Annotated in this window: 54 protein-coding genes and 2 pseudogenes; 28 read left to right on the forward strand and 28 right to left on the reverse strand. The window is 62.7% G+C overall.

Annotation, left to right across the window (positions count from 1 at the left end; genetic code table 11):
- Positions 1-1,654: pseudogene (locus EN990_RS18460) on the forward strand (AsmA-like C-terminal region-containing protein); the annotation flags it as partial.
- 6 nt (positions 1,655-1,660) lie between these two features.
- Here the strand turns inward: EN990_RS18460 and tyrS are convergent.
- Positions 1,661-2,914, reverse strand: a complete 1,254-nt coding sequence (tyrS, locus tag EN990_RS18465; RefSeq protein ID WP_063171954.1) for a tyrosine--tRNA ligase — start codon at positions 2,912-2,914, stop codon at positions 1,661-1,663.
- Between the two features lie 286 nt (positions 2,915-3,200).
- Between tyrS and EN990_RS18470 the strand changes: the two genes are divergently transcribed.
- Positions 3,201-4,844 carry a glycosyltransferase family 39 protein gene (locus EN990_RS18470; RefSeq protein ID WP_127369228.1) on the forward strand — a complete coding sequence of 548 codons (1,644 nt, stop codon included), beginning with the start codon at positions 3,201-3,203 and terminating at the stop codon, positions 4,842-4,844.
- A gap of 45 nt (positions 4,845-4,889) precedes the next feature.
- Positions 4,890-5,720 carry a phosphatase PAP2 family protein gene (locus EN990_RS18475; protein WP_127369229.1) on the forward strand — a complete coding sequence of 277 codons (831 nt, stop codon included), beginning with the start codon at positions 4,890-4,892 and terminating at the stop codon, positions 5,718-5,720.
- Between the two features lie 11 nt (positions 5,721-5,731).
- On the opposite strand, the gene EN990_RS18480 is transcribed toward EN990_RS18475, so the two are convergent.
- Complete coding sequence (locus tag EN990_RS18480) at positions 5,732-6,382, reverse strand: FMN-binding negative transcriptional regulator (protein ID WP_127369230.1); 651 nt, start codon at positions 6,380-6,382, stop codon at positions 5,732-5,734.
- A 21-nt stretch (positions 6,383-6,403) separates the two neighbouring features.
- On the reverse strand, positions 6,404-7,078 hold the full coding sequence (locus tag EN990_RS18485; RefSeq protein WP_013532163.1) for an alpha/beta hydrolase: 675 nt from the start codon (positions 7,076-7,078) through the stop codon (positions 6,404-6,406).
- 236 nt (positions 7,079-7,314) lie between these two features.
- On the opposite strand from EN990_RS18485, the gene EN990_RS18490 reads away from it, so the two are divergent.
- The 7 genes from EN990_RS18490 to sufA all read left to right on the forward strand — a co-directional run bounded on the left by EN990_RS18490 (position 7,315) and on the right by sufA (position 14,452).
- Complete coding sequence (locus EN990_RS18490; RefSeq protein WP_127384848.1) at positions 7,315-8,478, forward strand: cysteine desulfurase family protein; 1,164 nt, start codon at positions 7,315-7,317, stop codon at positions 8,476-8,478.
- 243 nt (positions 8,479-8,721) lie between these two features.
- Positions 8,722-10,239: a Fe-S cluster assembly protein SufB gene (sufB, locus tag EN990_RS18495; RefSeq protein ID WP_013532161.1), complete on the forward strand. Its 1,518-nt coding sequence runs from the start codon at positions 8,722-8,724 to the stop codon at positions 10,237-10,239.
- Positions 10,240-10,266: 27 nt separating this feature from the next.
- Positions 10,267-11,022 (forward strand): Fe-S cluster assembly ATPase SufC, encoded by a 756-nt coding sequence (gene sufC, locus EN990_RS18500; protein WP_023810312.1) that lies wholly within the window; start codon positions 10,267-10,269, stop codon positions 11,020-11,022.
- A gap of 19 nt (positions 11,023-11,041) precedes the next feature.
- Positions 11,042-12,310 (forward strand): Fe-S cluster assembly protein SufD, encoded by a 1,269-nt coding sequence (gene sufD, locus EN990_RS18505; protein ID WP_127384847.1) that lies wholly within the window; start codon positions 11,042-11,044, stop codon positions 12,308-12,310.
- Between the two features lie 4 nt (positions 12,311-12,314).
- Positions 12,315-13,559, forward strand: a complete 1,245-nt coding sequence (locus EN990_RS18510; RefSeq protein WP_013532158.1) for a cysteine desulfurase — start codon at positions 12,315-12,317, stop codon at positions 13,557-13,559.
- 19 nt (positions 13,560-13,578) lie between these two features.
- The gene (locus tag EN990_RS18515) at positions 13,579-13,971 is read left to right on the forward strand and encodes an SUF system Fe-S cluster assembly protein (RefSeq protein ID WP_013532157.1); all 393 of its coding nucleotides are present in this window, start codon (positions 13,579-13,581) and stop codon (positions 13,969-13,971) included.
- Between the two features lie 100 nt (positions 13,972-14,071).
- Entirely contained in the window at positions 14,072-14,452 is a 381-nt protein-coding gene (gene sufA, locus EN990_RS18520) for a Fe-S cluster assembly scaffold SufA (RefSeq protein ID WP_013532156.1), read from the forward strand.
- Positions 14,453-14,636: 184 nt separating this feature from the next.
- On the opposite strand, the gene EN990_RS18525 is transcribed toward sufA, so the two are convergent.
- Positions 14,637-15,134, reverse strand: a complete 498-nt coding sequence (locus EN990_RS18525; protein WP_024504571.1) for a GFA family protein — start codon at positions 15,132-15,134, stop codon at positions 14,637-14,639.
- 92 nt (positions 15,135-15,226) lie between these two features.
- Between EN990_RS18525 and EN990_RS18530 the strand changes: the two genes are divergently transcribed.
- The gene (locus EN990_RS18530) at positions 15,227-15,550 is read left to right on the forward strand and encodes a TfoX/Sxy family protein (RefSeq protein WP_024504570.1); all 324 of its coding nucleotides are present in this window, start codon (positions 15,227-15,229) and stop codon (positions 15,548-15,550) included.
- Positions 15,551-15,614: 64 nt separating this feature from the next.
- On the opposite strand, the gene EN990_RS18535 is transcribed toward EN990_RS18530, so the two are convergent.
- Both EN990_RS18535 and EN990_RS18540 read right to left on the reverse strand, forming a co-directional pair.
- Positions 15,615-16,532 carry a pseudouridine-5'-phosphate glycosidase gene (locus EN990_RS18535; RefSeq protein ID WP_024504569.1) on the reverse strand — a complete coding sequence of 306 codons (918 nt, stop codon included), beginning with the start codon at positions 16,530-16,532 and terminating at the stop codon, positions 15,615-15,617.
- A 74-nt stretch (positions 16,533-16,606) separates the two neighbouring features.
- A complete protein-coding gene (locus tag EN990_RS18540) occupies positions 16,607-17,551 on the reverse strand; it encodes a carbohydrate kinase family protein (RefSeq protein WP_024504568.1) in 945 nt (314 codons plus the stop codon).
- Between the two features lie 280 nt (positions 17,552-17,831).
- On the opposite strand from EN990_RS18540, the gene recA reads away from it, so the two are divergent.
- Positions 17,832-18,929 carry a recombinase RecA gene (gene recA, locus EN990_RS18545; RefSeq protein ID WP_013532151.1) on the forward strand — a complete coding sequence of 366 codons (1,098 nt, stop codon included), beginning with the start codon at positions 17,832-17,834 and terminating at the stop codon, positions 18,927-18,929.
- Between the two features lie 292 nt (positions 18,930-19,221).
- Complete coding sequence (alaS, locus tag EN990_RS18550) at positions 19,222-21,888, forward strand: alanine--tRNA ligase (protein WP_024504567.1); 2,667 nt, start codon at positions 19,222-19,224, stop codon at positions 21,886-21,888.
- Between the two features lie 52 nt (positions 21,889-21,940).
- Here the strand turns inward: alaS and EN990_RS18555 are convergent, their stop codons facing one another.
- Positions 21,941-22,567 carry a glutathione S-transferase family protein gene (locus EN990_RS18555; protein WP_024504566.1) on the reverse strand — a complete coding sequence of 209 codons (627 nt, stop codon included), beginning with the start codon at positions 22,565-22,567 and terminating at the stop codon, positions 21,941-21,943.
- 12 nt (positions 22,568-22,579) lie between these two features.
- A complete protein-coding gene (locus tag EN990_RS18560; protein ID WP_013532148.1) occupies positions 22,580-23,791 on the reverse strand; it encodes an NADP-dependent isocitrate dehydrogenase in 1,212 nt (403 codons plus the stop codon).
- Between the two features lie 216 nt (positions 23,792-24,007).
- Here EN990_RS18560 and EN990_RS18565 point away from each other — a divergent pair, with 216 nt between their 5' ends.
- From EN990_RS18565 to EN990_RS18575, 3 genes are all read left to right on the forward strand, one after another.
- Positions 24,008-24,922 carry an RNA methyltransferase gene (locus tag EN990_RS18565; RefSeq protein ID WP_024504565.1) on the forward strand — a complete coding sequence of 305 codons (915 nt, stop codon included), beginning with the start codon at positions 24,008-24,010 and terminating at the stop codon, positions 24,920-24,922.
- The gene (gene murI / locus EN990_RS18570; RefSeq protein WP_024504564.1) at positions 24,915-25,715 is read left to right on the forward strand and encodes a glutamate racemase; all 801 of its coding nucleotides are present in this window, start codon (positions 24,915-24,917) and stop codon (positions 25,713-25,715) included. The genes EN990_RS18565 and murI overlap by 8 nt, the downstream gene beginning before the upstream one ends.
- A gap of 63 nt (positions 25,716-25,778) precedes the next feature.
- Positions 25,779-25,967, forward strand: a complete 189-nt coding sequence (locus EN990_RS18575; protein ID WP_013532144.1) for a DUF3008 family protein — start codon at positions 25,779-25,781, stop codon at positions 25,965-25,967.
- A gap of 112 nt (positions 25,968-26,079) precedes the next feature.
- On the opposite strand, the gene EN990_RS18580 is transcribed toward EN990_RS18575, so the two are convergent.
- Entirely contained in the window at positions 26,080-26,289 is a 210-nt protein-coding gene (locus EN990_RS18580; RefSeq protein WP_013532143.1) for a hypothetical protein, read from the reverse strand.
- Between the two features lie 375 nt (positions 26,290-26,664).
- Between EN990_RS18580 and rpsD the strand changes: the two genes are divergently transcribed.
- The 4 genes from rpsD (at position 26,665) to EN990_RS18600 (ending at position 29,561) form a co-directional block, all read left to right on the forward strand.
- Complete coding sequence (gene rpsD / locus EN990_RS18585; protein WP_013532142.1) at positions 26,665-27,282, forward strand: 30S ribosomal protein S4; 618 nt, start codon at positions 26,665-26,667, stop codon at positions 27,280-27,282.
- 107 nt (positions 27,283-27,389) lie between these two features.
- A complete protein-coding gene (ttcA, locus tag EN990_RS18590) occupies positions 27,390-28,277 on the forward strand; it encodes a tRNA 2-thiocytidine(32) synthetase TtcA (protein WP_027162370.1) in 888 nt (295 codons plus the stop codon).
- Positions 28,267-29,094: an inositol monophosphatase family protein gene (locus EN990_RS18595; RefSeq protein ID WP_127384845.1), complete on the forward strand. Its 828-nt coding sequence runs from the start codon at positions 28,267-28,269 to the stop codon at positions 29,092-29,094. The genes ttcA and EN990_RS18595 overlap by 11 nt, the downstream gene beginning before the upstream one ends.
- Positions 29,095-29,153: 59 nt before the next feature.
- On the forward strand, positions 29,154-29,561 hold the full coding sequence (locus EN990_RS18600) for a hypothetical protein (RefSeq protein ID WP_013532139.1): 408 nt from the start codon (positions 29,154-29,156) through the stop codon (positions 29,559-29,561).
- Here the strand turns inward: EN990_RS18600 and EN990_RS18605 are convergent.
- The 6 genes from EN990_RS18605 to EN990_RS18630 all read right to left on the reverse strand — a co-directional run bounded on the left by EN990_RS18605 (position 29,558) and on the right by EN990_RS18630 (position 36,095).
- Positions 29,558-30,826 carry a multidrug effflux MFS transporter gene (locus EN990_RS18605; protein ID WP_013532138.1) on the reverse strand — a complete coding sequence of 423 codons (1,269 nt, stop codon included), beginning with the start codon at positions 30,824-30,826 and terminating at the stop codon, positions 29,558-29,560. The two genes, EN990_RS18600 and EN990_RS18605, sit on opposite strands and share 4 nt — an antisense overlap.
- A 163-nt stretch (positions 30,827-30,989) precedes the next feature.
- Positions 30,990-31,325, reverse strand: a complete 336-nt coding sequence (grxD, locus tag EN990_RS18610) for a Grx4 family monothiol glutaredoxin (protein ID WP_013532137.1) — start codon at positions 31,323-31,325, stop codon at positions 30,990-30,992.
- Between the two features lie 141 nt (positions 31,326-31,466).
- Complete coding sequence (locus EN990_RS18615) at positions 31,467-31,700, reverse strand: BolA family transcriptional regulator (RefSeq protein ID WP_010909092.1); 234 nt, start codon at positions 31,698-31,700, stop codon at positions 31,467-31,469.
- Positions 31,701-31,825: 125 nt separating this feature from the next.
- Positions 31,826-32,338, reverse strand: a complete 513-nt coding sequence (locus EN990_RS18620) for a hypothetical protein (protein ID WP_127370286.1) — start codon at positions 32,336-32,338, stop codon at positions 31,826-31,828.
- Positions 32,335-34,566, reverse strand: a complete 2,232-nt coding sequence (gene purL, locus EN990_RS18625) for a phosphoribosylformylglycinamidine synthase subunit PurL (protein ID WP_013532135.1) — start codon at positions 34,564-34,566, stop codon at positions 32,335-32,337. Before purL ends, EN990_RS18620 begins: the two co-directional genes overlap by 4 nt.
- Before the next feature lie 119 nt (positions 34,567-34,685).
- On the reverse strand, positions 34,686-36,095 hold the full coding sequence (locus EN990_RS18630) for a PLP-dependent aminotransferase family protein (RefSeq protein WP_013532134.1): 1,410 nt from the start codon (positions 36,093-36,095) through the stop codon (positions 34,686-34,688).
- Positions 36,096-36,187: 92 nt separating this feature from the next.
- Between EN990_RS18630 and EN990_RS18635 the strand changes: the two genes are divergently transcribed.
- The gene (locus EN990_RS18635; RefSeq protein ID WP_027162365.1) at positions 36,188-36,439 is read left to right on the forward strand and encodes a DUF1127 domain-containing protein; all 252 of its coding nucleotides are present in this window, start codon (positions 36,188-36,190) and stop codon (positions 36,437-36,439) included.
- Between the two features lie 76 nt (positions 36,440-36,515).
- Here the strand turns inward: EN990_RS18635 and EN990_RS18640 are convergent, their stop codons facing one another.
- From EN990_RS18640 to purC, 6 genes are all read right to left on the reverse strand, one after another.
- The gene (locus tag EN990_RS18640; RefSeq protein ID WP_013532132.1) at positions 36,516-37,157 is read right to left on the reverse strand and encodes a Pr6Pr family membrane protein; all 642 of its coding nucleotides are present in this window, start codon (positions 37,155-37,157) and stop codon (positions 36,516-36,518) included.
- Between the two features lie 3 nt (positions 37,158-37,160).
- Entirely contained in the window at positions 37,161-37,568 is a 408-nt protein-coding gene (locus EN990_RS18645; protein WP_013532131.1) for a hypothetical protein, read from the reverse strand.
- Positions 37,565-38,230 (reverse strand): glutathione S-transferase family protein, encoded by a 666-nt coding sequence (locus EN990_RS18650; protein WP_013532130.1) that lies wholly within the window; start codon positions 38,228-38,230, stop codon positions 37,565-37,567. Before EN990_RS18650 ends, EN990_RS18645 begins: the two co-directional genes overlap by 4 nt.
- Positions 38,231-38,314: 84 nt before the next feature.
- Positions 38,315-38,983: a phosphoribosylformylglycinamidine synthase subunit PurQ gene (purQ, locus tag EN990_RS18655; RefSeq protein WP_024504558.1), complete on the reverse strand. Its 669-nt coding sequence runs from the start codon at positions 38,981-38,983 to the stop codon at positions 38,315-38,317.
- Between the two features lie 213 nt (positions 38,984-39,196).
- Positions 39,197-39,439: a phosphoribosylformylglycinamidine synthase subunit PurS gene (purS, locus tag EN990_RS18660; protein WP_013532128.1), complete on the reverse strand. Its 243-nt coding sequence runs from the start codon at positions 39,437-39,439 to the stop codon at positions 39,197-39,199.
- A gap of 43 nt (positions 39,440-39,482) precedes the next feature.
- Positions 39,483-40,277 (reverse strand): phosphoribosylaminoimidazolesuccinocarboxamide synthase, encoded by a 795-nt coding sequence (gene purC, locus EN990_RS18665; RefSeq protein ID WP_013532127.1) that lies wholly within the window; start codon positions 40,275-40,277, stop codon positions 39,483-39,485.
- 274 nt (positions 40,278-40,551) lie between these two features.
- Between purC and EN990_RS18670 the strand changes: the two genes are divergently transcribed.
- Together EN990_RS18670 and EN990_RS18675 are read left to right on the forward strand one after the other, a co-directional pair.
- Positions 40,552-40,872: a DUF1476 domain-containing protein gene (locus tag EN990_RS18670; protein ID WP_013532126.1), complete on the forward strand. Its 321-nt coding sequence runs from the start codon at positions 40,552-40,554 to the stop codon at positions 40,870-40,872.
- A 128-nt stretch (positions 40,873-41,000) separates the two neighbouring features.
- A complete protein-coding gene (locus EN990_RS18675; protein ID WP_013532125.1) occupies positions 41,001-41,774 on the forward strand; it encodes an HpcH/HpaI aldolase/citrate lyase family protein in 774 nt (257 codons plus the stop codon).
- 38 nt (positions 41,775-41,812) lie between these two features.
- On the opposite strand, the gene EN990_RS18680 is transcribed toward EN990_RS18675, so the two are convergent.
- Positions 41,813-42,958 (reverse strand): acyltransferase, encoded by a 1,146-nt coding sequence (locus EN990_RS18680; RefSeq protein WP_127369484.1) that lies wholly within the window; start codon positions 42,956-42,958, stop codon positions 41,813-41,815.
- Between the two features lie 190 nt (positions 42,959-43,148).
- Positions 43,149-43,697, reverse strand: coding sequence for an alpha/beta hydrolase (locus tag EN990_RS18685; RefSeq protein ID WP_127369486.1), 549 nt, complete (start codon positions 43,695-43,697; stop codon positions 43,149-43,151).
- 249 nt (positions 43,698-43,946) lie between these two features.
- On the opposite strand from EN990_RS18685, the gene EN990_RS18690 reads away from it, so the two are divergent.
- The gene (locus EN990_RS18690; protein ID WP_013532122.1) at positions 43,947-44,759 is read left to right on the forward strand and encodes a VOC family protein; all 813 of its coding nucleotides are present in this window, start codon (positions 43,947-43,949) and stop codon (positions 44,757-44,759) included.
- Positions 44,760-44,884: 125 nt separating this feature from the next.
- Here the strand turns inward: EN990_RS18690 and purB are convergent, their stop codons facing one another.
- From purB to EN990_RS18705, 3 genes are all read right to left on the reverse strand, one after another.
- A complete protein-coding gene (purB, locus tag EN990_RS18695) occupies positions 44,885-46,192 on the reverse strand; it encodes an adenylosuccinate lyase (RefSeq protein ID WP_127367026.1) in 1,308 nt (435 codons plus the stop codon).
- Between the two features lie 59 nt (positions 46,193-46,251).
- Positions 46,252-46,665 (reverse strand): hypothetical protein, encoded by a 414-nt coding sequence (locus EN990_RS18700; protein ID WP_013532120.1) that lies wholly within the window; start codon positions 46,663-46,665, stop codon positions 46,252-46,254.
- Positions 46,666-46,772: 107 nt separating this feature from the next.
- Positions 46,773-47,498 (reverse strand): DUF2259 domain-containing protein, encoded by a 726-nt coding sequence (locus EN990_RS18705; RefSeq protein WP_127384844.1) that lies wholly within the window; start codon positions 47,496-47,498, stop codon positions 46,773-46,775.
- Positions 47,499-47,626: 128 nt separating this feature from the next.
- Here EN990_RS18705 and EN990_RS18710 point away from each other — a divergent pair, with 128 nt between their 5' ends.
- A complete protein-coding gene (locus EN990_RS18710) occupies positions 47,627-47,881 on the forward strand; it encodes a DUF2171 domain-containing protein (protein WP_013532118.1) in 255 nt (84 codons plus the stop codon).
- Between the two features lie 9 nt (positions 47,882-47,890).
- Here the strand turns inward: EN990_RS18710 and EN990_RS18715 are convergent, their stop codons facing one another.
- Both EN990_RS18715 and EN990_RS18720 read right to left on the reverse strand, forming a co-directional pair.
- The gene (locus tag EN990_RS18715; protein ID WP_127388346.1) at positions 47,891-48,916 is read right to left on the reverse strand and encodes a P1 family peptidase; all 1,026 of its coding nucleotides are present in this window, start codon (positions 48,914-48,916) and stop codon (positions 47,891-47,893) included.
- Positions 48,916-49,989 carry an ABC transporter substrate-binding protein gene (locus EN990_RS18720; RefSeq protein WP_127370440.1) on the reverse strand — a complete coding sequence of 358 codons (1,074 nt, stop codon included), beginning with the start codon at positions 49,987-49,989 and terminating at the stop codon, positions 48,916-48,918. Before EN990_RS18720 ends, EN990_RS18715 begins: the two co-directional genes overlap by 1 nt.
- A 179-nt stretch (positions 49,990-50,168) precedes the next feature.
- On the opposite strand from EN990_RS18720, the gene EN990_RS18725 reads away from it, so the two are divergent.
- The 3 genes and pseudogenes from EN990_RS18725 to EN990_RS18735 all read left to right on the forward strand — a co-directional run.
- On the forward strand, positions 50,169-50,696 hold the full coding sequence (locus EN990_RS18725; RefSeq protein WP_013532115.1) for a flavin reductase: 528 nt from the start codon (positions 50,169-50,171) through the stop codon (positions 50,694-50,696).
- On the forward strand, positions 50,693-51,622 hold the full coding sequence (locus EN990_RS18730; protein WP_013532114.1) for a MoxR family ATPase: 930 nt from the start codon (positions 50,693-50,695) through the stop codon (positions 51,620-51,622). Before EN990_RS18725 ends, EN990_RS18730 begins: the two co-directional genes overlap by 4 nt.
- A 3-nt stretch (positions 51,623-51,625) precedes the next feature.
- Positions 51,626-51,930 (forward strand): annotated as a pseudogene (locus EN990_RS18735) (VWA domain-containing protein); the annotation flags it as partial.

Raw genomic sequence — 51,930 nt, forward strand, 5'->3', positions numbered from 1 at the left:
GGCGGCGAACCGCCCGCCGGTCGTCGGCGCGCTCGACATCGATGTCGACGGCGACGCATCCGCCGTTGCCGAACTCGCATCCTACGAGCCGATCAACGCCATGCGCCATGTCGGCATTCTGCCGGAGGACCTGTCGGGCAGCGTCACCGGTCACGTCAAGGCGGATATTCCGCTGCAGTCCGGCGTCGACTCCTCGAAGCTCGATTGGCTGGTGTCGCTCGACTACACCGGCATGTCCCTGGCCAAGCCCTTCGAAGGACAGGTCGTGACGGATGCCGACGGTTCGATCACGGTCGACCCCGAGAAGGCGGTGATCTCCGCCAAGGCGTTGCTGAACGGCATTCCGGCCGAACTCGATCTGATCGAGCCGCTCAGGGATGAGGGGCCGGCGCGCAGCCGCAAGGTGGCCCTGGTGCTCGACGACAAGATCCGCGCCGCCGCCATGCCCGGCCTGAAGCCGCTGCTTGCCGGAACTGTGAAGGTGGCGATCGACAAGAACGGCAGCGGCGACCAGAACGTCTCGGCCGACCTGACCAACGCCAGGCTGGACATTCCCTGGGCGGGCTGGAGCAAGGGGGCGGGGGTGCCCGCCAACGTCACCTTCGTCATGACCAAGTCCGGCGACACCACGACGCTGTCCGATTTCAATCTCGACGGAAAGACGTTCTCCGTCGACGGCAGCATCGTGCTGGTCAATGGCGCCTTGTCGTCGGCGCGGTTCAGCAAGGTCACCTTGAACAGGGGCGACGACGTTGCCGTATCGGTGAAGCGGTCCGGCAAGGGCTATGCGGTCGACATATCGGGCAACGCGCTCGACGCCCGCTCGCTCATCAAGCAGTTCACCTCCGACGTCGACACGGCTACCAAGACCACCGGTTCCGATGCCATTTCCGTCAGCGCCGATGTCGACCGGCTGACCGGTTTCCACGACGAGCAATTGTCCAATCTGAAGCTCGACTACAGCGCGGCCGGCTCGCGGGTGAACGGGCTGAAGGTCAGCGCCACGGCCAGTTCAGGTGCGGCCATATCGATCAGCAACACGACCGGCGCCGGCCGGCGCACGCTCAACATGCAGTCCGCGGACGCCGGCGCCATCCTGAGATTCCTCAACATCTACGAACATATGGAAGGCGGCGTGATCACGCTCGCACTGGCCGGGCCGAGCGACGGATCGCTCAAGGGCAAGGTCGACACCAGCAATTTTTTCGTCGTCAACGAACCGAAGCTCGCCTCCATCGTCTCGACCACGCCGGCCGGCGACAACCGCAGCCTCAACCAGGCGGTCAAGGGCAAGCTGGACACGTCGCGGGTGAAGTTCGAACGCGGCTACGCCGAGATCGACAAGGGCAGCGGCTATCTGAAACTGGCCAATGGCGTGCTGCGCGGACCGCGCATCGGCACCACGTTCCAGGGGACGCTCTACGACCAGAACAACAACATGGACATGACCGGCACGTTCATGCCGGTCTATGGCCTCAATCGCATCTTCGGCGAATTGCCCATCGTTGGCGCGCTGCTCGGCAATGGCCGCGACCGTGGCCTGATCGGCGTCACCTACCGGCTCAAAGGCAACGCCAACAAGCCGTTGCTGGACATCAATCCGCTGTCGGTGATCGCGCCCGGAATATTCAGGTCGATTTTTGAGTATCGGTGACCGAGTTCAAATCGGCCGTATCAGAATGTGTTTTTTCTTTCCCAAGGAAAGCTTTACGACGTTCTCCGGACTCAAATCCTGAGGGGTCACCAGCCGGCGCTCGTCGCTCACCGGCTCGTCGTTCAGGCGCACGGCGCCGCCCTGCACATGCCGCCGCGCTTCGCCGTTCGACGCCGCCAGTCCGGCGGTGACCAGCAGCGACAGGATGCCGACGCCGGTTTCGAGCGCTGTCCTGTCGACCTCGACGGTCGGCAGCGACTCCGCGAGCGCGCCTTCCTCGAACGTCTTGCGCGCCGTATCGCTGGCTTGCTCGGCGGCCGCGCGGCCGTGCAGCAGGGCGGTGATCTCGGTGGCGAGGATCTTCTTGGCCTCATTGATCTCGGATCCGCCGAGCCGCTCGAGCCGCGCCACTTCGTCCAGCGGCAGCGTCGTGTAGAGCTTCAGGAAGCGGGCGACGTCGGCATCCTCGGTGTTGCGCCAGTACTGCCAGAATTCGTAGGGGCTCAGCATCTCCGCGTCGAGCCAGACCGCGCCCGAAGCCGACTTGCCCATCTTGGCGCCCGACGAGGTGGTGAGCAGCGGCGTGGTCAGTGCATAGAGCTGCGCGTCCTCCATGCGGCGGCCGAGATCGATGCCGTTGATGATGTTGCCCCACTGGTCGGAGCCGCCCATCTGCAGGCGGCAGCCGAGACGCTTGTAGAGCTCGACGAAATCATAGGCCTGCAGGATCATGTAGTTGAATTCGAGGAACGACAGCGACTGCTCGCGATCGAGCCGCAGCTTGACGGAATCGAACGCCAGCATGCGGTTGACGGAAAAGTGACGACCGACATCGCGCAGGAAATTGACGTAGTTGATCTCCATCAGCCAATCGGCGTTGTTGACCATGATGGCGTCGTTGGGACCGCTGCCGAATTTGAGGTAGGGCATGAAGTTGCGGCGGATACCGGCAAGATTGTCTTCGATGTCCTGCGGGGTCAAAAGCTTGCGCGCCTCATCCTTGAACGACGGGTCGCCGATCATCGAGGTGCCGCCGCCCATCAGCGCGATCGGCCGATGACCGGTCTGCTGCAGCCAGTGCAGCATCATGATCTGGATCAGCGAGCCGGCGTGCAGGCTCTTGGCGGTCGCGTCGAAGCCGATATAGGCTGTCACCGTCTCCTTGGCGAAGATATTGTCGAGACCGGCATCATCCGAAGTCTGGTGGATGAAACCGCGCTCGCTCATCGTGCGCAGGAAATCCGATTTGAAGGCAGGCATTTTTTCTATTCCCGAAAGCGTCCGGCCGCTGTGGCTCAGGCGTGCATGAACGCGCGCGTTTAGCATCCAAGCGCGATCAGCAAAAGTGGTTTCCGGTTTTGCGTCTGATCGCGCCAGACAAAGGTCCAGCGTCAGCAAAAGTGCTTTCCGGTTTTGCAGCCCGCGCGGAGGGCGTTTGCGAATCCTTGCTTCGTCGTTTGGGCTGGCGTATTGAGGCGCCGCGCAGGGCAGGGCCTGAGGCGCCGCGACGGGGCCATCCCGCAGATCAGATCCGGAAAGCTCCGCGATGAACAGGAACTATCTTTTTCTCTTTCTGTTCAGCATGCTGATGACGTTCAGCGGACTGGCGAGCCTTCCACCCATCGACCGCGACGAAGCCCGTTTTGTCCAGGCCACCAAGCAGATGGTCGAAACCTCCGACTATGTCGACATCCGTTTTCAGGATGCCTCGCGCTACAAGAAGCCGATCGGCATCTACTGGCTGCAATCGGCGGCCGTGGCGGTGAGCGGCGAGGGGGCGGCGGCGCCGATCTGGGTCTATCGCCTCGTCTCCATGCTTGGCATTGCCTTGGCCGTCGTCGGCATCGCCTGGACGGGCACGAAGCTGTTCGGGGCCAATGCCGGTCTCGCCGCCGGCCTGATGATGGCGGCGATCTTCGCCACCGCCTTCGAGGGTCGCGACGCCAAGACCGACGCCATGCTGCTGGCCTGCTGCGTGGCGGCGCAAGGCGCACTCGCCCAGATCTATCTGGCATCGCGCCGCAACGAACCGGTGGCCGGCCATCTGCCGTGGATATTCTGGGCGGCTCAAGGCCTGGGGATCCTTATCAAGGGGCCGGTGGCCCCGCTGTTGTCGGTGCTGACGGTCGCCACCCTGTTTGCCTTCGAGCGCGACTGGCGCTGGCTCTTGAAGCTGAAGCTCGTGCGCGGTGTCGCCCTGGTGCTCCTCATCGTGCTGCCCTGGGTCGCCCTCATCACCTGGAAGAGCGGCGGTGCCTTTCTCCAGGATGCCGTCGGCAAGGACATGGTGGCCAAGGTCGCGTCGGGCGAGGAATCGCACGGCCTGCCGCCCGGTTTCTACATGCTGACCTATTCGCTGTTCATGTGGCCCTTCGGCCTGATCGCGGTCGGCGCCGGGCTGCAGGCCCTCAACCGGTTGCGCGACGATCCCCGGCTGCGCTTCTGCCTCGCCTGGTACATTCCGTTCTGGCTGGTGTTCGAGCTGATCCCGACCAAGCTGCCGCATTACGTGCTCCCGGCCTATCCTGGCATGGCGCTGCTGATCGGCTGGCTGCTGACATTGTCGCCGCAGGAGGCCAATGCACCGCTCAGGCGCTGGCAGGATTGGTTGTGGTGGTCGACCGCATTCGGCCTTGCCGTGGTCAGCCTCGGCCTGGCGGCGGTCTGCGTCGGAGCGCCGATCTATCTCACCGGCACCTTCTCCTGGTGGAGCATTCCGGCGGCCGCGGCGGCACTGGCGGCAGGGTATTTCGCCTTTTCGCGACAGCTGCAAGTGCCGCTCTCCCGCATCGGCGCCATCGCGGTTTGCGCCGGCATCACCTATGGGCTGCTGTTCGGCGTCATCGCGCCTTCGCTGAAGCCGATCTGGCTGAGCCCGGCGATCGAGGCGGCAGTCCAGGCCAACAGGCCTTGCGACACCACGGTGCTCGCCTCAGCGGAATATCACGAGCCGAGCCTGGTGTTCCTGGTCGGCACCAAGACCGTCCTGACCGATGTCGATGGCGTCGCCAAGCATCTGCTCGGCGACCCCACCTGCGCGCTGGCGCTGGCACAAATCGGCGACGAGCAGAAGCTGAATGGCCTGTTGGAGGCGCAAGGCAAGTCGGCGAGCCGCGTTGCCGAGGTCGACGGCCTCAACTATTCGTCGGGAGACAAACTGTCGCTCGGCCTCTATCGTGTAAGCCAGTGACGGCTCGCCGATGCCCATAACGGCAACAATGGGGTCGAATTTCCTATGCTGGTGAAATCACGCCCGCCCGTTTCGAGCCTGCTCCTTGGCATAGGGCGCCGGTCGCTCGACAACTTTCGCGATACGATGCAGATCGCCAAAAGCCGCCTTGCCACCCGGCCGGCCAGATACCCGAATATTTTGTGGTCGGTCTGGGTGCTGGTCTGGGTCTTGCTGACGGCGGCGGCGTTTGTTCGTCTCGACACTCCGGCCGGAATGCTTCACGGCAAGTGGTCGGCGGGATTTGCCCGGACTGCCGACTTTTTCACCCAGTTCGGCCTGGGAGGCTGGTATATCATTCCCTCAGTGCTTCTGCTTGTCGCCGCGAACCTGACGGATTGGCGAAGCCTGTCGCGGCGCTCGCTGATGCTCCTCTACAACTGGACCTGCCTGGCTTTTCTGGTGCTGTGCGCCACCGGCCTGTCGGGGATCGCCGTCAATGTGCTGAAATATGCCATTGGCCGGGCTCGCCCGCTCTATTACGAGGACTTTGGCGTGCTGACCCTGCACCCCTTCGCTTTCGATGCGCGCTTCGCCGGCTTTCCGTCCGGCCATGGTACGACAATGGGCGCGGTGTTCGGGGTCGCTTTGCTGTTGTTTCCGCGGCGCTGGTACATCGCCCTGGCGATCACCGCCTGCATCGCCTCGACCCGTATCTTCGTTGGCGCGCACTATCCCAGTGACACCGTCGCCGGCTTCGGCCTTGGCTGCGGTTTCGCGCTTGCCTGCGGGATGGTCTTTGCCCGGTTCGGCTTCATCTTCCGGCCGACGCCGTCGGGACTGCCGGTCCGCAAGAGAACGTTTCGGCTGATCGGACCGACAAGGAAGGCTGCCTGAGCATTCGAAGTTCAGTTGCCGTCCAGTCCGCCATAGGATCTGACCAGGTCGGCCATGCCGGGCGATTGGTGGTCTTCGCTTTCGAGCCCCTGTGCAACGCCGACGCGATCGGCGACCGGCCGGTTCTGGCTGACCTTCCACTTGCCGTGGATTTCGCTGATCTCGATTTCCAGCCCGATAATGCCCTTGATCTGCGACTGGATGAAGGGCTCCGGCGCATCGGTCACCGCCCAGGGCGCGGCGCGGGCGCCTTCCTGGGAGACGGTCAGATCGGCGATCTGCTGCGCCAGCCAGTCCTGGTCATCCATCACCTTGACGGTGCCGCGAACCTGCACGATGGCATAATTCCAGGTCGGCACCACCTTGCCTGTCTCGCGCTTGGTCTCGTACCAGGACGGCGTCACATAGGCATCGCTGCCCTGGAAGACGATCAGCACGGGTGACGTCGGGTTGTCGGCCAACAGGCGCCATTGCGGGTTGGCCCGCGCCAGATGGGCGCGCAGCCTGCCGTTCGGCCCGATTTCCGGGTCGAGCAGGAACGGGATGGCGTTGGCGACCGGCCCATCGGGCCCGTTGGAAATCAACAGGCCTAGCGGATGCGTCCGGATCAGCCCGTGCAGGATTTCCGGCCGCGTTTCCCTGAAATGAGGAGGTTCGTACATCGCCGTCCCTGCTTTCTTTGCTTATCTCAGCCGCTTCGGCCGCGGATCCGACAATTCGCCGGCCAGCCGGCGGTCGAGATAGTCGGCGCATTCCTCGAGCAGCAGGTCGGCATCGTTGGAGAAGAAATGGTTGGCGCCGGGCAACGTCTTTTGGGTGATGGTGATGCCCTTCTGCGTGTGCAGCTTGTCGACCAGGCCCTGCACATCCTTTGGCGGCGCCACCTTGTCGGCATCGCCATGGATGATCAGGCCCGATGACGGGCAGGGCGCCAGGAACGAGAAATCATAGGTGTTGGGCTGCGGCGCGATCGAGATGAAGCCTTCGATCTCGGGCCGGCGCATCAGAAGCTGCATGCCGATCCAGGATCCGAACGAGTAGCCGGCGACCCAGCAGCTCTTGGAATCGGGATGCAGCGACTGCACCCAATCCAGCGCCGCAGCGGCATCCGACAACTCGCCGGTGCCGTGGTCGAATTCGCCCTGACTGCGGCCGATGCCGCGGAAATTGAAGCGAAGCGTGGTGAAGTCCCGCTTCTGGAACATGTAGAAGAGGTCGTAGACGATCTTGTTGTTCATCGTGCCGCCGAATTGCGGGTGCGGGTGCAGGACGATGGCAATCGGCGCGCTCTTTTCCTTGGAAGGCTGGTAGCGACCCTCCAGGCGGCCGGCAGGACCGGTGAAAATGACCTCAGGCATAAAATACTCCACTAGGTAATACGAATGCGCGGTGCCTGGAACGTTTCCTCTGGCCTTGACGCAGGGCGAGCGTCTTCTTAGAAGCTAGTTTAGAATTGTTCAAAACTGAGTGGCAAGACATCGAGCCCGGCCACCCGCGCCGCAAGCCGCGTAAATAGGACGGCTCGCCTTGGAATTTCAAGGAAATAACGCCATACGACGGCGGAATGGCTTCTGACGGGACTTGACGAACGAAAATGGCCGCAAAACGCGCCTATCTCGACTACAATGCCAGTGCGCCGCTGCTTGCCGCGGCCCGCGAAGCTATGGTCGCGGCGCTCGATGTCGCCGCCAATCCGTCATCGGTTCACGCCGAGGGGCGGGCGGCCCGCCGTCTGATCGAGACCGCAAGGCGTGACGTGGCGGCGCTCGTCAACGCCAAGCCCGAGCACGTCGTGTTCACCTCCGGTGCCACGGAAGCAGCCTCGACGCTGCTGTCACCCGACTGGCAGATGGGGCGCGGCACGGTGCGCATGAGCCGGCTTTACGTGTCGGAGGCCGATCATCCCTGCCTGTTGAACGGCGGACATTTCCCGTCAGCGCAGGTGACGCGGGTCGGCGTCGACGCCAACGGTATCGCCGATCTCGACGCGTTGGCGGCAGCGCTCAGTGGTCATGACAAGAGCGAAGGCCTGCCGCTGGTTGCCATCCACGCCGTCAACAACGAGACCGGCGTCATCCAGCCGATCGATCGCATCGCCGGGATCGTCAAGGCGGCGGGCGGCATCCTCATGGTCGACGCCGTGCAGGCCGCCGGGCGTGTTTCGATCGATCTATCAGCGGGTTACGCCGATTATCTGATTCTGTCCTCGCACAAGATCGGTGGTCCCAAGGGCGTCGGCGCCATCGTCGCGGCTTCGGATCTGATGATGCCGAAGCCGTTGATCAATGGCGGCGGTCAGGAAAAGGGCCATCGCGGCGGGACTGAAAACCTCGCTGCCATTGCCGGTTTTGGCGCGGCCGCCCGCGAGGCCCTGGCCGGATTGCCGGCCATGGATACGGTGCGCCGGCGCCGCGACGAGATCGAGGCCATCGTGAAAACGCTGGTGCCGGACGCGGAAATCTTCGGAACCGGTGCGCCAAGGCTTGCCAATACGGCATTCTTCGCTATTGCGGGCGTCAAAGCCGAAACCGCGCAGATCGCCTTCGACCTGGCCGGCGTAGCGCTGTCGGCCGGCTCTGCCTGTTCGTCCGGCAAGGTCGGACCGAGCCATGTGCTGAAAGCCATGGGATACGGTGACAGCCTTGGCGCCTTGCGCGTGTCGATCGGTCCGGCGACGGGCGCGGAAGACATCGAGTTGTTTCGCGTTGCGCTGACGGGAATCGCCGCGCGTCGGGCGGACAGAGAAAAGGCCGCGTAAGCGGGTGGGAGCATCGGACCGAAAAGCGCGTAGCGGTTTTCGGGAAAATCCGATGCTTGACGAAAATGATTTGGGCCATTCGGCCTGGTAGAGCCGTGCGTTTCATGTTGGCCGGGTGAATTTCCGGTCGAAGCGCACTATATGAAACTTACGCTGCCGCAAGCGCCTTTTTGGGGTTCGTTTTGGCGGTGCCATAGTTTGAAAACTGTCGGGCCTTGACCCCGGCGTGGATGGAGAACGCATATGCCTGCTGTGCAGGACACGATCGATCGGGTCCGAAAGATCGACGTCGACCAATACAAATATGGATTCCAGACCGAAATCGCGATGGATAAGGCCCCCAAAGGCCTCAGCGAAGACATTATCCGTTTCATTTCGGCCAAGAAGGATGAACCGTCCTGGATGCTGGAATGGCGTCTGGAAGCCTATCGCCGTTGGCTGACGCTTGACGAGCCGACCTGGGCGCGCGTCCACTATCCCAAGATCGATTTCCAGGACATCTACTTCTACGCGGCGCCCAAGAGCACGCCCGGCCCGACCTCGCTCAGCGATGTCGATCCCGAACTCTTGAAGGTCTACGAGAAGCTCGGTATTCCGCTGCGCGAGCAGGAAATCCTCGCCGGCGTGCAGAAGACCGACGCCTCGGAACTCGAGGAAGTCAGCGACAATGTCTACAAATCGGGCCGCGTCGCCGTCGACGCCGTGTTCGATTCCGTTTCCGTCGTCACCACCTTCAAGAAGGAGCTGGCGCAGGCCGGCGTCATCTTCTGCTCGATCTCGGAAGCCATCCGCGAGCATCCCGAACTGGTGAAGAAGTATCTCGGCTCGGTTGTGCCGACCTCCGATAATTATTACGCCACGCTGAATTCGGCCGTGTTCACCGACGGCTCGTTCGTCTTCGTGCCCAAGGGCGTGCGCTGCCCGATGGAGCTGTCGACCTATTTCCGCATGAACGAGAAGAACACCGGCCAGTTCGAGCGCACGCTGATCATCGCCGAGGAGGGGGCTTACGTCTCCTATCTCGAAGGCTGCACGGCGCCGCAGCGCGATGAGAACCAGCTGCATGCCGCCGTCGTCGAACTGGTGGCGCTCGACGATGCCGAGATCAAATATTCGACGGTGCAGAACTGGTATCCCGGAGACGCCGAGGGCAAGGGTGGCATCTACAATTTCGTCACCAAGCGCGGCGACTGCCGTGGCGATCGCTCGAAGATCTCGTGGACGCAGGTCGAGACCGGCTCGGCGATCACCTGGAAATATCCGAGCTGCATCCTGCGCGGCGATGATTCCTCCGGCGAATTCTATTCGATCGCCGTGTCGAACGGCTATCAGCAGGTCGACAGCGGCACCAAGATGATCCACCTCGGCAAGAACACGTCGAGCCGCATCATCTCCAAAGGCATCGCCGCCGGCTTCTCGCAGAACACCTATCGCGGCCAGGTCTCGGCGCACCGCAAGGCGACCAACGCCCGCAACTTCACCAACTGCGATTCCCTGCTGATCGGCGACCAGTGCGGCGCGCACACCGTGCCCTACATGGAAGCCAAGAATTCGACGGCGCAGTTCGAGCACGAAGCGACCACGTCGAAGATTTCCGAGGACCAGAAATTCTACGTCATGCAGCGCGGTATCCCTGAAGAGGAGGCGATCGCGCTGATCGTCAACGGCTTCGTCAAGGACGTCATCCAGCAACTGCCGATGGAATTCGCTGTCGAGGCGCAGAAGCTGATCGGTATCTCGCTTGAGGGCTCGGTCGGCTGACCGGACAGATATTCAGGAAACGAAAAAATGCTTGAAATCAGAAACCTGCACGCCCGCATCGTCGATGACGGCACCGAAATCATCCGCGGTCTGAACCTGACGGTGAAAGCCGGCGAGGTTGCCGCGATCATGGGGCCGAACGGCTCGGGCAAATCGACGCTGTCCTACATCCTCGCCGGTCGCGAGGACTATGAGGTGACCGAAGGCGACATCCTCTACAACGGCCAGTCGATCCTCGAAATGGATCCGGCCGAGCGCGCCACGTCAGGCATTTTCCTCGCCTTCCAGTATCCGATGGAGATACCGGGCGTCGCCACCATGGAATTCCTGAAGGTGGCGATGAACGAGCAACGCAAGGCGCGTGGCGAGGAGCCGCTGAAGATCCCGGAATTTTTGAAGCGCGTGAAGGAAGCCGCCGCCTCGCTCAGCATGGACATGGCGATGCTCAAGCGGCCGCTCAATGTCGGCTTCTCCGGTGGCGAGAAGAAGCGGGCGGAGATCCTGCAGATGAAGCTGCTGGAGCCGAAATTGTGCGTGCTCGACGAAACCGATTCCGGGCTCGACATCGATGCGCTGAAGATCGTTTCCGATGGCGTCAACGCGCTGCGCGCGCCGGACCGGGCGTTCCTGGTCATCACCCATTACCAGCGCCTGCTTGAGCACATCGTGCCCGACACCGTGCATGTGCTCTACAAGGGGCAGGTCATCAAGTCAGGCGACAAGTCGCTGGCGCTCGACCTGGAAGCCAATGGCTATGCCGGCGTGATCGGCGAAGCAGCGTGAGATGCCAGAGGTAATACCGATGAACATGCACGCACAACCGCAGCGGACACCGGCCGAGACAGCGTTGATCGACGCGTTCGGCGACCGGTTGTCGCTGCTGCCCGGCGACGGCGCGGTGATGCTGAAGCGCGACGACGCCATCGAGACGATCAAGCACGGCCTGCCGACGCGGCGCGTCGAATCCTGGCACTACACCGACCTGCGCCGGTTGCTGAATACCGTGCCGGACTTCGACCCGGCCGCCTTGGCCAAAGTCATTGCGCCGATCGTCGACGGTTCCACCGTGGTGTCGATCCTGAACGGCAAGTCCGACGCCAAAGCGCCGGTTCTTGAAGGCGTCTCTTTCCAGCGCCTGTCGGAAAAGCTGGTCGACGGCAGCGCAGCACCTGGGCTCGACCCCTATGGCAGCGACGACGCCATCGGCGCGCTGAACACGGCTTTCGTCGCCGACGGATATTTTGTCGACATCGCCGATGGCGTGGAACTCGAAAAGCCGGTCGAGCTGCAGAACCTGCAGGCCGGCGGCCAGACCCATGTGCGCCTGCCAGTGCGTGTCGGCGCCGGCGCCAAGGCCGTCATCGTCGAACGGCAGACAGGTGACGGCGCTGCCCTGGGCAGCTCGGTCAGCCAGCTCGTGCTCGGCGAAGGCGCCGAGGTGACGTGGCTGATTGTCCAGGAACAGCCGGAAACGGCGACGCATCTGGCCCAGTTCAAGGCCCATATCGGCAAGAATGCCAAGCTGACGTTGTTCGTCATGAACGCCGGCGGCAAGCTCGTGCGCCAGGAGATCATGGTCAGGACGACTGGCGAAGGCGCCGATTTCAAGCTGCGCGGCATCAACCTCTTGGCCGGCGACACCCATACCGACGTGACCATGGTTCTCGACCACGCCGTGCCGCACACGACCTCGACGGAGATCATCCGCAACGTGGTGACGGGCAAGGCGCGCGGCGTGTTTCAGGGCCGCATCAACGTCCATCAATATGCGCAGAAGACCAACGCCAAGATGGCATGCAACACGCTGTTGCTGTCGGACGATGGCGAGTTCTCGACCAAGCCGGAGCTTGAAATCTTCGCCGACGACGTGATTTGCGGCCATGGCGCGACGGTCACCGAGATCGACCACGATCATCTGTTTTACCTGATGGCGCGCGGCGTCGACGAGAAAAGCGCGCGGGGCTTGCTCGTGAAGGCCTTTGTCGCCGAGGTGATCGAGGAACTGGACGACGAGGCGATCGTCGAAGCGCTGGAAGCGCGGCTCGACGGCTGGTTCGTGGCACACGGGTGACCTGATGAACGCACCGGGCAAGATCGGAGATTTCTACGACGTCGAAGCGATCCGCCGCGATTTCCCGATCCTGTCGCGGGAAGTCTATGGCAAGAAGCTGGTCTATCTCGACAATGGCGCCTCGGCACAGAAGCCGCAGGTGGTGCTCGACGCTGTCCAGCACGCCTACAGCCAGGAATATGCCAACGTCCATCGTGGCCTGCATTTCCTGTCCAATGCCGCGACCGACGCCTACGAAAAGGCGCGCGAAACGGTACGCCGTTTCCTCAACGCGCCAAGCACCGACAACATCATCTTCACCTCGAACACGACCTCGGCCATCAACACCGTGGCCTATGGCTATGGCATGCCCAACATCGGCGAGGGCGACGAGATCGTGCTGTCGATCATGGAGCACCACTCCAACATCGTTCCCTGGCATTTCATCCGCGAGCGGCAGGGCGCCAAGCTGGTCTGGGTGCCGGTCGACGATCTCGGCGTCTTCCACATCGAGGAATTCGAAAAACGGCTGACCGACCGCACCAAACTGGTCGCCGTCACGCAGATGTCGAATGCGCTGGGCACGGTGACGCCGATCAAGGAAATCGTGCGCATCGCGCATGCGCGTGGAATTCCCGTCCTCGTCGACGGCAGCCAGAGCGCCGTGCATATGCCGATCGATGTGCAGGATCTCGACTGCGACTTCTTCGTCTTCACCGGGCACAAGGTTTATGGCCCTTCGGGCATCGGCGTGCTCTACGGCAAGAAGGACATTCTCCAGGGCATGCGCCCCTTCATGGGCGGTGGCGAGATGATCGAGGAGGTGACGGAAGACATCGTCACCTACAACGAGCCGCCGCATCGTTTCGAAGCCGGCACGCCGCCGATCGTGCAGGCGATCGGACTGGGTGCCGCGCTCGACTATATGGAAACGATCGGCCGCGAGCGCATCGCCGCGCATGAGGAAGACCTCAAGACTTATGCGCATGAGCGGCTACGCGCCATCAATTCGCTGCGCATCTTCGGCGATGCGCCCGGCAAGGGCGCCATCATCTCGTTCGAACTGCAAGGCATTCATGCGCACGACGTGTCGATGGTGATAGACAGGCAGGGCGTTGCAGTCCGCGCGGGCACCCATTGCGCCCAGCCGCTGTTGAAACGTTTCGGCGTAACCTCCACATGCAGGGCATCGTTCGGCATGTATAATACCAGGGCCGAAGTCGACGCATTGGCCGAGGCGCTTGAAAAAGCGCGCAAATTCTTCGGATGACGTTTTTTGGGTGACGACCATGGATGATGCAAGCATCGCTGCCGAGACCACTCCGGAAACCGCGCCCAATGCGCTGGTTTCGGGATCGGCCATCCCAGCCGACGAACTGGCGCGGTTGACCGACGACATCGTATCGGCGCTGAAGACGGTCTACGATCCGGAAATCCCGGCCGATATCTACGAGCTCGGCCTCATCTACAAGATCGACATCGAGGACAATCGCTCGGTCAAGATCGACATGACGCTGACCGCTCCCGGCTGCCCTGTCGCCGGCGAAATGCCCGGCTGGGTCGAAAATGCCGTCGGCGCCGTCGAAGGCGTGTCCGGCGTCGAGGTCAACATGACCTTCGACCCGCCCTGGTCGGCCGACCGCATGTCGGAAGAGGCGCAGGTGGCGGTGGGCTGGTACTAGCGTCAAGCCTGGCACACTTGCGCCAGGGATAAAACTTCACCATTTTAGGTGAGGAATCATTCGGCAGGCCTTGAACCTGCATGGAATGGAAGGAAAAAGAATGGGACGCTTCGCCGTCATCACCATGACCGAAAAGGCCGCCGACCGGGTGCGCGAGATCGTCGCCACCCGCGACAACGCGCATGGCATCCGCCTCGGCATCAAGAAGGGCGGCTGCGCCGGCATGGAATATACGGTCGATCTGGTGACCGAGCCCAACACCAAGGACGACCATATCGAGCGCGACGGCGCGCATGTCTATGTCGCGCCCGAGGCTGCGCTATTCCTGTTCGGCACCGAGATGGATTTCGAGCAGACGACGCTGCGCACCGGCTTCACCTTCCACAACCCGAACCAGAGCTCGGCCTGCGGCTGCGGCGAATCCGTCGAACTGAAGCCGGCCGACCTGAAGGCACTGGCAGAGGCACGCGCTTCGGCCTGATTTTTTCCTTCGCCCCGTTTACGCGGAGAAAGTGTCACGAAGTGACGGATGAGGGGCAGCGCCAGCCTCTCCAGAGTTAGCTCCGCCCAGCCTGCCGGCGTACGTCGTTAGAAAATCCAAGCAATTGGCTTTTCGTTCGGTGCGCGGATCACTCCTCACCTCCCCGTAAACGGGGCGAAGAAACTCACTCCACCCACATGCCCGTCCGCTTGTGCCAATCGGCGATCGATTCCTCGGGATAGACGTCGAAGACCTTGTCGTGCTTGCCAACCACCGGCTCCACCCAGTTCGCTTTGTATTTCAGCATCAGGTGCACTCGGCTCGGCGGAATGGGTAAATCGCTGTCGATCGCTGAGGCGAAGGGGTGCACCAGTTCCGGCCATGTCGGATCGTAGAGCCAAAGGGCTGAGCCGCATTTCTTGCAGAAATTGCGCTCGCCGGTTGAGATTTCGCAATGCGGATGCTCGTCGTCCTCGATCTCCGCCCGAAAGACGCCGAGGCTGCGCTTGCCCCTGATGTTCAGTGTCTCGTTGTCGGCACCGAGATTGATGGCGAAGCCGCCGCCGCCTTGCTGCTTGCGGCAGATGGAGCAGTAGCACAGCATGAACGGCGCCGGCGTGTGGCTTTCCACCTCGAAACGCACGGCATTGCAGCGGCAGGACCCTTTCAGCAGAAGCGGCATGGCGGGAAAAATCCGATCGACCTCTCTCAACCTGTCAGCATGATTTTGGTTGCGGCGATGACAAGGCCAGATGCCGGTGACATGATCGCGGCATGGACAATGAACGCATCGCCGAACTGTTCGAGGGTCTCGGCCCTGTCAGCATCCGCAAACTGTTCGGCGGCAAGGGCATCTATTTCGACGGCGTCATCGTCGCCATCGTGCTGCGCGGCGAATTGCTGTTGAAAGCCGACGAGCAAAGCGCCCCCGAGTTCGAGGCCGCCGGCTGCACGCAATGGACCTACACCGGCTCGCGCCACGGCAAGCTGGTCGCCATGCCCTATTGGAGCGTTCCCGACAGCGCTTTTGATGATCCCGACGAGATGACGGTCTGGGCACGCCGGGCGTATGAGGCGGGGCGAAGGGCGGGGAAGTGACGCCAGCCTTGGCACAGCGGAGGGACAGCACCCCCTCTGTCCCGCCGACCTTGGAGGCCGTGCCCTACAATGCCCTGGCTATCCTCGCCGCCAGCCGTGCATTGTTTTCCACCAGCGCGATGTTGGTCTTCAGGCTCCTGCCGCCGGTCAGTTCGAGGATCTTTCCCAGCAGGAATGGCGTCACCGCCTTGCCGGTGACATGTTGTGCCTCGGCGGCCTTCTGCGCGGCGTCGATATAGCCCGCCATCTCCGCAGCCGGGATTTCCTGGTTTTCCGGCACAGGATTGGCAATCAGCATGCCGCCAGCAAGCCCAAGTGCTGCCCTCGTCTGGTAGAAATGCGCGATCTCTTCCGGCTCGTGCAAGGTCAGCGGCGCGCGGAACGGCGATTGCCTGGACCAGAAGGCCGGCATCGTCTCGCAGCCATGGCCGATCACCGGCACGCCGCGCGTCTCCAGCACTTCCAGCGTCTTTTCGATGTCGAGGATCGCCTTGGCGCCGGCCGAGACGACAATCACCGGGGTGCGCGCCAGCTCGTCGAGATCGGCGGAAATGTCAAAGCTCTTTTCGGCGCCCTTGTGCACGCCGCCGATGCCGCCGGTGGCAAACACTTTTATGCCGACAATATGCGCCGCGATCATCGTGGCGGCGACCGTGGTGCCGCCGGTGCGCCCTTGCGCCACGGCAAAACCGAGATCGGCGCGCGACAGCTTCATGGCGTCGCCCGTCATCGCCAGCGATTCGCGCTCGCCGTCAGAAAGCCCGATCTTGATGCGGCCGCCAACCACGGCGATCGTCGCCGGCACGGCGCCGCCATCGCTGATGATCTTTTCGACATCGGCCGCCATGGCGCCGTTGTCGGGGTAGGGCATGCCATGGGTGATGATGGTGCTTTCCAGCGCCACCACCGGCCGGCCGTCGGCCAGGGCCTGCGCCACCGGCGCGTGGATGTCGATGAAGGGGCGGGCGGTCTCAGGGGTCATCAAGGTCTCCTATCCGGAATGCGGCGCGTCCGTCGGACGCTCGGCAACATCGCGGCACTATGAATTCGCCGGTCTCATGCCACTTCCCTGGCATCCGGCACAAGGACCAACGCTTCCGCGAAGCTCGCCGCGGTGAACTCCGGAACGGCGGCGGCGCTTTCGATGGCAAGCGTCGCCCCGGCAATGCCTTCGCGCAGAGCTGCCCGCAGCGGCAGTCCTCGCAGCAGGGCTGCGACCGTTGCGCCCGCCAGCGCATCGCCGGCGCCGGTGACGTCGGCGACCTTTCTTGGTGGCGGCGGCAGGATAGAGAAGGCGCCGGCTTCATCGAAGCCCAGCATGGGCCCGCCGCCTGCCGTCACCACGCCGCTGACGAGGCCGCTGCATCGCAACCCGTCGACCACCTCGCGCTCCGTGGCATTCGCGGCGACGCCGGCCAGCGCCATGGCCTCGCGCCGGTTCATGAAGACCAGCGAAAGCTCCTTCAGCACCGGTAGCAACCGCACCACCTTGGCCGGCGAAATGGCAATCGCGAAAACCGGCTTGCCCGCGGCGAGCGCGACCAGCCGTTCCAGCGCCGTCGTCGGAAGATTGGCGTCGCAGAAGACGGCATCTGCGGCGGCGATCACCTCCCGCACCCTGGAGCGCCTGATCTGCTTGGGAAACGCCAAATCATAGAGCGCCATGTCGGCAAAGCCGACGATCAGCTCGCCTTCGCTGTCGATCAGCGCCGTGTAGCTCGGCGTCGTGCGGTCGAGGAAGACCGCCGACAGGTCGGTAATGCCTGCCCCGGCAATGGCTCGCGAAACGGTGTCGGCAGCGGCATCGCCGCCGCGAACCGACATCAGCGACGCGGAGACGCCGCGCCGCACGGCACTGCGCAAGGCGTTGAAGACGCCGCCGCCGACATCCTCGCGCATTGTGCCCGGATTGGAGGCGGCGGGCACGTAGGCGCCGGACACCTGGCCGCGCCGGTCGATATGGGCGCCGCCTACGGCCAGTATTTTCGCGGATTTCAGCATGCCGGCGATATGACCTTTGTTATTCCAGCCGCACAAGCGCTAGGCTGTGCGACCGAGCTTCGCATGCAAGGCGGCGATTCGGCAGGTCGAAACAACCGAGCCGTCTGGCCCAACGTGCGGTGCATTCCTGATCGAATCCTTGGACAAAAAAAGAACAAATCCGGATAATGCTTGTTTTTCAGATATTTGATCCCTCTTGCCAAATGAGAACAAAAAAGGTACAAATAGGCAGGGATTACGGATTGTCCGGCCTTCATTGACGACCAAGGGGTGATGTATCATGGCTCAGAATTCTTTGCGGCTGGTAGAGGACAAGGCAGTGGACAAATCAAAGGCTCTGGATGCGGCGCTGTCGCAGATCGAGCGGGCTTTCGGCAAGGGCTCGATCATGCGGCTCGGCGCCAACGAGCAGGTCGTCGAGATCGAAACGGTGCCGACCGGCTCGCTTGGCCTCGACATCGCGCTTGGCGTCGGTGGCCTGCCGCGCGGCCGCATCATCGAGATCTACGGGCCGGAAAGCTCGGGCAAGACGACGCTGGCCCTGCACACCGTGGCCGAAGCCCAGAAGAAGGGCGGCATCTGCGCCTTCGTCGATGCCGAGCACGCGCTTGACCCGGTCTATGCCCGCAAGCTTGGCGTCGATCTCGAAAACCTGCTGATTTCGCAGCCCGACACCGGTGAGCAGGCGCTGGAAATCTGCGACACGCTGGTGCGCTCCGGCGCCATCGACGTGCTGGTGGTCGATTCGGTCGCGGCGCTGACGCCACGTGCCGAAATCGAAGGCGAGATGGGTGATTCGCTGCCCGGCCTGCAGGCCCGCCTGATGAGCCAGGCGCTGCGCAAGCTGACCGCCTCGATCTCGCGCTCCAACACCATGGTCATCTTCATCAACCAGATCCGCATGAAGATCGGCGTCATGTTCGGTTCGCCCGAGACGACGACCGGCGGCAACGCGCTGAAATTCTACGCATCGGTGCGCCTCGACATCCGCCGCATCGGCTCGGTCAAGGACCGCGACGAAGTCGTCGGCAACCAGACCCGCGTCAAGGTGGTCAAGAACAAGCTGGCGCCGCCCTTCAAGGTGGTCGAGTTCGACATCATGTATGGTGAAGGCGTGTCCAAGACCGGCGAACTGGTCGATCTCGGCGTCAAGGCCGGCGTGGTCGAGAAGTCGGGCGCCTGGTTCTCCTACAATTCGCAGCGTCTCGGCCAAGGCCGCGAGAATGCCAAACTGTTCCTGCGCGACAATCCCGACACCGCACGCGAGATCGAGCTGGCGCTCCGACAGAATGCCGGGCTGATCGCCGAAAAGTTCCTTGAGAATGGCGGCTCCGAAGGTGGCGACGACGGGTTCGAGGAGGAATCCGGCGCGATGTGACAACTCGCGAGGTCGGCCGGAGTTCGGCCATAATCGCATTCTATTATCTCGGGCTTAAGTAATCGAGTTCCGCGTTAATGCGTTTTGAAACCGCCGGCCCAGTGCCGGCGGTTTTGCGTTTCGGCGGCGAAAACAGGCCGGTTCGAACGACCGGCAAAGGCCGTGGATTGGACCAATTCCGTGTTTCTGGACAGGGTGAAGCGCGGCGGCTAAAAGGCCAAGTCCTAATCTTCTAAAACGCAGAGCCCATTTCCGCCGGTTTGCCGGCGGCCCTTCCGAAAAGGCAGCATTCATGAGTGGCGTGAACGAAATCCGGTCGACATTTCTCGACTACTTCCGCAAGGAGGGTCACGAGATCGTCGCGTCGAGTCCGCTGGTGCCGCGCAACGACCCGACGCTGATGTTCACCAACGCCGGCATGGTACAGTTCAAGAACGTCTTCACCGGCCTGGAGAAGCGGCCCTATTCGCGCGCCTCGACCGCCCAGAAGAGCGTTCGCGCCGGCGGCAAGCACAACGATCTCGACAATGTCGGCTACACCGCGCGTCATCTGACCTTCTTCGAGATGCTCGGCAACTTCTCCTTCGGCGACTATTTCAAGGAGCGCGCCATCGAGCTTGCCTGGAACTTGATCACCAGGGAATTCGGGCTGAGCAAGGACAAGCTGCTGGTCACCGTCTATCACACGGATGACGAGGCGGCCGGCTTCTGGAAGAAGATCGCCGGTTTTTCCGACGACCGCATCATTCGCATCGCGACCTCGGACAATTTCTGGGCGATGGGCGACACCGGACCCTGCGGGCCGTGCTCGGAGATCTTCATCGACCGCGGCGAGCACATCTGGGGCGGCCCTCCCGGCAGCCCGGAGGAGGATGGCGACCGTTTCCTGGAATTCTGGAACCTGGTGTTCATGCAGTATGAACAGGTGACGAAGGAGGAGCGCATCGACCTGCCGCGCCCCTCGATCGACACCGGCATGGGCCTGGAGCGCATGGCGTCCATCCTGCAAGGGGTGGAAAGCGTCTTCGAGACCGATCTGTTCCGTCACCTGATCGACGCGGCCTCGTCCGCGATCGGGCATGGTCCCGACAAGGAGACGGTCGCCTCCTACCGGGTCATTGCCGATCATCTGCGCTCGTCCTCCTTCCTGGTCGCCGATGGCGTGCTGCCCTCGAACGAAGGCAGGGGCTACGTCCTGCGCCGCATCATGCGCCGCGCCATGCGCCATGCACAGCTGCTCGGTGCCAACGAACCGCTGATGTGGAAGCTGGTGCCGGCGCTGGTGCGCGAAATGGGCCAGGCCTATCCGGAACTGCTGCGCGGCGAACAATTGATCACCGAGACGCTGAAGCTCGAGGAGACCAGGTTTCGCAAGACGCTGGTGCGCGGCCTCGGCCTGCTTTCCGAGGCGACCGAAACGCTGCATGCCGGCGACATGCTGGATGGCGAGACGGCCTTCAAGCTCTACGACACCTATGGCTTCCCGCTCGACCTGACGCAGGACGCACTGCGCCAGCGCAGCATCTCGGTCGATATTGCCGGCTTCACCAACGCGATGGAGCAGCAGAAGGCCGAGGCGCGCAAGCATTGGGCCGGGTCCGGCGACGCCGCCACCGAGACCATCTGGTTCTCGGTGCGCGAGAAGGCCGGCGCCACCGAGTTCCTCGGCTATGAGACTGAAGCTGCGGAAGGCATCATCCAGGCGCTTGTCCGGGACGGCAAGGCTGTCGACGGCGCCGGCAAGGGCGACGCGGTGGCGATCGTCGTCAACCAGACGCCGTTCTATGCCGAGTCCGGCGGCCAGATGGGCGACACCGGCGTCATCTCCGGCGAGGGGTTCTCGATCGAGGTTTCGGATACGCAGAAGAAGGCCGACGGGCTGTTCGTGCATATCGGCAAGGTGGCCAGCGGCACCGTCAAGACGGGCGCGGCTGTCGAGCTGAAGGTCGATCATGCAAGGCGCTCGAGGCTGCGCGCCAACCATTCCGCGACGCATCTGATCCATGAGGCGCTGCGCGAAGTGCTGGGCAGCCATGTCGCACAGAAGGGCTCGCTGGTCGCGCCCGAGCGCCTGCGCTTTGACATCTCGCACAACAAGCCGATTTCGGCCGAAGACCTCGAAGAGGTCGAGCGCATGGCCAACGAGATCGTCGTCCAGAACGGCCCGGTGACCACGCGCCTGATGTCGGTCGACGATGCCATCGCCGAGGGCGCCATGGCGCTGTTTGGCGAAAAGTACGGCGACGAAGTGCGCGTCGTGTCGATGGGCACCGGCCTGCACGGCGCCAAGGCGAACCGGCCCTATTCGGTCGAGCTCTGCGGTGGCACCCATGTCCGGGCGACCGGCGATATCGGCCTCGTGCGTGTCGTATCGGACAGCGCGGTCGCCGCCGGCGTGCGCCGCATCGAGGCATTGACGGGCGAAGCCGCGCGCAAACATCTCGACGAGCAGGACAGGCGTTTGAAGGCGACGGCAGCCGTGTTGAAGATTTCGCCGGCCGATGTACCGGCGCGCGTCGAGACGCTGCTCGAAGAGCGCAAGAAGCTCGAAAAGGAACTGACCGAAGCGCGCAAGAAGCTGGCATTGGGCGGCGGATCGTCTGCCGATGCTCCAGCCGCCAATGAGACGGTGGCCGGTGTCGGCTTTCTCGGCAAGACGGTCTCAGGTGTCTCACCGAAGGACCTGAAGCCGCTGGCCGATGCCGGCAAGACGTCGCTCGGCTCCGGCGTCGTCGTCTTCGTCGGCTCCGGTGAGGACAACAAGGCCAGCGTCGTCGTCGCCGTCACCGACGACCTCGTCGGCCGCTTCAGCGCCGTCGACCTTGTCCGAGTGGCCTCGGCGGCGCTCGGCGGGCAGGGCGGCGGCGGGCGGCCCGACATGGCCCAGGCTGGCGGCCCCGACGCTTCCAAGGCCGATGATGCGATTGCTGCGGTAAGGGCGGCACTCGAAGCGGCGTAGGCGAGTGGACTGAATTTAAAGCAACGGTTGGAGGGACAGCGGACGTCTCTTATCAGCCGATTTTTTCAGTCTGCACGAAGCTCGGCCGAGCCGCAATGCGCGCATACCAGTCCCGGATATCAGGGAACTCGGCCAGCAGATTTTGCCCCTCGGCGACCTTGACGAAATAGCCGATGATCGGTGCGGCATGCAGGTCGGCCAGCGTCAGCTGGTCGCCCAGCAGCCACGGTCCCGGCGCTTTCAGCGCGGACAGCGTCCGAAGCGCTTTGCTCGCCTGAGCAAGGCCGCCGGCGATCAACGCCTCATCCGGCTGAGCCTTCTCCAGCCGCTCGACGGCAACATCCCAGACCATCGATCTGTAGGCATAGGCATCGAGCATGCCGATGATCTGGTTCATGGTTGCGCGGCCACGAGGCTCCGTCGCTTGCAGCGCTGGCCCGTCGAACGCCTCGTCAACATATCTGGCAATCGCGCTCGTCTCGAACAGCCGGAATCCGTCATGCTCGAAGGCCGGGATGCGGCCGAACGGATGATGTTCGAAATACCAGGCGGGAATCCCGTCGGCGGCAAAGACATCGACTGGCACAAGCTCGTAGTCGATGCCTTTTTCCTCAAGCACGAGGCGGACGATGCGCACATAGACGCTATAGTCCGCCCCGTAGACGATGGGCTTGCCCATCTTGCTTACTTATCAGGCCATCGCCTTCTGCAGGTTCTCGTCGATCTTGTCGAGGAAACCGGTGGTCGACAGCCAAGGCTGGTCGGGGCCGATCAGCAGCGACAGGTCCTTGGTCATGAAGCCGGACTCGACCGTCTGGATGCAGACTTTTTCCAGCGTCTCGGCAAAGCGCTTCAACTCGGCATTGTCGTCGAGCTTGGCGCGATGGGTGAGGCCACGCGTCCAGGCGAAGATCGAGGCGATCGAATTGGTCGAGGTTTCCTCGCCCTTCTGATGCTGGCGGTAGTGGCGGGTGACGGTGCCGTGCGCGGCTTCCGCTTCCACGGTCTTGCCGTCCGGCGTCATCAGCACCGAGGTCATCAGGCCGAGTGAGCCGAAACCTTGCGCGACCGTGTCGGACTGCACGTCACCATCATAGTTCTTGCAGGCCCAGACATAGCCGCCCGACCATTTCAGGGCGGAGGCCACCATGTCGTCGATCAGGCGGTGCTCGTACCACAGCTTCTTCGACTTGAACTCGGCCTCGAATTCAGCCTCGTAGACCTCCTGGAAGATATCCTTGAAGCGGCCGTCATAGGCCTTGAGGATGGTGTTCTTGGTCGACAGATAGACCGGGTAGTTGCGCAGCAGGCCGTAGTTCAGCGAGGCGCGGGCGAACTCGCGGATGGACTCGTCGAGATTGTACATGGCCATGGCGACACCGGCGCCGGGCGCGTCGTATACATCGTGCTCGATCACCTGGCCGTCCTCGCCGACGAACTTGATGGTCAGCTTGCCCTTGCCGGGGAAGCGGAAATCGGTGGCGCGGTACTGGTCGCCGAAAGCATGACGGCCGACGATGATCGGCTTGGTCCAGCCGGGCACCAGGCGCGGCACGTTCTTCATGATGATCGGCTCGCGGAAGATGGTGCCGCCGAGGATGTTGCGGATGGTGCCGTTCGGCGACTTCCACATCTTCTTCAGCTTGAACTCCTCGACGCGCTGCTCGTCAGGCGTGATCGTCGCGCATTTCACGCCGACGCCGTATTTCTTGATGGCGTTGGCCGAATCGATGGTCACCTGGTCGTTGGTGGCGTCGCGATGCTCGATGCCGAGGTCGTAATATTCCAGCTTGAGGTCGAGATAAGGGTGGATCAGCTTGTCCTTGATGAACTGCCAGATGATGCGGGTCATCTCGTCGCCGTCGAGTTCGACGACCGGGTTCGCCACCTTGATCTTCGCCATGGAAAGAATGCCTCGTTGCTGGGATGTGGGACGGCCTTGCCCGCGTGGCGTTGGGCCGGGAGATGTCGCCCGTATATCAAAGCGCTTTTGGCCACGCAAACGGCGATCGGTCACGAATTGGAGGCCAGAGCCGTCGTCATTTGCGAATGCTTCATTTTCCCGGCCGAATATGGCAGGGGACGCTGAAATGCCGCAAACAGCAGTTCATTGACAATCATGCCCGTCACCAAAGATCCTGATAGCATTGCAGTCGCCGGCCCGGCGATCATCCTCGTCGAGCCTCAGCTTGGCGAGAACATCGGCATGGTCGCGCGCGCCATGGCCAATTTCGGTCTGTCGGAGCTGCGCCTCGTCAATCCGCGTGACGGTTGGCCGAGCGAGAAGGCACGTGCGGCGGCGAGCCGCGCCGATCATGTCATCGACGCCGTCACCGTCTTTGACGATCTGGCCTCGGCGCTCGCCGACCTGAACTTCGTCTTCGCCACCACGGCCAGGCAGCGCGACGGCTTCAAATCCGTGCGCGGGCCGGTGGAGGCGGGCAGGATGCTTCGGACCCGTCACGCAATGGGCCAGCGCACCGGCATCCTGTTCGGCCGCGAGCGCTTCGGCCTCTACAATGACGAGGTCGGCCTTGCCGACGAGATCGTCACGTTCCCGGTCGATCCCGATTTCTCGTCGCTCAACATCGCCCAGGCCGCGCTTCTGATGTCCTACGAATGGATGAAGTCCGGCCTGGAAGACGAGACCAAGACCAATTTTTCCGGCCCGGACATGAAGCCGGCAAGCAAGGAGGAATTGCACGGCCTGTTCGCCTATCTCGAAGGCGCACTGGAAGCGCGCGGCTATTTCCGGCCGGCACCGAAGAAGCCGAAAATGATCGACAATCTGCGTGCGGTGCTGACGCGCGCCGGTTTTGCCGAACCGGAGCTGAAGGTGCTGCGCGGCATCATCTCGTCGCTCGACAGGTTTTCGCCGGCGATGCCGCGCGGCGACGGGTCCCCTGGCGATGATCCACGACGCTTGCCCGCGGCCGCCGCGCGGGCCCGCAAGGCGGAAGCGGCGCGCCTTGCCGGCGCCGGCAAGGACGATGACATACCGCCGCTTGGCGGAAAAGGAACCGACAATGACTGAGCGGCCGATCCTGATGTTCGATTCGGGCATCGGCGGGCTCACCGTACTGCGCGAGGCGCGCGTGCTGATGCCCGACCGCCGCTTCATCTATGTCGCCGACGACGCTGCGTTTCCCTATGGCGCCTGGGAAGAGCCGGCGCTGAGGGTGCATATCCTTGAATTGTTCGGCAAACTGCTTGAGCGGTTTGCGCCGGCCATTTCGGTCATCGCCTGCAACACCGCCTCGACGTTGGTGATCGACGCGCTGCGCGACAGATTTCCCGAGCATCCTTTTGTCGGCATGGTGCCTGCGATCAAGCCGGCGGCGGAACGCACGCGCTCAGGGCTGGTTTCGGTGCTGGCGACGCCTGGCACCGTCAAGCGCCAGTACACGCGCGACCTGATCAGCAAATGGGCGCAGAAATGCCATGTCCGCCTGGTCGGCAGCGACAGGCTGGCGGGACTGGCTGAGATCTACATGCGTGAGGGCTTCGTCGATGAGGAGGCCGTGCGCGCCGAGATCGCGCCATGCTTCGTCGAACGTGATGCGCTGCGTACGGATATCGTCGTGCTCGCCTGCACACACTACCCCTTTCTGGCCAATCGTATGCGCAAGACGGCGCCTTGGCCGGTCGACTGGCTCGACCCCGCCGAAGCGATCGCGCGCCGGGCGCTGTCGCTTCTCGCCGACATCGATCCGAGCGGTCGTGGCGAGATGTTGCCTGAAGGGCCCGACCTTGCCGTCTTCACATCGAAAAGAGCCGATTTCCCCACCCGCCGCCTGATGCAGGGGTTCGGGTTGGCGATGTCGTGATTGCGAAGCGGAACATCACGGCAGTCGTTGCGTTTTCTCCTGATGCCAACGGGAGAAAGAGCCATGCCAGCCACCTCGAAAGCCCAGCAGAAAGCCGCCGGCGCGGCTCTGTCGGCCAAGCGCGGCGAGACCAAGAAGAGCGAACTCCAGGGCGCTTCCAAGGGAATGTACGAATCGATGAGCGAAAAGCAGCTCGAGGAATTCGCCGAGACGAAGCGCAAGGGCCTGCCGGAGAAGAAGTCGAAAGGCTAGAGTGCGGTCCGCCGTTCAAGGGAAACGCCGAAGAACACGAGCCGGAATCAAACGCCCGCGGCCAAACCGCGGGCTTTGAAGTGATGTCGGCCGCCTGAGACCGGATTGCAGCCTACCAGCGCCCTCTGCACTGCTTGATCTTGTAGCGGATGACCTTCTTGTGGCCGTGCCGCCAGATAATTTTCTTCTTGATCACGATGCGGCAAGCCTGGTGGTGCCGGTGCCCTTGCCAATGCCTGGCCTCAGCCGGCTCCGGTGTCATGACCGCCATGGATCCCGCCAACACAGCGGCTCCTGTCAGGGTAAGGAAGAATTTCTTCATGCGAATGTAGCTCCTCTGCTCCGGTCCCTTCCTGATGCCGCTGGCGCAACCTCCCGCCACATCCGGCACTGTACTCAACCCAGAGACGCTATATCGTCGCCATGGCCTACGCCAGCCACAAGCTTGACACCGGTTAAATCTCCGTTTAATCAGCGCGCCAACACCGGGCCGCAATGCCCGGTGGTTTTCTTTATGTGCGCAAGATGCGTGGAAATCCAATTCTACTATCTTGTTTGAACTGACGTGTCCCGTGGGTTTTCCGCCGCGTTGCGTGGGAAAACCCTGTCAGGTCTCGAAAACGGAGGCCAGAGGAGGGCGCGTTTCCTTCACCCGGACCATGAGGTTCCGGGTGTGTTGTTTTGAAAAGGGAATGCGATGAGCAAGCGCGAATCCGCGAAGTACAAGATCGACCGCCGTCTCGGCGAAAACATCTGGGGCCGCCCGAAGTCCCCGGTCAACAAGCGTGAATACGGCCCCGGCCAGCATGGCCAGCGCCGCAAGGGCAAGCTTTCCGATTTCGGCCTGCAGCTGCGCGCCAAGCAGAAGCTGAAGGGGCACTATGGCGACGTTTCGGAAAAGCAGTTCCGCAAGGTTTATGAAGAGGCTGACCGCCGCAAGGGCGACACCTCGGAAAACCTGATCGGCCTGCTCGAGTCGCGTCTCGACGCGGTCGTCTACCGCGCCAAGTTCGTGCCGACCATTTTCGCCGCCCGTCAGTTCGTCAACCACGGTCACGTCAACGTCAACGGCAAGCGCGTCAACATCGGCTCGTACCGCTGCAAGCCGGGCGATGTCGTCGAAATCCGCGAAAAGTCCAAGCAGCTGGTCATCGTTCTGGAAGCGGTCGGTCTCGCCGAGCGCGACGTGCCGGACTACATCGAAGCCGATCACAACAAGATGGTCGCGACCTTCTCGCGCATCCCCGGCCTGGCGGACGTTCCGTTCGCCGTGCAGATGGAACCGAACCTGGTCGTCGAATTCTATTCGCGCTAAACGAGCGCGTTCTGCGACATCCTGCGAAGGCCGCCCGTCGAGGCGGCCTTTTCTTTGTCGGTCATGTCCGCTAATCCGGCGCTCTGGGCCATTGAAAGCGACATGCCATGAACATGCTTCCAGACATTGAAACGCTCGAACCGGTCGCCGACAGCGAAGGCGGTTTCCATCCGCTGTTCGCCGACGTGCCGTCCTCGGTCGAGTTCAACAAACTGCGCAAGCGGCTGCTGCGGCTGACCCGGCAGGCGATCGAGGATTTCTCGATGGTCAAGCCCGGCCAGCGCTGGCTCGTAGCGCTATCGGGCGGCAAGGATTCCTACGGCCTGCTCGCGGTGCTGCTCGACCTAAAATGGCGCGGGCTCTTGCCGGTCGATCTTCTGGCCTGCAATCTCGACCAGGGCCAGCCGAATTTCCCCAAACATATCCTGCCGGACTATCTCGACAGCAACGGCATTGCGCACCGGATCGAATATCAGGACACCTATTCCGTCGTCACCGACAAGCTGCCGGCGGGCAGCACCTATTGCTCGCTCTGCTCGCGTCTCAGGCGCGGCCATCTCTACCGCATTGCACGCGAGGAGGGGTGCTCGGCGCTGGTGCTCGGCCACCATCGCGAGGACATTCTCGAGACCTTCTTCATGAACCTCTTCCATGGCGGGCGTCTCGCCGCCATGCCGCCAAAACTGCTCAATGACGAAGGCGACGTCATGGTGCTGCGGCCATTGAGCTATTGCGCCGAGGTCGATCTGGAAAAATTCGCTGCCGCCATGCGATTCCCGATCATTCCCTGCGATCTCTGCGGCAGCCAGGAAGGTCTTCAGCGCAACGCCATGAAGGCGATGCTCGAGGACCTGGAAAAGCGCATGCCGGGCCGCAAGGATACGATGCTGCGCGCGCTGTCGAACAGCAGGCCATCGCATCTGCTCGACAGAAAGCTGTTCGATTTCGCTGCCCTCAACGAGACCCTCACCACAAGGCAAGCCGATGACATTTGACGACACCGCGATCGGCTGGCTGGCCGGCATTCTGGCCGAGGCGGCACTTGCCGAGATCATGCCGCGCTTTCGCCGGTTGGGCGATGGCGATGTCAGGCAGAAGACGTCGGCCGCCGACCTGGTGACCGAAGCCGACGTCAATGCCGAGCGGCTGATCACCGCGCGGCTGCGCGAGCGGTATCCCTCAGCGATGGTCGTCGGCGAGGAGGCCTGTTCCGACAATCCAGCGCTTTTAAACGGGTTGGGCGATGCCGATCTGGCCTTCGTCATCGACCCGGTCGACGGTACTTTCAATTTCGCCTCCGGCGTGCCGCTGTTCGGCGTCATGCTGGCGGTCGTGGTCAAGGGCGAGACTGTCGCCGGCATCATCCACGATCCCGTCGGCAAGGACTGGCTGATTGGCGCCAGGGGTGCCGGCAGCCATATCCGGCATGCGCACGGCAGCATCGAGAAGGTGCATGTAGCGGTACCCGCGCCGATCTCGGAGATGACCGGCTCTGTCTCCTGGCAATATATGGCCGAGCCGGAACGGACACGGCTGGCGCGCAACCAGACCAAGATCCTGTCGCAGTTCGCCTATCGCTGCGCCGCGCACGAATACCGCCTGCTGGCGAGCGGCCATGCCCACTTCGTCGTCTACAATAAGCTGATGCCGTGGGACCACCTGGCCGGCGTGCTGATCCATGCCGAGGCCGGCGGCCATGCGGCGCGCTTCGACGGCAGCGCCTATCTGCCCTCGCATCTCGGCGGCGGCCTGCTTGTCGCGCCAGACAAGGAAAGCTGGCACGAATTGCGCCGCGAGCTCTGGGCGCAGTAGGATCGATTGCTGCGTTAGCCGAAAGCAGTACAATCTCGCGCAAATCCGGAGGCTCTCGAATGAAACCTCGGTTTGCATTTGTCGCGGTGGCTCTTGCCGCCGGTCTGTTCGCCAGTTCCCTGGAAGCAAGGTCGCAAGAGCGCAGCTGTCGCAGTACCGATCCCGTCGACACGATAAAGGAGATGTCGGACGCGATCTATGCCTGCTGGAAGCCGCCACCCGGAACCGCGGGCATGTCCCTCACGCTGCGGTTCTCGCTTCGCCGCAACGGCACGCTGATCGGCAAACCTCGCGCCACATATTCCGATCTGGGAACCGATGCCCAGCGCAGCCGGGCCTTCGTGGCATCCATCCTCAGGGCACTCGATGACGCTCTGCCATTGCACTTTTCGGACAGCATGGGCGAAGCAATTGCGGGGCGCATGCTTGCCCCTCGGTTCACGGCAGCCCTTGAAGGTGCGTCCTAATGCAAGTCGGTGATGTGCCCTGAAACGGGCGGGTTCTGTGGCTGGAACATCTTGCCGCGCTCGGCGATGAAGATCATCAGCAGCGCGGCGACCGAGACGCTGCAGAAGCCGGCGGCCAGCGGCGTCACCGTGCCGTTGAAGGCCTGGCCGATCAGCGTGCCGAGAATGCCGCCGAGAAACGTCTGCATGAAACCGAGGATCGACGAAGCCGTGCCGGCCAGTTGGCCGAGCGGCTCCATGGCCAGCGCGTTGAAGTTCGCGCCGAGCGCACCGAATGGAAGCATGGCGCAGGCAAAGAAGGTGATGAACAGCCAGAGCGGCATCTTCATCTCCAGCGAAATCACCAGCCAGGCAAGGCTGATGACCAGGAACAGCAGCAACGCACTCTGCGACAGGCGGCGCATGCCGATGCGGCCGACAAGGCGCGAGTTCAGAAAGTTGGAGAAGGCGAGCACGCCCGCAACCCCAGCAAAGATGACCGGGAACATCTCGCCGACTTTGAAAATGTCGACATAGATCTGCTGCGCCGAAGCGATGAAGCCGAACATGGCGCCGAAAATGAAGGTGCTGGCGAAGGCATAGCAGATCGCAATGCGGTTGGTGAGAACGATACGAAACCCGCCGACAATGGAGTTGAGCGTCAGCGGCCGGCGATGTTCGGGATGCAGCGTTTCAGGAAGGCGCAGCAGCGACCAGGCCGAGACGAGCAGCGCACCGACGGCCATGGTGACGAAGATCCAATGCCAGGTCGCAAACAGCATGATAAATTGGCCGATGCCGGGAGCAATGACCGGTATCGCCATGAACACCATGAAGATCAGCGACATCACCTCGGCCATGCGCCGGCCGTCGAACGTATCGCGCACGATCGAGACCGCGATGACGCGGGTGGCGGCTGCACCGATGCCTTGCACGGCCCGGCACAGCAGAAGTGTTTCAAAGCTTGGTGCAACGGCGGCGGCCGCAGCCGCGGCGACATAAATCACCAGCCCGGCGACCAGTGGTGCGCGACGTCCGAAGCGATCCGAGATCGGCCCGAAGAATAGCTGTCCGCCGCCGAAGCCCAGAATGTACGCCGTTATGACATACTGCCGGTGGTTTTCATTTTCGACGCCGAGCGAGGCGCCGATCTGCTGCAGAGCCGGCAGCATGATATCGATGGCCAGCGAGTTCAGCGCCATCAGTGCCGCGCACAGAGCGATGAACTCCCAGCGCGGAATGGGCAGTTTGCTTGCCGATTGCGGCGCTGGTCTTGGCTGGTCCACGGCAAGTCCGATCTTTCAAACGAAAATGCGCCGGCGGGCCGGCGCATTGGCTCGTCCTGGTCCTGGGGTCAGGACATGAAAATTGCCGAGGTGAGGTTGCCCCGGTGCCTGGTGCTCGATGCCCGAAAATCAACGTCGATTTAGGGCACGCACAAAACAGAAATCAGGCGGCGCCTTTGACGCTGACGCCCTTCTCGACGAGGAACGTCTGCAGCTCGCCCGCCTGGAACATCTCGCGCACGATGTCGCAACCGCCGACGAATTCTCCCTTGACGTAGAGCTGAGGGATCGTCGGCCAGTTGGAGTATTCCTTGATGCCCTGGCGCAGTTCAGCCGAGTCCAGGACGTTCACGCCTTTGTAGTCGGCGCCGATATAGTCGAGGATCTGGACGACCTGGCCGGAAAATCCGCATTGCGGGAAACCAGGTGTGCCCTTCATGAAAAGGACGACGTCGTTGCCCTTCACTTCATTGTCGATGTAGTCGTTGATGCCGCTCATGGAATATCCTTTCCCGCCTGTGGGAGTCAGGCTCGAAACATACCCTTCAAATAAACCCAACGATTGCTCGAAACAAGACGTTAGCCGCGCCGTGGCTGAAATGGCGCAAAGGATGAGCCGTGTTGGGCCAAGCGCTAAGGGTCAGTCGGGAACGCTGGTCTGCAGCGCCAGTGCGTGCAACACGCCGCCCATATTGCCCTTCAGCGCGTCATAGACCATCTGGTGCTGCTGGACGCGGCTCTTGCCGCGAAAGCTCTCGGCCACCACCTCGGCCGCATAGTGGTCGCCGTCGCCGGCGAGATCGCGAATCGTCACCTTGGCGTCCGGAATGCCGTCCTTGATCAGTTTTTCGATGTCGTGGGCATCCATTGCCATGGCAAAATCCTGTTTCGAGCGGCCGGTAGCCGGCCATAAGATGAGAGTCGGGTGAGCCTAAAGCCTTTCCGGTCCGGATTGAAGCCGTTCTGTCCCGCCAACGGCCACACGGCTTCAGAGAAAGACTAGGCCGGTGGGCTTGCTTCATCCTCGGCAACGTCCTCGCGTGTCGAGAAAGCGCGGCCAAGGCCGAAGGCAAGCACATAGAGCGGCGCGTTGAGCAGCAGGCTGACAATGGGGAGATAGCTCGTCATTTGCCAAGCCGGCGAGAAGAACCCTTGGCCATGGCCGTCGCAGATGAGCGACGAGCCGTACTCCCACAACGCGCCCACGACCACCGTGCCGGCGAAAAGCTTGACGCAGGTGACGATGTGCCTTGCCCGTGCCGGATCCGGGAAAAGGCGGCCCCAGAGCACCAGGCAGATGATCGGGACCGCGTAGAGGAGGTTCTGCAGCGCCAGCATCGGGACGGCGCCGTTCGCCGCGGCAAGGAACTCCGCACGTGTTTCCAGCCGCATACAAACCTCGCTCGAGGTTGTCGACAGCAGGAAAAAGACGAACGGTCCCAGGAACCAGAAGAAGAACAGCGACGGCCAGAAAACGACTGCAAGCAGCGCCCGGGCAGCCAGTGTGGTCAACTAGCCTGATCCATGAAGCGCGGGAACCAGCCTTCGTGAGCCGAGGAGAGTTCGCTGACCGGGATTGCCCTGGCGTCGCCAAGCTTCAGCGCGCTGCCGCCTGTGGAGCCGATCCACGGCGCGAAGATGCCAAGCTCGCCCTGCTGCTTGCGAATGGCGTCCCATTCGTCACCATGCGGGTCGATCGACAGCGTCAGCAGATAACGGCCCTGATCCTCGCCGAACCAGACCGGGATCGGGTCGGTGCCGACAAGGCCGGGAACGGTGGCGCCGATGCCGGACGCCATCACCATTTCGGCTAAAGCCACCGCGATACCGCCATCGGAAACGTCATGCGCCGCCGTGACGATGCCGGAGGCGATGAGCGCGCGCACATGGTCGCCGACGCGCTTTTCATGCTCGAGGTCGACCGGCGGCGGCGGTCCATCCGTGCGGCCGTGTATGTCCCTGAAATAGACCGATTGCCCGAGATGCGTTCCCCAGGACGCCGGCGCGCCGACCAGCAGGATCATTTGGCCCTCGGCCGCAAAGCCGGCCCGCACCATCTTCGACCAATCGGCGATCAGGCCGACGCCGCCGATGGTCGGGGTTGGCAGGATGCCCTGGCCGTTGGTCTCGTTGTAGAGCGAGACATTGCCGGAGACGATCGGGAATTCGAGCGCACGACAGGCGTCGCCGATGCCCTTCACGGCACCGACCAGCTGGCCCATGATCTCGGGCCGTTCCGGGTTGCCGAAATTGAGGTTGTCGGTTGCGGCCAGCGGCAGAGCGCCGGTGGCGGTCAAGTTGCGCCAGCATTCGGCCACCGCCTGCTTGCCGCCCTCGTAAGGGTCGGCCTCGCAATAGCGCGGCGTCACGTCGGACGAGAAGGCGAGCGCCTTGGTCGCATGGCCTTCGACCCGCACCACGCCGGCATCGCCGCCTGGAAGCTGCAGCGAATTGCCCTGGATCAGCGTGTCATACTGCTCCCACACCCAGCGGCGCGAAGACAGGTCGGGACCGCCGAGCAGCTTCAGCAGCGCGTCTGCAACATCGGCTTGCGGAACGTCATTGGCGGCCAGCGGCGCCGGCTTCTTCGGTTCGATCCACGGCCGGTCATATTCCGGAGCCTTGTCGCCAAGATCCTTGATCGGCAGGTTGGCAACCTCGTCGCCCTGGTGCAGCACGCGGAAGCGCAGATCGTCGGTGGTCTTGCCGACGATGGCGAAGTCGAGCCCCCATTTGTGGAAGATCGCCTCGGCTTCCTTTTCCTTTTCCGGACGCAGCACCATCAGCATGCGCTCCTGGCTTTCCGAAAGCATCATTTCGTAGGCGCTCATGCGCTCTTCGCGCACCGGCACCTTGTCGAGATCGAGCTCGATGCCGAGGTCGCCCTTGGCGCCCATTTCGACCGCCGAGCAGGTGAGGCCGGCCGCACCCATGTCCTGGATGGCGATGACGGCGCCCGAGGCCATCAGTTCGAGGCTGGCTTCCAGCAGGCACTTTTCGGTGAAGGGATCGCCGACCTGCACTGTCGGACGCTTCTCATCGATCTTGTCGTCGAATTCGGCCGAAGCCATGGTGGCGCCGCCGACGCCGTCGCGGCCGGTCTTGGCGCCGAGATAGACGACCGGCAGGCCGACTCCCTTGGCTTCGGACAGGAAGATCGCATCGGTCTTGGCAAGGCCCGCTGCAAAGGCGTTGACCAGGATGTTGCCATTGTAGCGGGCATCGAAATTGACCTCGCCGCCGACCGTCGGCACGCCGAACGCGTTGCCATAGCCGCCGACGCCGGAAACCACGCCTGAAACGAGGTGCCTGGTCTTGGGATGGTCGGGCGCACCAAAACGCAGCGCATTCATCGCCGCGATCGGCCGCGCGCCCATGGTGAAGACGTCGCGCAATATGCCGCCGACGCCGGTCGCCGCACCCTGGTAGGGCTCGATGTAGGATGGGTGGTTGTGACTCTCCATCTTGAAGACGACGCAGTCGCCATCGCCGATGTCGACCACGCCAGCATTCTCGCCCGGCCCCTGGATGACCTGAGGTCCGGTGGTCGGCAGCGTGCGCAGCCATTTCTTCGAGGATTTGTAGGAGCAGTGCTCATTCCACATCGCCGAGAAGATGCCGAGTTCGGTGAAGCTCGGCTCGCGCCCGACGAGGTCGAGAATGCGCTGGTACTCGTCGGGCTTGAGCCCGTGTGAGGCAATGAGCTCGGGGGTGATCGGCACGGAATTGGAAATGGTCATGGGCGGCGATTTTTATCCGGGACGTTGGGATTTTGAGTCCCGTCTTATCGCAAGCCTTGCGGCCGATACACCCATGGATTGACGAAAAACGACGGAAAACCGGACAAAGCCACGCAGTGTCAGGAGAAGCTGTCGTAGCCGGCGCGGCCTTCATCGAGAAGTCGCCGGATCACCGCAACGCCTTCAGCGATATCCCCGCGCTGTCTCGGCTGCGAAACGCCGAAGCGGACGCCATGGAAAACCTGCTCGGAACGGCCGGCCTTGAATTCGTCCTCGTCGTCGATCAGCACGCCGTGCTCCAGGCAAGCGTTCTTGAAGGTGCCGGAAAGCCAGGGGTCGGGCAGGGTCAGCCAGACAAAGGGCACCCTGTCATGCGACTTGAAGGCGAAGCCGGCCAAAGTCTCGCGTACGATGGCGATGCGGGCGCTGATTTCGGCGATGCTGCGCTTTCGTATCTCATCCGCCTGACCGGACAGCACCAGCCTTGTATTCACCTCCGCCAGCAGGAAGGGCATGCCGCCGGTCATCATCTTGTGGGCGACGCGGATGCGGTGGCGGTAGGCGGGCGGGCAGGAAAGCCAGCCGCCGCGCACACCGGCTGCGACCGACTTCGACAGGCCGCCCGCGACAATGGTCCTCTCAGGAGCATATTCGGCCAGCAACGGCGTCGGATCATCGGTCAGATTGCCATAGAGGTCGTCCTCGATGAGGACGACATTGTATTCGCGTGCGACATGGGCGATCGCTTCGCGGCGCGCCGCCGACAAGGTGGCCAGCGTCGGATTCTGCGCCGTCGGCATCAGGAAGATCATTTTGGGATGCTTTTGCGCGCAGACGCGCTCGAAATCCTGCGGATCGATGCCTTCATCGTCCGATGCCACCAACGCGGTGCGCCTGCCGATCAAGCCGGCACTGCGGGAAACCTGCGAGTAGGTGAGGTGCTCGAAGGCAACATAGTCGCCAGGCATGGTGAGCGCCGCGATCGCCGCCATCACCGCCGCATGGGTGCCGAGCGTGGGAACGATGGTGTCGGCATCCGGGCGAAAGGAATTGCGCGCCAACCAGCGGGCGCCGGCTTCGTACCATCGTTCGGGGAAATCCCTGGTGTAGCTCGAAATCTCATGCGGATGGTCCTGCGCCGTGCGCGACAGGACACCGGCGACAATGTCGCCCTGGCCGATATCAGGTGCTGCGGTGCTGTCGAAACGCAGCTTGCCTTTAGGCGCATCGATATAGCGCGTGCCTTCGCCGCCGACGTCCGGAGCCGGAAAATCCGGCTTCGCGCGCTGGCCGAGCACATAGGTTCCACGCCCGACCTCGCCGCTCACCAGCCCACGCTCGCGCAGCAATTGATAGGCCCGGCCGACCGTGCCGACGGTGGTGCCGATGTCGTAGGCGAGGTCGCGCTGCGGCGGCAACTTTGCGCCGGCATCGATCACGCCCCGATCGATGTCCGTCTCGATGGAATCCGCCAGCCGCTGATACAGCGGGCCGGAGCCGGCAGTGAGATCTGGAAGCCAATTTGTCATGGTGACAATTTTCTATATTGCACCGATAGATGAGTCAATACATATCAATCGCGTGCCAAAAGGGTACAATTTAGGACTTTGGCAGAAAGAAAATGAATACAATTGCGACAATACGTCATTCGAGCGCTGCATTATCGGCCCAATCGACACGCCCGTCGGCTCAGCGCGGCTTTGTCAGCCGCCTTGTGCGCGTGCTGAGGTCGCTGGCAGGATGGATCGACAACCTGCTGGATCGCCGCCGCAGCCGGTTGGCTCTGCTGGAGATGACCGACGACCAGCTCAAGGATATCGGCGTCACGCGCTGCGACGCCCACCGCGAGGGCATCAGGCCGTTCTGGGACTGACCGTGATCCCAAAAGTGGGAACCGGTTTGGGAAAGATGATGGTCCCGGGAAATCCGGACAGAAGGTCCGCACAGTTCTAACGGACCCTCGACGCCCTGGTGCGTGCAACGGCATGGTCCGCAAGGACGGCGACCACGCACAGCACGAGGAAAAGTCCGGTGATGGCTGCAGCTGAGATGACGACGCTGGTCGCGCCGTTCTTGGCGATGTTCAGGAAAGGGTAGGGCACCTCGCCGGCAAGCGGCGCCCGCACCAGCGCATAGACCAGATAAGCGATGGGATAGATCACCCACCACGAAATGTCGCTCCAGCGTGTCCGGCCGTCGGCGCCCGATATCAGCCACCACAGCACGAACAGCACCGGCGTGACGTAGTGCAGGAGAACATCGCAGAGCAGGAACAGTCCCTGCGGCTGCCAGAGTCGTGCCAGAACCGTTGCGTAGATGATGAAGACCAGTGCGATCGAAACCGCAACGCCGGTGCGCATCCGCGCCCCTGCAAAGGCCGGCAGCCAGGCATAGAAGGTGGGTGACAGCAGCGACGTGTACACCAGCACCGCGCCGATGTTGGTCAGGATGGTGAAGAAGCTGAAGACGAAAATGACGGAGCCAAGCAGGCTGCGGCCTGCTTCCATCGATGCAGGAATGCTGATGCAGAACTGCAGGATGAGCCCGGCCAGACCGATGACCAGCCCCACAATCTGCAGAAAGCGGCCCATGGGCTAGGCCGTCGCGGCGCAGGCCGGATTGCCGGCCTGCCAGCGGGAAATGTCGGAGCCGATGCGGGCGCCGAGCGGATCGTTCATCAGCGGTCCGAAGACGTCGACACGGCTAGAATTGCCTTGCGCCTGCACGACCAGCAAAGGTTTGCCGCCATAGTGCTTGGCCGGAACCAGCAGGAAACGCGGCGTGCCGCTGAACGAATTCAGCTCATTGGCCATCTGATACGGTTTGAAGGCCGGGTCCTTGCTGGCGATCCAGCATTTGTGGGCGGCGATCGCCACTTGTTCCATGGCCAGCAGCGCTGCACTTTTGCCCGAGGGAACAGGCGTGCTCTTTGGCGTCGACTGGCAGGATGCCAGCACAAAGCCCGCCGCGGCGACCAGCGCGATCGTCCTCGACTTGATCAAGCGGCACCCATCTCAAGCTCGGACAGGAAGATTTTCAAGCCGTCGGTCATCTCGCCCCACACACGCGACAATGCCGGGTGTTGCGAGGCGATCTGCTGGTAGGCGTCGAATTTGGGATAGGCGTCGAGCAGGTCGTGGCGTCCTGTCATGGCGCGGAAATTGTTGAAGATGAACCGCGTCGGCGTCAGCCAGGCATCGGCGAAGCTGATGTCGTCGCCGAGTGCGAAGGGCCCTTGCGCCATACGGGCCTCGATTGCCGCCAGTCCATGATGCAGGCGGGCGAACTGAGCGTCGATCTCGGCATTGTTGCGCTTCGGCACGGAATGAAGCTCGAAAAGCTTCATCAACGGGGTCAGCACATCGAGATCGGTGATGCGGGCGAACATGCGCACCAGCGCACGGTCCTTGGAATCGGGGGGCAGCAGCGCCGGTTCTGGAAACCGTTCCTCGAGATATTCGGCGATGACCACCGATTCGACAATCGTCTCGCCCGAGCCGGTGATCAGCACCGGAATCCGGTTCATCGGCGAGATGGCGCGAAACTCTTCCGGGATGGGAAAACCGGGCGGCGGCGCGATGATCTTGAGTGGTACGTCCTTGATGTAGGCCAATGCCCGCACGATCGACGAGTAGGGCGACAACGGCCGCGAATAGAGTTTCATGACCGTCTCTCTCCCCAATGAACCAGACTTGCTCCAAAGAGACAGGAATGTCCGGCTGTTTTCAAGCTGTTCGCTTCGATATCGTCAGGCAGCGATGCCGAGGGCGCTCTCGAACAGTCCGCGGCCGTCGGTACCGCCATGGGCTGCTTCGATCAGGTTTTCCGGATGCGGCATCAGCCCGAGCACATTGCCTTGGCTGTTGACGATGCCGGCAATGTCGTTGATCGAGCCGTTGGGGTTGGTGCCCTCGGCATAGCGGAACACCACCTGGCCTTCGCCTTCGAGACGGGCAAGCGTGTCGGCGTCGGCGAAATAATTGCCGTCATGATGCGCGACCGGCGAGCGGATGATCTGGCCCGGCTGATAGCGGCGGGTGAACATGGTGTTGGCATTGGTGATCTCGAGCTTCACCTGCCGGCAGACGAATTTCAGCGAGGTGTTGCGCATCAAGGCGCCCGGCAACAAGCCGGCCTCGACCAGGATCTGGAAACCGTTGCAGACGCCGATGACCGTCACGCCCGCGGCCGCTTTTTCGGCCACTGCCCGCATGACCGGCATGCGCGCGGCGATCGCGCCACAGCGCAGATAGTCGCCGAAGGAAAAACCGCCCGGAATGGCGATCAGATCGACATCGGGGATTTCGGTGTCGGTTTGCCAGACGGTGACCGGCGGTGTTCCCGAAATCTTGGTCAGCGCCGCGATCATGTCGCGGTCGCGATTGAGGCCAGGCAGGAGGACGACGGCTGATTTCATTTCGTTCGTAAGGCCTTTGTGCTTCGGCGAGTTAGCGCAACTCGAGGCGCTGCTCAATCCGTTCAAGATGTTGATCGATACGGCCTGCTATCGCGTAGATATTGTTGACGTCCGTTTGCGTGCTCAACGCCTGCAAGCCTGATCGCTACAATCTCGAGAAGCTCGTACATCAGTTCATTCGTGACTTCAGGCATCCGTGCCTCCGGCACAGCCTTAGGTAAGCGTCACACTATAATTCTCGATCACCGTATTCGCCAGCAGCTTGTCGCACATGGCCTTGAGGTCGGCTTCGGCCTTGGCCTTGTCGCTTTCCGCCAGCTCGACATCGAACACCTTGCCCTGCCGCACCGTGCCGACGCCGCCGAAGCCCAGGCCGGACAATGCGTGTTCGATCGCCTTGCCCTGCGGGTCGAGCACGCCGTTCTTGAGGGTGACGGTAATGCGGGCCTTGATCACGCTGGACATGCTCCTGTTCTGATTATCGGGTCGCAAACCGCGATCAGTGCGGCTTGCCTTTGAGGCCGTCGGTCGAGGCGACGAGCACCGGGCCGGTCGGGCGCGGCGGCTCGTTCTCGTTCATGATGCCGAGGCGGCGGGCAACTTCCTGGTAGGCCTCGACGAGGCCGCCCATGTCGCGGCGGAAACGGTCCTTGTCGAGCTTGTCCTGCGTCGCCACGTCCCACAGGCGGCAGGAGTCCGGCGAGATCTCGTCGGCGACGACGATGCGCATCATGTCGCCTTCGAACAGGCGGCCGCATTCGATCTTGAAGTCGACGAGCTGGATGCCGACGCCCATGAACAGGCCGGAGAGGAAGTCGTTGACGCGGATGGCCAGCGCCATCACGTCGTCGATTTCCTGCGGGCTCGCCCAGCCGAACGCGGTTATGTGCTCTTCCGACACCATCGGGTCGTCGAGCGCGTCGGCCTTGTAATAGAATTCGATGATCGAGCGCGGCAGAACGGTGCCTTCCTCGATGCCGAGCCGCTTGGACAGCGAGCCGGCGGCGACATTGCGCACCACCACTTCGAGCGGAATGATCTCGACCTCCTTGATCAACTGCTCGCGCATGTTCAGCCGGCGGATGAAATGGGTCGGAATGCCCATGCGGTTCAAATGGTTGAAAATATACTCGGAAATGCGGTTGTTGAGGACGCCCTTGCCGTCGATGACCTCATGCTTCTTCTTGTTGAACGCGGTTGCATCATCCTTGAAGAACTGGATAAGCGTGCCCGGTTCGGGTCCCTCATAGAGTATCTTGGCCTTGCCTTCATAAATGCGGCGGCGATTTTTCATCTGATTTTTCTCTGAGGTTCCGGACAGGCGGTATCAGACCATTTCCTGTCCGTCTGCCTGAAATAGTGCGGCTACGGTAGGGTTCAATGCCGGGTCTATCCCAATCACATCGTTTGCTCAATCGGCAAATCCTTCCAATCAACCGCTTTCGGGACTGAAATGCCGCAGCGCAGCATGCGATGAAGCATATTGACCGGCCCGCGACCTTTTGGTTTGTGCTTTGACAACGCACATATTCACCGCCAACGAATCGAATTTGACCCGGAGGGACGCCATGAGCAGCATGAAAGACCGTGAAGAGGGCTTTGAGCGTAAATTCGCATTCGACGAGGAGCTTCGGTTCAAGGCCTCGGCGCGCCGCAACAAGGCGCTCGGCCTGTGGGCCGCCGAAAAGCTCGGAAAGTCCGGCGCCGATGCCGACGCCTATGCCAAGGAAGTGGTTATCTCCGACATCGAGGAGGCCGGCGACCACGACGTGTTCCGCAAGATCCGCGGGGATTTCGACGCGGCCGGCGTCGAGCAGTCGGACCACCAGATCCGCCGCACCATGGACGAACTGATGGCGCAGGCGATCGAGCAGATCAAGAACACCTGATCCGGGCCATGCGCTGATCCCGCGGCCATACGCTGGACCAATCGACCGCCCGGCCTATCCGGGCGGTTTTTCTTTGCCTTTGCCGCGGTTTCCGGCTGAAACTGCGGTCGCTAACAAGGAAAGAGTTCATGTCCCTGAAGTCCCGCCTCGCGGCCGATGAAACGTTGTTCACCGCATGGTCCGGTGTGCCGGATGCCTTGACGGTCGAGATCGTCGCCAAGCAGGGTTTCGATGCCGTCACGCTCGACATGCAGCATGGCGGCCATCACGAAGACAGCGTGCTGCGTGGCCTGGTGCCGGTGCTCGCTACCGGCAAGCCGGCGCTGGTGCGAATTCCCGTTGGCCGTTTCGACATGGCAAGCCGCGCGCTCGATTTCGGCGCCGAGGCGGTCATCGCGCCGATGGTGAACTCGGTTGCCGACGCAAAACTGTTCGCCGCCGCCATGAAATACCCGCCGGTCGGCGAGCGCTCCTGGGGCCCGACCTACGCTTTTCCCCGCCACGGCCAAGGCGACCAGGCCGACTGGCTGCGCGACACCAACCAGCGCACCATGGCCTTCGCCATGGTCGAGACGCGTGCAGCCCTCGATGCTCTCGATGGCATCCTCGATACGCCCGGCATCGACGGCATCTTCCTGGGCCCGTCGGATTTCTCGATCGCCTGGAGCAATGGCGCCACGGTCAATTCGACGCTGGAAAGCATGATGGAGACGGTGGCGTCGGTGGCCGAGCGCACCCGCAAGGCCGGCAAACATGCGGCGATCTACGTTGTCGAGCCGGCAATTGCCGGCCGGGTCGTGTCGATGGGCTATCGCCTGCTGGCCATGGGCTCGGAGCATGCGCTGATTTCACTGGGCGCAAAGACCCTGCTCAAGGGCATCAAGGATTCGATCGGATCCTGAACCCGAACCGGACGCACTGCCGTCACAGCGCCGGGCGGTTAGGCGCTCGACGCCGCAGGCGCCGCGGCGATAGGTCCGCCGCGCCTGAACCTGTTGAACAGGGCGCCGACCATCTGGACCCACCAGTTGTTGAAGGTCATGAGCGGCAACGCCGCGAGGATCGAACCCAGTATGGCGGCGGCGGCGCCGAGTGCGGTGGAACCGCTTGTCAACAAAACCCATGACCCCAATGAGCAGATAACGGGTACATGCACGAGGTAGAGTGGGAAGGACAGGTCGCCCAGAAAACGTGCCACCTTACCCGAGAGCCATGATAGAGGCTCATCCACACTCAGCACCGCGTAGACCAACATGACGCTTGCCGGGATGGCCACGCAGGCTTGCCGCAGGCCCACATCGGAAGCCACGTCAAGCACGGCGAACGGGCGATATATGCCCACGGCACTCCCCGCATAACCCAGCAGCGCCAGGGAAACCATCACCATGGCGCCTCTCACCCACCGATTCGGGCGAAAATCCATGGCGAGAAGCGGATAGAGCAAGAGGCTGGCCGGAAAGGCACAAAGAAAGTAACTGACTTGCAGCGCCAGGAACACGACTGCTGCTATGCAGACCCAGAACGATAACGTCCAGCGGCCTTGAAGGAAAAAGACGATCGGGGCGAGGGCGAAGGTCAGCATGCTCCCCCAGAACTCGACCGTCATGGTCCACAGACTGCTGTCATAATAGTTGTCGCCGTAGATGAACGTCCGCCACGCCCCTTGCAGAAACGCGTCGGCGAAACTCGCAGTCTCCGGCGATAGCACCTTTGAAGCATTGCCGAAACTTCTCAGCCAGTCGGATTGGGTGACGGCGGCCGCATCCTTGATGAAATACAGGTCGAGCTTGAAGATGATGCAGGATGCCAGCGTCGTAACGAGTACCGGGCCGGCCAGGCGTGGCAGGCGCTTGATCGCACCCAACCGCAGATCTTGTGCCTTGCTGGTCTGAAAATAACGCTTCACGAGCACGTAGGAAGACAGGACGAAAAACAGGTAGACGGCGGAGCCGCCATTGAACGCGACGAAAGCCAGGCTTGTTTTGAGCGATTGCCCGGCCAAGTCTCCCTCGCCTTCCATCAATGGCGCAAAAGCACCCAAACAATGCCCATTCAGAACTACGAGCGCGGCGACACCTCTTAACAATCGAGTGAAGCATCCTTGGCCAAGTATGGGCTTTCTTTGAATAATTGCTATTTAGTACGCGCGAATATAATCGTTCGGCGAACAGAGTTCGCCGTTGCTGGAGAGATTATCGCGATCTGCATTAAATTATTGTTCACGCAAGCCGGATGGCCTGCCGAGCAGCTTCGTGTTCAGGCTTTGACCGTATATATTACAGGTCCGTCAGGAACTTGGCGAAGGTCATCGAGCCTTCGGGCCACGGTCCGAAGCCCGAATCCTCGCTGAGATGACCGGTTTCGCCGGCATCGATGAACAGCGAGCCCCAGGCACCGGCAATGTCTTCGGCGACATCGAAGGCGCAGAACGGATCGTTGCGGCTGGCAATCACGATCGAGGGAAAGGGCAGCGGCTCACGCGGGTAGGGGCCGAAGGTCATCAGGTGCCTGGGCCTGATCTCGGGGTTAGCGACATCGGGCGGCGCCACGAAGAAGGCCCCGGCGACCGGCTTGCGGAATTGCGGAATGGCTTGCACCGCCGCGGCGACGCCAAGTGAGTGCGCGACCAGGACGACCGGCCGCTCGGCCTCGTTGACCGCCTTGGCGACGCTCGCCGTCCAGTCCTCGCGCACCGGCTTCGACCACTCCGCCTGTTCGACGCGGCGCGCCGTCGACAGCTTCGACTGCCAGCGGCTCTGCCAATGGTCGGGGCCGGAATTGGCGTAGCCCGGCACGATGAGAATATCTGCGTCTCTGACCTTCATGGCGCTGAGATAGCGAGCGGCATCGCTTCGTGCAACCGGCAGAAACGCCACGTTTGATCACAATAGTGAACACCATGTTCGCTTCTTCGCGTCTTGTGTGAACGATGCGGATGGACGATCTGTGGTCAGGAAAAGAAACAGCCGTGCGCGGGAACCCTGACTTTGGAACTGACACGACGTACAATGATCGGCGGAGTGGGGTTTCTCGCTTTGGGAGCTTCATCGCAGGCCGGTCGAACGGAGCATTTGATGAGCGAGTTGCCTTTTGCCGCCACCACCCCGGTCAGCGTTGCCCGCGTCGGGCTGAAGGCGCGCGACGCGGAAAGCCTTGCCGCATATTATCGCAGCATCGTCGGTCTGCAGGAACTGAGCCGCGCCGATGGGGCGATCACGCTGGGCGCCGCCAACCGTCCGTTGCTGGTCATCGAGGCCGATCCTTCGGCCAAGCCGGATGATCCTCGCAGCGCAGGCCTGTTCCATACTGCCTTCCTGCTGCCCAGCCGTGCCGATCTCGGCCGCTGGATCAACCACGCCATATCAAACAAGATCGCCATCGAGGGCGCTTCCGACCATCTGGTCAGCGAAGCACTGTACCTGACCGATCCCGAAGGCAACGGCATCGAGATCTATGCCGACCGCCGTCCGCAGGACTGGAAGTGGAATGGCGACAAGGTGGCGATGGCGACCGAGCGGATGAACATTCCGTCCGTCGTTGCCGAAGTGCCTGCGGGTGACGCCGGCTGGCAGGGCGCGCCGGAAAACAGCGTCGTCGGCCATGTCCACCTGCGCGTCGGCAGGCCGGAAGACGCCGAAGCCTGGTGGAACCAGGAATTCGGCTTCGACACGGTGGCCAAATATGGCGGCCAGGCGGTGTTCCTGTCGTCAGGCGGCTATCACCACCACATCGGCGCCAACGCCTGGCAGAGTTCGGGCGCCGGCCGCCGCGATCCCAGCCGGTCGGGTCTGGCCTGGGTGGAGATGCGTTCGGACAATGTGACCAGCCCGGTGACCCGCGAAGATCCATGGGGCACGGTGATCAGGACTGTTCCCGGCAAGGCTTGATTTGAGGGCTGCGCCAAGCTGGAGCACCCCTCAACCGTCGCGGCGTTGCGCGCCGATCCACCTTCTCCCACAGGGGAGAAGGTGAAGCCTGCCGCTCGCGGCCAGCGACGGTATAGCGCTTTGCCTCAGGCTTTGCCAAACACCCGCTTGAAGATCGTGTCGACATGCTTGGTGTGATAGCCCAGGTCGAATTTCTCGCGGATTTCGGCCTCGGGCAGGGCAGCGGTCACTTCCTTGTCGGCCAGTAATTCTTCAAGAAAATCAGCGCCTTGCTCCCACACCCTCATGGCGTTGCGCTGGACCAGACGGTAGGAGTCTTCGCGAGACAACCCAGCCTGCGTCAGCGCCAGCATGACACGCTGCGAATGCACGAGGCCGCGGAACTTGTTCATGTTCTTCAGCATGTTGTCGGGATAGACGAGCAGCTTGTCGATGACGCCGGTCAGCCGTGACAGTGCGAAATCGAGCGTCACGGTGGCGTCAGGGCCGATCATGCGCTCGACTGAGGAGTGGGAAATGTCGCGCTCATGCCAGAGCGCCACATTCTCCATCGCCGGCATCGCCATGGAGCGAACCATGCGGGCAAGGCCGGTGAGGTTTTCGGTCAGCACCGGGTTGCGCTTGTGCGGCATGGCCGAGGAGCCCTTTTGGCCCGGCGAAAAATACTCTTCCGCTTCGAGCACTTCGGTGCGCTGCAAATGCCTTATCTCGATCGACAGCCGCTCGACCGACGAGGCGATGACGCCGAGCGTGGCAAAGAACATCGCGTGGCGGTCGCGCGGGATCACCTGCGTCGACACCGGCTCGGGCTTCAGGCCGAGCTTCGCCGCCACATGTTCCTCGACATAGGGGTCGATGTTGGCGAAGGTGCCGACCGCCCCGGAGATCGCACAGGTGGCGATATCCTCACGCGCGTGCACCAACCGCTCGCGGCAGCGCGAGAACTCGGCATAGGCCTGCGCCAGCTTGACGCCGAAGGTCGTCGGCTCGGCATGGATGCCGTGGCTGCGGCCAATGGTGACGGTGTTCTTGTGCTCGAAGGCGCGGCGCTTGAGCGCTGCAAGCAGACCGTCGATGTCGGCGAGCAGGATGTCGCTGGCGCGGGTCAGCTGTACGGCGAAGCAGGTGTCGAGAACGTCCGATGAGGTCATGCCCTGGTGGATGAAGCGGGCGTCCGGCCCGACAAATTCAGCAAGATGGGTCAGGAAGGCGATGACGTCATGCTTGGTGACTCGTTCGATCTCGTCGATCGCCTCGACGTCGAATTTTGCGGCACTACCCTTTTCCCAGATGGTTTTTGCCGCTTCCCTGGGGATGACGCCGAGTTCGGCCAGCGCATCGCAGGCATAGGCTTCGATCTCGAACCAGATGCGGAACCGGGTTTCTGGCGACCAGATGGCGACCATTTCCGGCCGGGAATAGCGAGGGATCATCGGTCAGTCCTGACATATCGAGAAGTTTGCCCGCGTCCTAACAGAGGCGAGCAAAATGCTCAACGCCGCTGGCGCGCAAACCAGACGCCCGCGGCAAACAGAGCGATGAAACCAACTGGAAAATAGAGCCGGATGCCCAGCACTACGAACTGATAGAGCGCAATCAACGTCGTGAAGACGAACTGGAGGACCCAGGTGCGGGTGAAAGCAGGCGCATGCCACTCGGCGTAGTAGGAGCGGTACTGCAGGGCAAACAGCCCGCCGGTCAGGCCGATCGTCGCCGCTGCTAGGCACACGAAGGCCGCGGCGAAAGCGACTTCCCAGCGTCTTCCCTGCGAGACCAGCCGCGTCGCAAACAGGCCGATGGGGAAGGCCAGCGCAGCTCCCGCCGCAAACAGCATGGTGACAATGCGGATTTTCGCCGGCGTCTCCCAGTCGTCCAACAACAGGGTGACGAGCGCGCTGGCGCCCATCGTCACAGCCCACAACACTGCGCCGATAAGCGCTGTGCGCGGCGTCGGTATCGCGCGGCGAAGGCGGTTCAGCGCACGATCGCGCGCGGCGGGTTGAGCACGGGATGTCACAGGCGACCGGTCACCGCGATCCAGCGAAAGTCCGGGCCTTCAAAGCCGTATTGGCGCACCGCGATCAGCACGGCATAGGCGCTGAGGCTGTCCATGGAAAAGGTTTGCACGGCGCCGATGCGATAGCCGTTCGGGCAACCCCGGCTTTTCGGTATCGCCTTGTCCTGGTGCAGCAGCTTGGTCGTGCCGCCATCCTGCGCCTCGATGCGCAGCAGCCGGAAGCCGTTGATTTCGCCCTGGCTCTCGCAGCCATCGGCGTTGTTCATGCCCAACTCGTCGAGCCGGAACTCGAGCGGTGGGTCGACCGGAGTGAAGATCGGGCGCGGATTGACCGCCATCCGGTGCGGATCCGCCGAAAGCTCGGTCACCGGGTTGAAACCCGCGGTGATGCCGCGGTTGGCGTCCAACTCGGCCTGGCTGACAATGGATTCGCCTTTTTGCCGGGCCTGAAGGCGCACCGCATCCAGTTTGGCATTCTCGTCCTCAAGCCGGACCCGGATCGGCGTGCCCTTCAGAAAGCTGTCGGTGCTCGTGTCGATGTAGTAGCGGTTGGCATAGGGAAAGCCCGATCCATCCTGCACGCCATATTCCTCGAAAGCGAAGACGCTGCCGTCCTTGGTGAAGCCGAGGATCTCAAGTTCAGCGACATCGCCGGCATGAGCCGCGATCGAGGTCGCAAGCTGTGCAAGCAGGCCAACGGCAAACAGAAAGAGCATTCGCATCGGTCTTCACCCCCATGATCGTTTCAATCCCCTAGCACGACGGAATCAAAACGTCGTGCGGTGCGAAAGCCGATGCATCCAATCGGCCCGTCATTTGTTATTCTCGGCAGTCCCAATGGAGAACCACCATGACCGACACCAGCAAAATTCGTGAGCATATGGAAGTCGTCGGCGCCGATGGCGTGCATGTCGGCACTGTCGACAAGGTCGATGGCCAGCGCATCAAGCTGACCAAGGCCGATAGCGGCGAGGGCGCCCACAAGGGCCATCACCACTACATTCCCCTGAGCCTGATTGCCGAAGTCGACGGCAAGAAGGTCTGGCTGTCGGCGAATTCTGATGTCGCGGTGACGTTCGAGGAAGAAAAGTCCGATCCGGTCTGATTGATCGCTTCACTTCATGCGTGACGACCAGACCGGAAACAGATCGTTTTCGGCAGGCGTCGCGGCATAGACGCCTCGGCTGATGGCGCGCGCCATGGTGGCGCCGGCGGCGGCGTAGAGATCGATTGCTGCATCGGCGGAGAGTTCGATACCGCTCGTGCCGGTCGCCAGCGCGAACACAAGGTCGCCATCTGCCGGCGTGTGCGTCGGCCAGATGGCGCGCACGAATCCATCATGCGCCGACATCGCCAGGCGCTTGGCGGCAGCCTTTGTGAGCACCGCATCGGTGGCAATGACGGCGATGGTGGTGTTGCCGCCGGTCTCCGTCTGCCGGCCAAAATGTTTGTCGCGGTACTTCAAAAGAATCCGTTTCGCCTCGTCAGGCATCGGCGAGGGATAGCCAAGCCCACCGAATTCGTCGCCGATTTCGAACGGTGCCGCCCAGAAATGGCGGGTTCGGCCTGTGGTCACCGAACCGGTCGGATTGACGGCGGCCAGCGCGCCGATGGTGACGCCATTGTCGAGCAGCGTCGAGGCGGAGCCGAGGCCTCCTTTCAGCCCCGAAGTGAGCGCGCCGGTGCCGGCGCCGATGCTGCCGAGTTGGAAATCGGCGGTGGCGGTTTGCGCGGCTTCATAGCCAAGCTCGCGGTAGGGCGGATAACGGCCCCAATCCTTGTCGCCGCCATTGCGCAGGTCGAACAGGATCGCCGACGGCACGATCGGAACGCGAAAACCGCCGACCTCGAGGCCGATGCCGTGTTCACGCAACGCCGCCTGCACGCCGGAGGCCGCGTCGAGGCCGAAAGCCGAACCGCCCGAAAGCACCACGGCGTGCACCACATCGACGGAATTGTGCGGTTCGAGCAGGTCGGTCTCGCGGGTGCCCGGCGCACCGCCCAGGATCTGAACGCCCGCCACTGTGGACGCATCGCAAAGCACGGTCGTTACCCCGGATTTCAGCTTGGCGTCGGACGCATTGCCGACGCGCAGGCCGGCAACGTCGGTGATCAGGTTGCGTGGGCCGGTGCGAAACATCAGTAGCTTTCCAAGGGCGCAAAGCGCGTGCCATCGAAGCGGAAGACGCGGTAGGGACTCCGGCTGAGATCGCCTTTCGCATCAAACCGGATCGGCCCGATCGCCGTGGTGAAATCCTGTCCGGTCAGAGCTTCGGTCAGTGGTTTGCCCGAGCTTTCGGACAAGCCCGACGCTGCCTTGGCGATTTCGACCGCCGCAAAGGCCGGCAGCGTATAGCCGTCGGGCACGACTTTCTGCGCGGCAAAGGCCGCCAGCACTTTTGGATCGGCGACATCGGCCCATTCCGGCGGTGCGATCATCAGTGTGCCCAAGGAATAGGGCACGTCGCCGGGCGGCGTGCGCAGATTCTCGCCGCCGGCAAAGACGATGCCCGCCTGAAGCTGTGCGGCATCGCGGCCCATGATGGCGATGTCGTCGCCATCGCCGCCGGCAAAGACATGCGTCGCGCCGGCCTTCTTCAGCCGACCGATCATGCCGATCTGATTGTCGAGCTGGGGCCGGAACGTGTCGACGAACACAGGTTTCAGCGCTGCCTGTTCGGCCGCTGCCCGCAACGTCTCGGCGATTTCACGGCCGTAGATGGTGCCGTCGTCGATAATGGCGAACAATTCGTTTTGCCACAGGCGGGTGAGGGCTGACGCGACCGCATTGCGCTCATCGTCGCCGCGTGGTCCGAGGCGATAGACCGGCCAGCCGGTCTTGGCGCGGCGGTCGGTCAGGCTTTCGGTTCGCACGCCAATGGTGATGACCGGAATGTTGGCGTCCTTCAGGATCGGCATCGCCGCCTCGATCGCCTCGGTGCAGAGAAAGCCGACCACGATATTGACCTTGACGGCTGCGAATTCCCTGGCCGCGGCAGCGCCGCCATCGGCGGTGCAGGCGTCATCCACGGTCTTGAGTTCGATGCCGTCCGCTTCGGCGGCCATACCGGTACCGGCCTCGATCTGCTTGCCGAGAATGGCCGATGGTCCCGACAGGGGCGCCGAGACGCCGACCAGCAGCGTCCGGGCATCCGCACCACTGGCCAGGAACAGCCAGAACAGCGCCGCTATTGTTCTTGTCCTGGGTCGCATTCGAGCGATGGGATCCTCCGGGCCGGTCCTATGCTCCCGGCACTGTTGCCGCCAAGACCTAAAGGCTGCCCGGCCTTGGTGCAACACGCGAATTTCGGGATATGGCTCAGGCACTTCGCTTGTGGCGGGCTATGTCTGGCCATATATGTCGATAGGATCCTGACAATGGAAAAAATACGGTGCTGAAGAAGAACGACATTGGGCCGCAGGCCTATCGCGACGCGATGAGCCACTTTGCCGGCCACGTCCATGTGGTCACCACCGACGGGCCGGCCGGCAAGCGCGGCGCGACGGTGATCGCGGCCTGCTCGGTTTCGGACACCCCGCCGACCATTCTGGTCTGTCTCAATCGCGAAAATCCCAAGAACGAACCGTTCGTGAAAAACGGCAGGTTTGCCTTGAACACCCTGGCTTCCCACCAGGAGCCGCTGTCAGTCGGCTTTTCCGGAATCACCGGCTTGCCGGTCGAGGAGCGCTTCGCGCTCGGCGAATGGGACGTGATCTCCACCGGCGCGCCGACGCTGAAGGGTGCGCTCGCCGTGTTCGACTGCGAATTGATCGACACCAAGGACCTGGCCACCCATCGTGTGCTTTTTGGCAAGGTGACAGGCCTGCGGATGGGCGATAATTTGCGGCCGCTGATCTATCACGCCCGCGGCTACCACGTACTGGAAAGCGGAGCGGCGGCGTTCACGGAGAAAGAATGACCGAGCTGAAACCGCGCGCCGCGCCACGGACGATCGACGAGACGCTCGATCTCCTGACCGGTGCGGACTATGTGGCGGACCGGTCGTTGGCGACCGTACTGTTCCTGTCGTTGCGTATGAAGCGGCCGCTTTTCCTTGAGGGCGAGGCCGGCGTCGGCAAGACCGAGATCGCCAAGGTGTTGGCACAGGCGCTCGGCCGCCGGCTGATCCGCCTGCAATGCTATGAAGGCCTTGACGTCTCGTCCGCCGTCTACGAGTGGAACTACGCCGCGCAGATGATCGAGATCCGCATGGAGGAGGCGGCCGGCAAGGTCGAGCGCTCCGCCATGGAGCGCAACGTCTTCTCCGAAAAATACCTGATCCGCCGCCCGGTGCTCGATGCGCTGACCGGCAAGGCGGGGGCTGCCCCGGTTTTCCTGATCGATGAGCTCGACCGCACCGACGAGGCGTTCGAGGCCTTCCTGCTCGAAATCCTGTCCGACTTCCAGGTGACGGTGCCCGAGCTCGGCACCATCAAGGCGGAAGAGCCGCCGATCGTCATCATCACCACCAACCGCACCCGTGAGATCCACGACGCGCTGAAGCGGCGCTGCCTCTATCACTGGGTCGACTATCCCAATGCCGAGCGCGAGTTGGAGATCGTGCGCCGCAAGGTGCCGCAGGCCAACCAGCGCCTTTCGGCCGAAGTGGTCTCCTTCATCCAGAAGCTGCGCCAGATCGAGCTGTTCAAGGTGCCGGGTGTCGCCGAAACCATCGACTGGGCCGGCGCGCTGACCGAGCTCGACAAGGTGGCGCTCGATCCGGAAACCGTCTCCGATACGATCGGCGTGCTGTTGAAATACCAGGACGACATTGCCCGCATCGAACAGGGCGAAGGCCGGCGCATCCTCAACGAGGTGAAGGCCGAGCTTTCGGCGGCGGAGTAGGCGATGCCGCGCCCCGAGCCAAAAGAGGCCATGCCGCACGGGCGGATCGCCGACAACATCGTCTATTTTGCCCGCACCTTGCGCAAGGCGGGCATGCGGGTGGGGCCGGCCTCGGTCAAGGACGCCATCGAGGCGGTGCTCGCCGCGGGCATCGGTTCGCGCGACGATTTCTACTGGACGCTGCACGCCGTGCTGGTGTCGCGGCATGAGGATCACGCCATTTTCGACGAGGCCTTCCGGCTGTTCTGGAAGTCGCGCGAACTGATCGAAAAGATGCTGGCGATGTTTTCGCCGGTGGCGCCCGACAC

Source organism: Mesorhizobium sp. M7A.F.Ca.US.005.03.1.1 (genome assembly GCF_003997975.1).
Classification (GTDB): Bacteria; Pseudomonadota; Alphaproteobacteria; order Rhizobiales; family Rhizobiaceae; genus Mesorhizobium; species Mesorhizobium ciceri.

Coding starts and splice junctions, on each gene's coding strand:
- recA (WP_013532151.1), top strand. CDS start 17,832: ATGGCTCAGAATTCTTTGCGGCTGGTAGAGGACAAGGCAGTGGACAAA.
- EN990_RS18540 (WP_024504568.1), bottom strand. CDS start 17,551: ATGCTGAAATCCGCGAAAATACTGGCCGTAGGCGGCGCCCATATCGAC.
- EN990_RS18565 (WP_024504565.1), top strand. CDS start 24,008: ATGCCCGTCACCAAAGATCCTGATAGCATTGCAGTCGCCGGCCCGGCG.
- sufA (WP_013532156.1), top strand. CDS start 14,072: ATGGGACGCTTCGCCGTCATCACCATGACCGAAAAGGCCGCCGACCGG.
- purL (WP_013532135.1), bottom strand. CDS start 34,566: ATGACCATTTCCAATTCCGTGCCGATCACCCCCGAGCTCATTGCCTCA.
- EN990_RS18490 (WP_127384848.1), top strand. CDS start 7,315: ATGGCCGCAAAACGCGCCTATCTCGACTACAATGCCAGTGCGCCGCTG.
- EN990_RS18575 (WP_013532144.1), top strand. CDS start 25,779: ATGCCAGCCACCTCGAAAGCCCAGCAGAAAGCCGCCGGCGCGGCTCTG.
- EN990_RS18700 (WP_013532120.1), bottom strand. CDS start 46,665: ATGGGCGCCAGCGCGCTCGTCACCCTGTTGTTGGACGACTGGGAGACG.
- ttcA (WP_027162370.1), top strand. CDS start 27,390: ATGAACATGCTTCCAGACATTGAAACGCTCGAACCGGTCGCCGACAGC.
- EN990_RS18690 (WP_013532122.1), top strand. CDS start 43,947: ATGAGCGAGTTGCCTTTTGCCGCCACCACCCCGGTCAGCGTTGCCCGC.
- EN990_RS18640 (WP_013532132.1), bottom strand. CDS start 37,157: ATGGGCCGCTTTCTGCAGATTGTGGGGCTGGTCATCGGTCTGGCCGGG.
- sufD (WP_127384847.1), top strand. CDS start 11,042: ATGAACATGCACGCACAACCGCAGCGGACACCGGCCGAGACAGCGTTG.
- murI (WP_024504564.1), top strand. CDS start 24,915: ATGACTGAGCGGCCGATCCTGATGTTCGATTCGGGCATCGGCGGGCTC.
- tyrS (WP_063171954.1), bottom strand. CDS start 2,914: ATGCCTGCCTTCAAATCGGATTTCCTGCGCACGATGAGCGAGCGCGGT.
- EN990_RS18515 (WP_013532157.1), top strand. CDS start 13,579: ATGGATGATGCAAGCATCGCTGCCGAGACCACTCCGGAAACCGCGCCC.
- purC (WP_013532127.1), bottom strand. CDS start 40,277: ATGAAAAATCGCCGCCGCATTTATGAAGGCAAGGCCAAGATACTCTAT.
- rpsD (WP_013532142.1), top strand. CDS start 26,665: ATGAGCAAGCGCGAATCCGCGAAGTACAAGATCGACCGCCGTCTCGGC.
- EN990_RS18635 (WP_027162365.1), top strand. CDS start 36,188: ATGAATACAATTGCGACAATACGTCATTCGAGCGCTGCATTATCGGCC.
- EN990_RS18730 (WP_013532114.1), top strand. CDS start 50,693: ATGACCGAGCTGAAACCGCGCGCCGCGCCACGGACGATCGACGAGACG.
- EN990_RS18600 (WP_013532139.1), top strand. CDS start 29,154: ATGAAACCTCGGTTTGCATTTGTCGCGGTGGCTCTTGCCGCCGGTCTG.
- EN990_RS18720 (WP_127370440.1), bottom strand. CDS start 49,989: ATGCGACCCAGGACAAGAACAATAGCGGCGCTGTTCTGGCTGTTCCTG.
- EN990_RS18675 (WP_013532125.1), top strand. CDS start 41,001: ATGTCCCTGAAGTCCCGCCTCGCGGCCGATGAAACGTTGTTCACCGCA.
- EN990_RS18630 (WP_013532134.1), bottom strand. CDS start 36,095: ATGACAAATTGGCTTCCAGATCTCACTGCCGGCTCCGGCCCGCTGTAT.
- EN990_RS18685 (WP_127369486.1), bottom strand. CDS start 43,697: ATGAAGGTCAGAGACGCAGATATTCTCATCGTGCCGGGCTACGCCAAT.
- EN990_RS18485 (WP_013532163.1), bottom strand. CDS start 7,078: ATGCCTGAGGTCATTTTCACCGGTCCTGCCGGCCGCCTGGAGGGTCGC.
- sufB (WP_013532161.1), top strand. CDS start 8,722: ATGCCTGCTGTGCAGGACACGATCGATCGGGTCCGAAAGATCGACGTC.
- grxD (WP_013532137.1), bottom strand. CDS start 31,325: ATGAGCGGCATCAACGACTACATCGACAATGAAGTGAAGGGCAACGAC.
- EN990_RS18650 (WP_013532130.1), bottom strand. CDS start 38,230: ATGAAACTCTATTCGCGGCCGTTGTCGCCCTACTCGTCGATCGTGCGG.
- EN990_RS18470 (WP_127369228.1), top strand. CDS start 3,201: ATGAACAGGAACTATCTTTTTCTCTTTCTGTTCAGCATGCTGATGACG.
- EN990_RS18715 (WP_127388346.1), bottom strand. CDS start 48,916: ATGTTTCGCACCGGCCCACGCAACCTGATCACCGACGTTGCCGGCCTG.
- EN990_RS18555 (WP_024504566.1), bottom strand. CDS start 22,567: ATGGGCAAGCCCATCGTCTACGGGGCGGACTATAGCGTCTATGTGCGC.
- EN990_RS18615 (WP_010909092.1), bottom strand. CDS start 31,700: ATGGCAATGGATGCCCACGACATCGAAAAACTGATCAAGGACGGCATT.
- sufC (WP_023810312.1), top strand. CDS start 10,267: ATGCTTGAAATCAGAAACCTGCACGCCCGCATCGTCGATGACGGCACC.
- EN990_RS18710 (WP_013532118.1), top strand. CDS start 47,627: ATGACCGACACCAGCAAAATTCGTGAGCATATGGAAGTCGTCGGCGCC.
- EN990_RS18510 (WP_013532158.1), top strand. CDS start 12,315: ATGAACGCACCGGGCAAGATCGGAGATTTCTACGACGTCGAAGCGATC.
- EN990_RS18580 (WP_013532143.1), bottom strand. CDS start 26,289: ATGAAGAAATTCTTCCTTACCCTGACAGGAGCCGCTGTGTTGGCGGGA.
- EN990_RS18670 (WP_013532126.1), top strand. CDS start 40,552: ATGAGCAGCATGAAAGACCGTGAAGAGGGCTTTGAGCGTAAATTCGCA.
- purQ (WP_024504558.1), bottom strand. CDS start 38,983: ATGAAATCAGCCGTCGTCCTCCTGCCTGGCCTCAATCGCGACCGCGAC.
- EN990_RS18475 (WP_127369229.1), top strand. CDS start 4,890: ATGCTGGTGAAATCACGCCCGCCCGTTTCGAGCCTGCTCCTTGGCATA.
- EN990_RS18705 (WP_127384844.1), bottom strand. CDS start 47,498: ATGCGAATGCTCTTTCTGTTTGCCGTTGGCCTGCTTGCACAGCTTGCG.
- alaS (WP_024504567.1), top strand. CDS start 19,222: ATGAGTGGCGTGAACGAAATCCGGTCGACATTTCTCGACTACTTCCGC.
- EN990_RS18530 (WP_024504570.1), top strand. CDS start 15,227: ATGGACAATGAACGCATCGCCGAACTGTTCGAGGGTCTCGGCCCTGTC.
- EN990_RS18480 (WP_127369230.1), bottom strand. CDS start 6,382: ATGTACGAACCTCCTCATTTCAGGGAAACGCGGCCGGAAATCCTGCAC.
- EN990_RS18525 (WP_024504571.1), bottom strand. CDS start 15,134: ATGCCGCTTCTGCTGAAAGGGTCCTGCCGCTGCAATGCCGTGCGTTTC.
- EN990_RS18560 (WP_013532148.1), bottom strand. CDS start 23,791: ATGGCGAAGATCAAGGTGGCGAACCCGGTCGTCGAACTCGACGGCGAC.
- EN990_RS18535 (WP_024504569.1), bottom strand. CDS start 16,532: ATGACCCCTGAGACCGCCCGCCCCTTCATCGACATCCACGCGCCGGTG.
- EN990_RS18595 (WP_127384845.1), top strand. CDS start 28,267: ATGACATTTGACGACACCGCGATCGGCTGGCTGGCCGGCATTCTGGCC.
- purB (WP_127367026.1), bottom strand. CDS start 46,192: ATGATCCCTCGCTATTCCCGGCCGGAAATGGTCGCCATCTGGTCGCCA.